This window comes from Stackebrandtia albiflava (assembly GCF_007994225.1).
GTDB classification, from domain to species: domain Bacteria; phylum Actinomycetota; class Actinomycetes; order Mycobacteriales; family Micromonosporaceae; genus Stackebrandtia; species Stackebrandtia albiflava.
The window spans coordinates 1,022,365-1,079,337 of the sequence record NZ_VLLL01000006.1; the positions used below are offsets into that span (position 1 = coordinate 1,022,365).

The 56,973-nt window shown below is 70.7% G+C and carries 54 protein-coding genes and 1 tRNA gene (1 of these 55 only partly in view); 41 read left to right on the forward strand and 14 right to left on the reverse strand.

The features are described from left to right. Together LX16_RS15595 and LX16_RS15600 are read right to left on the reverse strand one after the other, a co-directional pair. Positions 1–1,240 carry the 5' portion of a glycosyl hydrolase family 18 protein gene (locus LX16_RS15595; RefSeq protein WP_147139511.1) on the reverse strand. 389 nt of this gene lie to the left of the window's left edge, so the window shows 1,240 of its 1,629 coding nt (coding positions 1–1,240); its start codon is at positions 1,238–1,240; the stop codon falls past the left edge of the window. 126 nt (positions 1,241–1,366) lie between these two features. Next, a complete protein-coding gene (locus LX16_RS15600; RefSeq protein ID WP_147139513.1) occupies positions 1,367–2,272 on the reverse strand; it encodes a hypothetical protein in 906 nt (301 codons plus the stop codon). An 80-nt stretch (positions 2,273–2,352) separates the two neighbouring features. Here LX16_RS15600 and LX16_RS15605 point away from each other — a divergent pair, with 80 nt between their 5' ends. Beyond that, positions 2,353–2,952: a class I SAM-dependent methyltransferase gene (locus LX16_RS15605; RefSeq protein WP_147139515.1), complete on the forward strand. Its 600-nt coding sequence runs from the start codon at positions 2,353–2,355 to the stop codon at positions 2,950–2,952. 46 nt (positions 2,953–2,998) lie between these two features. On the opposite strand, the gene LX16_RS15610 is transcribed toward LX16_RS15605, so the two are convergent. The 3 genes from LX16_RS15610 to LX16_RS26650 form a co-directional block, all read right to left on the reverse strand. Further along, a complete protein-coding gene (locus LX16_RS15610; protein ID WP_147139517.1) occupies positions 2,999–3,871 on the reverse strand; it encodes an NAD(P)-dependent oxidoreductase in 873 nt (290 codons plus the stop codon). 245 nt (positions 3,872–4,116) lie between these two features. Further along, on the reverse strand, positions 4,117–4,809 hold the full coding sequence (locus LX16_RS15615) for a hypothetical protein (protein ID WP_147139519.1): 693 nt from the start codon (positions 4,807–4,809) through the stop codon (positions 4,117–4,119). After that, positions 4,806–4,967 (reverse strand): hypothetical protein, encoded by a 162-nt coding sequence (locus LX16_RS26650; RefSeq protein ID WP_158645619.1) that lies wholly within the window; start codon positions 4,965–4,967, stop codon positions 4,806–4,808. Before LX16_RS26650 ends, LX16_RS15615 begins: the two co-directional genes overlap by 4 nt. A 168-nt stretch (positions 4,968–5,135) precedes the next feature. Here LX16_RS26650 and LX16_RS27975 point away from each other — a divergent pair, with 168 nt between their 5' ends. Further along, the gene (locus tag LX16_RS27975) at positions 5,136–6,803 is read left to right on the forward strand and encodes an ATP-binding cassette domain-containing protein (RefSeq protein ID WP_147139521.1); all 1,668 of its coding nucleotides are present in this window, start codon (positions 5,136–5,138) and stop codon (positions 6,801–6,803) included. A gap of 53 nt (positions 6,804–6,856) precedes the next feature. Here the strand turns inward: LX16_RS27975 and LX16_RS15625 are convergent, their stop codons facing one another. Both LX16_RS15625 and LX16_RS15630 read right to left on the reverse strand, forming a co-directional pair. Next, positions 6,857–7,939 carry a serine hydrolase domain-containing protein gene (locus LX16_RS15625; protein WP_147139524.1) on the reverse strand — a complete coding sequence of 361 codons (1,083 nt, stop codon included), beginning with the start codon at positions 7,937–7,939 and terminating at the stop codon, positions 6,857–6,859. After that, on the reverse strand, positions 7,936–8,466 hold the full coding sequence (locus LX16_RS15630; RefSeq protein ID WP_147139526.1) for a PadR family transcriptional regulator: 531 nt from the start codon (positions 8,464–8,466) through the stop codon (positions 7,936–7,938). The genes LX16_RS15625 and LX16_RS15630 overlap by 4 nt, the downstream gene beginning before the upstream one ends. A 131-nt stretch (positions 8,467–8,597) precedes the next feature. Between LX16_RS15630 and LX16_RS15635 the strand changes: the two genes are divergently transcribed. The 3 genes from LX16_RS15635 to LX16_RS15645 all read left to right on the forward strand — a co-directional run bounded on the left by LX16_RS15635 (position 8,598) and on the right by LX16_RS15645 (position 11,948). Continuing rightward, positions 8,598–10,133 carry a tetratricopeptide repeat protein gene (locus tag LX16_RS15635; RefSeq protein WP_158645620.1) on the forward strand — a complete coding sequence of 512 codons (1,536 nt, stop codon included), beginning with the start codon at positions 8,598–8,600 and terminating at the stop codon, positions 10,131–10,133. A gap of 71 nt (positions 10,134–10,204) precedes the next feature. Then, a complete protein-coding gene (locus tag LX16_RS15640) occupies positions 10,205–11,263 on the forward strand; it encodes a glycerophosphodiester phosphodiesterase family protein (protein WP_147139530.1) in 1,059 nt (352 codons plus the stop codon). 103 nt (positions 11,264–11,366) lie between these two features. Continuing rightward, entirely contained in the window at positions 11,367–11,948 is a 582-nt protein-coding gene (locus tag LX16_RS15645; protein ID WP_147139532.1) for a hypothetical protein, read from the forward strand. A 30-nt stretch (positions 11,949–11,978) separates the two neighbouring features. Here LX16_RS15645 and wrbA read toward each other — a convergent pair whose 3' ends face one another. Next, complete coding sequence (wrbA, locus tag LX16_RS15650) at positions 11,979–12,608, reverse strand: NAD(P)H:quinone oxidoreductase (RefSeq protein WP_147139534.1); 630 nt, start codon at positions 12,606–12,608, stop codon at positions 11,979–11,981. Positions 12,609–12,977: 369 nt separating this feature from the next. Between wrbA and thiE the strand changes: the two genes are divergently transcribed. The 7 genes from thiE to LX16_RS15685 all read left to right on the forward strand — a co-directional run bounded on the left by thiE (position 12,978) and on the right by LX16_RS15685 (position 18,353). Next, positions 12,978–13,625, forward strand: coding sequence for a thiamine phosphate synthase (gene thiE / locus LX16_RS15655; protein WP_147139537.1), 648 nt, complete (start codon positions 12,978–12,980; stop codon positions 13,623–13,625). After that, entirely contained in the window at positions 13,612–14,658 is a 1,047-nt protein-coding gene (gene thiO / locus LX16_RS15660; protein ID WP_211354523.1) for a glycine oxidase ThiO, read from the forward strand. Before thiE ends, thiO begins: the two co-directional genes overlap by 14 nt. Positions 14,659–14,702: 44 nt before the next feature. Then, complete coding sequence (thiS, locus tag LX16_RS15665; protein ID WP_147139539.1) at positions 14,703–14,897, forward strand: sulfur carrier protein ThiS; 195 nt, start codon at positions 14,703–14,705, stop codon at positions 14,895–14,897. A 1-nt stretch (position 14,898) separates the two neighbouring features. Then, entirely contained in the window at positions 14,899–15,678 is a 780-nt protein-coding gene (locus tag LX16_RS15670) for a thiazole synthase (protein ID WP_147139541.1), read from the forward strand. A gap of 11 nt (positions 15,679–15,689) precedes the next feature. Then, positions 15,690–16,487 carry a bifunctional hydroxymethylpyrimidine kinase/phosphomethylpyrimidine kinase gene (gene thiD / locus LX16_RS15675; protein ID WP_147140808.1) on the forward strand — a complete coding sequence of 266 codons (798 nt, stop codon included), beginning with the start codon at positions 15,690–15,692 and terminating at the stop codon, positions 16,485–16,487. Continuing rightward, a complete protein-coding gene (gene thiC, locus LX16_RS15680; RefSeq protein WP_147139543.1) occupies positions 16,484–18,022 on the forward strand; it encodes a phosphomethylpyrimidine synthase ThiC in 1,539 nt (512 codons plus the stop codon). The genes thiD and thiC overlap by 4 nt, the downstream gene beginning before the upstream one ends. A 112-nt stretch (positions 18,023–18,134) precedes the next feature. Beyond that, positions 18,135–18,353, forward strand: coding sequence for a hypothetical protein (locus tag LX16_RS15685; protein WP_147139544.1), 219 nt, complete (start codon positions 18,135–18,137; stop codon positions 18,351–18,353). Positions 18,354–18,565: 212 nt separating this feature from the next. Here the strand turns inward: LX16_RS15685 and LX16_RS26655 are convergent, their stop codons facing one another. After that, positions 18,566–18,715: a hypothetical protein gene (locus LX16_RS26655; protein WP_158645621.1), complete on the reverse strand. Its 150-nt coding sequence runs from the start codon at positions 18,713–18,715 to the stop codon at positions 18,566–18,568. Positions 18,716–18,889: 174 nt separating this feature from the next. Here LX16_RS26655 and LX16_RS15690 point away from each other — a divergent pair, with 174 nt between their 5' ends. The 6 genes from LX16_RS15690 to LX16_RS15715 all read left to right on the forward strand — a co-directional run bounded on the left by LX16_RS15690 (position 18,890) and on the right by LX16_RS15715 (position 26,329). Then, complete coding sequence (locus LX16_RS15690) at positions 18,890–20,311, forward strand: 3' terminal RNA ribose 2'-O-methyltransferase Hen1 (RefSeq protein WP_147139546.1); 1,422 nt, start codon at positions 18,890–18,892, stop codon at positions 20,309–20,311. Continuing rightward, complete coding sequence (locus LX16_RS15695) at positions 20,304–22,853, forward strand: polynucleotide kinase-phosphatase (RefSeq protein WP_147139548.1); 2,550 nt, start codon at positions 20,304–20,306, stop codon at positions 22,851–22,853. The genes LX16_RS15690 and LX16_RS15695 overlap by 8 nt, the downstream gene beginning before the upstream one ends. Positions 22,854–23,371: 518 nt before the next feature. Next, entirely contained in the window at positions 23,372–23,815 is a 444-nt protein-coding gene (gene rplM / locus LX16_RS15700; protein WP_147139550.1) for a 50S ribosomal protein L13, read from the forward strand. A gap of 26 nt (positions 23,816–23,841) precedes the next feature. Next, a complete protein-coding gene (gene rpsI, locus LX16_RS15705; protein WP_147139553.1) occupies positions 23,842–24,306 on the forward strand; it encodes a 30S ribosomal protein S9 in 465 nt (154 codons plus the stop codon). 76 nt (positions 24,307–24,382) lie between these two features. Beyond that, positions 24,383–25,708 (forward strand): phosphoglucosamine mutase, encoded by a 1,326-nt coding sequence (glmM, locus tag LX16_RS15710; protein ID WP_147139555.1) that lies wholly within the window; start codon positions 24,383–24,385, stop codon positions 25,706–25,708. Between the two features lie 123 nt (positions 25,709–25,831). Then, positions 25,832–26,329: a DUF4383 domain-containing protein gene (locus LX16_RS15715; RefSeq protein WP_158645622.1), complete on the forward strand. Its 498-nt coding sequence runs from the start codon at positions 25,832–25,834 to the stop codon at positions 26,327–26,329. Positions 26,330–26,451: 122 nt separating this feature from the next. Here LX16_RS15715 and LX16_RS15720 read toward each other — a convergent pair whose 3' ends face one another. After that, positions 26,452–27,054: a TetR/AcrR family transcriptional regulator gene (locus tag LX16_RS15720; protein WP_147140810.1), complete on the reverse strand. Its 603-nt coding sequence runs from the start codon at positions 27,052–27,054 to the stop codon at positions 26,452–26,454. A gap of 32 nt (positions 27,055–27,086) precedes the next feature. Beyond that, positions 27,087–28,079, reverse strand: a complete 993-nt coding sequence (locus tag LX16_RS15725; RefSeq protein ID WP_147139558.1) for an acyl-CoA desaturase — start codon at positions 28,077–28,079, stop codon at positions 27,087–27,089. Between the two features lie 233 nt (positions 28,080–28,312). Between LX16_RS15725 and LX16_RS15730 the strand changes: the two genes are divergently transcribed. From LX16_RS15730 to pth, 5 genes are all read left to right on the forward strand, one after another. Beyond that, positions 28,313–28,386, forward strand: a tRNA-Gln gene (locus LX16_RS15730). Between the two features lie 203 nt (positions 28,387–28,589). Further along, positions 28,590–30,014 (forward strand): bifunctional UDP-N-acetylglucosamine diphosphorylase/glucosamine-1-phosphate N-acetyltransferase GlmU, encoded by a 1,425-nt coding sequence (glmU, locus tag LX16_RS15735; protein WP_211354524.1) that lies wholly within the window; start codon positions 28,590–28,592, stop codon positions 30,012–30,014. Positions 30,015–30,146: 132 nt separating this feature from the next. Then, entirely contained in the window at positions 30,147–31,127 is a 981-nt protein-coding gene (locus tag LX16_RS15740) for a ribose-phosphate diphosphokinase (protein ID WP_147139560.1), read from the forward strand. Between the two features lie 292 nt (positions 31,128–31,419). Continuing rightward, a complete protein-coding gene (locus LX16_RS15745; RefSeq protein WP_147139562.1) occupies positions 31,420–32,022 on the forward strand; it encodes a 50S ribosomal protein L25/general stress protein Ctc in 603 nt (200 codons plus the stop codon). Positions 32,023–32,030: 8 nt separating this feature from the next. Then, positions 32,031–32,636 (forward strand): aminoacyl-tRNA hydrolase, encoded by a 606-nt coding sequence (pth, locus tag LX16_RS15750; RefSeq protein ID WP_147139564.1) that lies wholly within the window; start codon positions 32,031–32,033, stop codon positions 32,634–32,636. A 40-nt stretch (positions 32,637–32,676) separates the two neighbouring features. On the opposite strand, the gene LX16_RS15755 is transcribed toward pth, so the two are convergent. Further along, positions 32,677–33,111: a hypothetical protein gene (locus tag LX16_RS15755; protein WP_147139566.1), complete on the reverse strand. Its 435-nt coding sequence runs from the start codon at positions 33,109–33,111 to the stop codon at positions 32,677–32,679. A 241-nt stretch (positions 33,112–33,352) separates the two neighbouring features. Between LX16_RS15755 and LX16_RS15760 the strand changes: the two genes are divergently transcribed. The 11 genes from LX16_RS15760 (at position 33,353) to rho (ending at position 46,707) form a co-directional block, all read left to right on the forward strand. Then, entirely contained in the window at positions 33,353–34,813 is a 1,461-nt protein-coding gene (locus LX16_RS15760; RefSeq protein WP_244615839.1) for a sugar transferase, read from the forward strand. Positions 34,814–34,832: 19 nt separating this feature from the next. Then, positions 34,833–35,603 (forward strand): 3'(2'),5'-bisphosphate nucleotidase CysQ, encoded by a 771-nt coding sequence (locus LX16_RS15765; RefSeq protein WP_147139567.1) that lies wholly within the window; start codon positions 34,833–34,835, stop codon positions 35,601–35,603. After that, positions 35,593–36,540, forward strand: a complete 948-nt coding sequence (cysD, locus tag LX16_RS15770) for a sulfate adenylyltransferase subunit CysD (protein ID WP_147139570.1) — start codon at positions 35,593–35,595, stop codon at positions 36,538–36,540. The genes LX16_RS15765 and cysD overlap by 11 nt, the downstream gene beginning before the upstream one ends. A gap of 55 nt (positions 36,541–36,595) precedes the next feature. After that, positions 36,596–37,861, forward strand: a complete 1,266-nt coding sequence (gene cysN / locus LX16_RS15775) for a sulfate adenylyltransferase subunit CysN (protein WP_147139572.1) — start codon at positions 36,596–36,598, stop codon at positions 37,859–37,861. Positions 37,862–38,243: 382 nt separating this feature from the next. Next, on the forward strand, positions 38,244–40,232 hold the full coding sequence (locus LX16_RS15780; protein WP_147139574.1) for a TPM domain-containing protein: 1,989 nt from the start codon (positions 38,244–38,246) through the stop codon (positions 40,230–40,232). 98 nt (positions 40,233–40,330) lie between these two features. Further along, entirely contained in the window at positions 40,331–41,044 is a 714-nt protein-coding gene (locus LX16_RS15785) for a PspA/IM30 family protein (protein WP_147139576.1), read from the forward strand. Positions 41,045–41,798: 754 nt separating this feature from the next. Next, positions 41,799–42,659 (forward strand): SPFH domain-containing protein, encoded by an 861-nt coding sequence (locus LX16_RS15790; RefSeq protein ID WP_147139579.1) that lies wholly within the window; start codon positions 41,799–41,801, stop codon positions 42,657–42,659. Continuing rightward, positions 42,659–42,850, forward strand: coding sequence for a type II toxin-antitoxin system antitoxin (locus LX16_RS15795; protein ID WP_147139581.1), 192 nt, complete (start codon positions 42,659–42,661; stop codon positions 42,848–42,850). The genes LX16_RS15790 and LX16_RS15795 overlap by 1 nt, the downstream gene beginning before the upstream one ends. Before the next feature lie 70 nt (positions 42,851–42,920). Continuing rightward, positions 42,921–43,553, forward strand: coding sequence for an HAAS signaling domain-containing protein (locus tag LX16_RS15800; RefSeq protein ID WP_147139583.1), 633 nt, complete (start codon positions 42,921–42,923; stop codon positions 43,551–43,553). A 54-nt stretch (positions 43,554–43,607) separates the two neighbouring features. Continuing rightward, positions 43,608–44,477 (forward strand): homoserine kinase, encoded by an 870-nt coding sequence (thrB, locus tag LX16_RS15805; RefSeq protein ID WP_147139585.1) that lies wholly within the window; start codon positions 43,608–43,610, stop codon positions 44,475–44,477. Positions 44,478–44,820: 343 nt separating this feature from the next. Beyond that, the gene (rho, locus tag LX16_RS15810; protein ID WP_244615841.1) at positions 44,821–46,707 is read left to right on the forward strand and encodes a transcription termination factor Rho; all 1,887 of its coding nucleotides are present in this window, start codon (positions 44,821–44,823) and stop codon (positions 46,705–46,707) included. Positions 46,708–46,848: 141 nt separating this feature from the next. On the opposite strand, the gene LX16_RS15815 is transcribed toward rho, so the two are convergent. Further along, on the reverse strand, positions 46,849–47,322 hold the full coding sequence (locus LX16_RS15815; RefSeq protein WP_147139586.1) for a VOC family protein: 474 nt from the start codon (positions 47,320–47,322) through the stop codon (positions 46,849–46,851). 235 nt (positions 47,323–47,557) lie between these two features. On the opposite strand from LX16_RS15815, the gene LX16_RS15820 reads away from it, so the two are divergent. The 3 genes from LX16_RS15820 (at position 47,558) to prfA (ending at position 52,488) form a co-directional block, all read left to right on the forward strand. Next, complete coding sequence (locus tag LX16_RS15820; protein ID WP_158645623.1) at positions 47,558–50,899, forward strand: phosphodiester glycosidase family protein; 3,342 nt, start codon at positions 47,558–47,560, stop codon at positions 50,897–50,899. 157 nt (positions 50,900–51,056) lie between these two features. Further along, on the forward strand, positions 51,057–51,281 hold the full coding sequence (rpmE, locus tag LX16_RS15825; RefSeq protein WP_147139590.1) for a 50S ribosomal protein L31: 225 nt from the start codon (positions 51,057–51,059) through the stop codon (positions 51,279–51,281). 106 nt (positions 51,282–51,387) lie between these two features. Next, a complete protein-coding gene (gene prfA / locus LX16_RS15830; RefSeq protein ID WP_147139593.1) occupies positions 51,388–52,488 on the forward strand; it encodes a peptide chain release factor 1 in 1,101 nt (366 codons plus the stop codon). 180 nt (positions 52,489–52,668) lie between these two features. On the opposite strand, the gene LX16_RS15835 is transcribed toward prfA, so the two are convergent. After that, the gene (locus LX16_RS15835) at positions 52,669–54,192 is read right to left on the reverse strand and encodes a GGDEF domain-containing protein (protein ID WP_147139595.1); all 1,524 of its coding nucleotides are present in this window, start codon (positions 54,190–54,192) and stop codon (positions 52,669–52,671) included. A 146-nt stretch (positions 54,193–54,338) separates the two neighbouring features. On the opposite strand from LX16_RS15835, the gene prmC reads away from it, so the two are divergent. From prmC to LX16_RS15855, 4 genes are all read left to right on the forward strand, one after another. Next, positions 54,339–55,214, forward strand: a complete 876-nt coding sequence (prmC, locus tag LX16_RS15840) for a peptide chain release factor N(5)-glutamine methyltransferase (RefSeq protein ID WP_147139597.1) — start codon at positions 54,339–54,341, stop codon at positions 55,212–55,214. 69 nt (positions 55,215–55,283) lie between these two features. Next, positions 55,284–55,937 (forward strand): L-threonylcarbamoyladenylate synthase, encoded by a 654-nt coding sequence (locus tag LX16_RS15845; RefSeq protein WP_147139599.1) that lies wholly within the window; start codon positions 55,284–55,286, stop codon positions 55,935–55,937. After that, the gene (locus LX16_RS15850; protein WP_147139601.1) at positions 55,937–56,521 is read left to right on the forward strand and encodes an arsenate reductase/protein-tyrosine-phosphatase family protein; all 585 of its coding nucleotides are present in this window, start codon (positions 55,937–55,939) and stop codon (positions 56,519–56,521) included. The genes LX16_RS15845 and LX16_RS15850 overlap by 1 nt, the downstream gene beginning before the upstream one ends. Positions 56,522–56,564: 43 nt before the next feature. After that, positions 56,565–56,969 carry a hypothetical protein gene (locus LX16_RS15855; protein ID WP_147139603.1) on the forward strand — a complete coding sequence of 135 codons (405 nt, stop codon included), beginning with the start codon at positions 56,565–56,567 and terminating at the stop codon, positions 56,967–56,969. Positions 56,970–56,973: the final 4 nt, after the last annotated feature.

Here is a 56,973-nt window from a genome sequence, read left to right on the forward strand (position 1 = left end):
CGATGTCCACACTGTAATCGTTGATGGCCGGGTTGCGCGACGGCGAGTACAACTGGCCCTGGTGGTTGGTGGGCACGTCGCCCCACGGGCCGTAGAGGTCGTACCCCTGCACCACGAAGAAGTCGAGCGCCGCCTTGGCGCGTGGCACGTCGAACGCCGCCTCGAACACCTCGGGGTCGGCGGCGGTGTAGGACGACATGGTGAACTCGCGGCCCAGTTCGATCTCCAGCGCGTCGAGTTGGCTGCGGAACTCGGTCATCATGAGTCCGTAGTTCTCCCGGTCCGCCGGGTCCCACGGTTGGCCGGGCTCCCCTCCGGGACCGGGCCACTCCCAGTCGAAGTCGAAGCCGTCGAACACGCCGTAGGCGGCGCCGGGCGGGGCGTCGGGCAGGTTTCCGCGGATGAAGGTGTCGATGCACGAGTCGACGAAGTCGGCCAGGTTCTCCGGTTTGACGGCCTCGGAGAAGTGGTCGGACGCGGTCCAGCCGCCCAGTGAGATCAGCACCTTCAGGTGCGGGTACTTCTGCTTGAGCTGGAGCAACTGGTTGAAGTTGCCGCCCAGGGGTTGTGTCCAGGTGTCGGCCTCTCCGCTGACGGTCTGGTCGGCGGGGAACCGGATCTGGTAGTCCGCCCACGGGTCCAGGGTGTGGCAGTCGCCGGACTCGTCGGCGCTGCCGAAGGCGTACTTGATGTGGGTGAGCTTGGCGGCCTGTCCGGTGGTGTCGACGTCCTTCAGCCGGTAGTCGCGGCCGTAGATGCTCCACGAGGTGTAGTAGCCGAGGCGGACGTGGCCGTCGTCGGGTTCGAGTTGGCCGCCGTCGCAGGTGAGCCCGTTGACGAGGCAGTTGACGATGCCCGCCGAGGATCCGGGCCGGGTGGCGGTGAATCCGATCCGGTGTGTCTTGCCGGGGGCCATCGGGCGCAGCCAGTCCGGCGGGGTCAGGGTGACCCGTTGACCCTCCACGGTGTACTCGGCGTTCCACAGTGTGGTGATGCGGTGTCCCGCCGGCAGGTCGAACCGGATGGTCCAGTCGGCGGAGTAGGTGGTTCCGGTGTTGTGCAACAGGATCGCGCCGACGTGGCCGGTGCGCCAGTCGCCGGTGGTGGTGTATTCGGCGGTGAGTCTGCCGCCGGCGGCCTGGGCCTGGGACGGCGCCAGGAAGGCGGTGATGAGTCCGGCCAGCACGGCCAGGGCGACCGCCGCCGACAGCGGGACGGCGCGGGCACGTCGGGACGACACGGGGGCTCCATTCGGGCGAGGTGGAAGTGCGCCGCCGTGGCCGCACGCTTCCAGTTAGGAAACTTTCACGTGATGCCCGACGCTAGACCGCCGAATGGAGATATGTCAATACCGCGTTCCGGTGTGTCAGGTCGCGCGGGACTCCAGCCGCGACACCAGATGCCCGTCCACCAGATCCGCGACCAGTGTTGCGACCCTCGGGTCCTCACGCGACGGCGGCTCGCCGTCGACCACACCGATGACGGCGTACACCAGGAAGTGGCCGTAGGTGTTGAATCCCAACACCGTCGGGCTCAGACCGAGTTCCGACGTGACACCGTCGCTGCGCAACGCGGTGAACGCGCCGCCGGCGCCCGACTCGATCTCGTCCCGCAGACCCGTCGCGGCCGCCGAGTCGGCCAGGTTCACCACGCCCACCGTGGCGGCGTACTCCTCGTCGGCGGTCAGCACGGTGGCCCGGACGATCTCCGCACAGTCGCCCGCCGCCAGCAGCGCGGCCATCTCCTCGCTCGCCGCGGCCTCACAGCCCGGCACGGACTCCACCGCGACCACCGGGTACCGGGCGTCCGACACCGTGATCACCTCGCCGGGGAACAGTTCCGCCTCCGTCAGCGGATCGGGATCGGCCTCCCGCGACACCGGTGGTCGTGGCGCCGGCGACTCCGTCGCCGAAGGCGTCGGATCCATCGGAACCGTCAGACCGTCGGCCACCTGGTCGTCGCTGAACATGAGCCAGCCGCCCAACCCGCACGCCGACATCGCGATCACCGCCATCACGACGGCCAGTGCCGCCAGCCAGCCCCGGCTCCGCCGCCGCGCCCGGTGAACGGCACGCCGCAACGGCAGGGAGTCCCGGTGTGGGGCCTGCCGGGGAAGCGGGGCGGTGGACGGCGGCGGCGGAGCGACGTCCGGCGGTGGTTCCGGTTCCGGACTCGGGCGGACACGCCGGCCACGCTGCACGGGTACGCCCTCCTGCGAGTCGCGCGGGGCCTCGGGAGGTGGGGTTCCAAAGGGAGATTGGCGGTAAGCCACCACAACACGTTAGCGGTCGAACGCGGCACGCGCGCGGACTTCGGTGAACCGGCCGCCATCGGGTGACCGACAATTGCCTGATGACCGACTCCGACCACTACTTCTCCACGACACCGCGCGCCGAGGCGACGCCCCGGCAGGTGTCGTTCCACGCCGCCGGGCGGGACATCACGTTGACCGCGGCGTCCGGGGTGTTCTCCGCGGGACGCCTCGACCCGGGAACCGCGGTCCTGCTGCGTAAGGCGCCGCTGCCGACGGAACCCGGTGACTACCTCGACCTCGGCTGCGGGTACGGCCCCGTCGCGGTGACGTTGGCGTTGGCCTCCGGTGGCGAGGTGACGGCGGTCGACGTGAACGCGCGCGCTCTCGAACTGGTGGCGGCCAACGCGAAACGGCTCGAGGTCTCCATCCGGGCGAGTACACCCGAACAGGTGCCGCCCGACGCCCGCTTCGACCAGATCTGGTCGAATCCGCCGATCCGGATCGGGAAGGCCGCGCTCCACGACCTGCTGCGGCTGTGGTTGCCCAGGCTCAAACCCGGTGGTGTCGCATGGCTCGTCGTTGCCCGGCACAAGGGCGGCGACTCGCTGGCCGACTGGCTCGGCGACCAGGGTTACCCCACCGTGAAACACGCCAGCCAGAAGGGTTACCGCATCCTGCGGGTCTCGGCACGGGAGTGACGGCGCGACCGAGACCGGGCGGTGCGCCCGGACCCGGCGGTGCGCGTCACGGACGCCTGATCGACTCGTAGATCCGGCTGAACGCCAGGGCGCCGTTCCCCGCCGCGACCTCACGGTCGACGAGCCGGCGGACCACCTCCACCACGGCGGTGTCGATGCCCGCGTCACGGCTCGCCCGGGTGATCGCGTCCACGGCGGCCTTGTTGAAGTCGAGGCTCTGCACCTCGGTCCGGTAGTGGCCCTCGGTCACCTGCCCGGCGTGGTACGGGACGCTGGACAACATCGCGCCGAGCCACTCCGTCACCCTGGGGACGAAGGCGTCCGGGGAGGCACCCGCCGTCGTGACCATCGCCATCCCGTGGAACACCGCCGCGAAGGTGCCGTACATGGCCGCGAGCAACGCGAAGTCCCACAGTGCGGCGAGTCCGGGGTCCTCACCCAGGTATTCGCTGGTGCCGAACCGTTCCAGCACCGGCCGGAACTCGTCGAAGGCCCCGGCGGCACCGCTGTACAGCAGCCGCGACTCCGGCCGCCCGATCATCTCGGGGGTCGCCATGATCCCCCCGTCGAGGAACACCACGTCGTGACGCTCCGCCCAGCGGGCGAGGTCCCGGGACTCCTCGGGGGTGGTGGAGGTCAGGTTGACCACGGTGCGGCCGCGCAGTGAGTCGGCGGCGGCGGTGAACGTGTCGGTCACCGAGGTGTGGTCGAGCAGGCAGGCGACGACCAGCGGTGACGCCGCGGCGGCGGAACCGGCGCCGGCGGCGGCGACCGCACCGACGGCCACGACCTCGGCATCCCTTCCGGGCGTGCGATTCCAGACGGTCACGGTGTGACCGGCGTCGAGCAGGGTGCCGGCCAGCGCCCGCCCCATCGCGCCGAGCCCGAGTACGGACACGTCGGTGGAGTGTGAAGACATGGTGATCTCCGATGTGAGGTGATGAGAGGACTGACCGGCCGGTCGTTGCCGCAACGGTTCCACCGTGCGGTGAGAACGACAAGTACCCACCATCTCGTGCGGTACGCACCTTCGGGTGAGCATCCTGTTCCGCGCGCCGCCGTCGAGGGCGATCGCGACACACCCCACACCCGGCCCGTTCACGGTCCGGCCGGGTTCACCCCTTCATCGCGCCCCTTCGGGCGGGACGACCGGCGCATCGCCGGCTACCGATTCGCCAGGAAGCCCTGAATCGCGACCATGATGTGGTCCAGTCCGGTCTCCGCACCCGCCACGAACAGCTCGGGTTCCTCCTCCAAGTCCCTTGCGATGTCTGCTTCGGTCGCCCCGGATGGCGCCGTAACGGTGACGGACACAGAAACCTTGGTCCGCCTGTGCACCAGCCAACCCTCGGCGAACCCTTCGGCTGCATCTTGGCGGCAGTAAGGAGTCGGCTTCCCGACCTCGGATTCGGATGCCGTGACCGCTGGTGCGCATGGACCGGTATGGCCCGAAGCCAGGGCTGTGGCCGCATCGTCGAGTTCGGAGTCGTCGAGAGGTTCGAGCCGCAATTCATAGGCCATTTGATAGCCCGGCTGACGCCAGATCAGACTCGACACTGAGCAACCGGAGTCCGCCTCCGTGCCCTGCGGGATGTAGATCTCGGTGGTGAATTCCGGAACCTCACCGGTGTCGTAGTGGTCGGCGAGGGCCGCGGCCACGGCGGCACATATCTCGTCGCGGTCTTCGGCGGTCAACGCCGGGGCGTCGAACCGTTCGTCCTGGGCGAGGATCTCCTCCACCGTGGGCTCGGCCGACTCCTCACCGTCCGGTGTATCGCCGGTGCAGGCCGCCAGACCCATCACGGCGGCCAGCAGTAGCAGGGCCGAGGCCCGGGGCCGCGGTTCGGTTCGTCTCATCGGGCCACCCATTCGTCGACCAGCGCGGTGTCGTCGCCGACTCCGGAGCCACTCGGGTTGTACTCGGTCTCACCGTAACCGCCGCTGCCCGGCGCATCACCGTCCGAGGAATAGTCGTCCCGGTCCATCACGTCCAACCCGGTCGCCGGCTCGTCCATGGACGGGTGGACTCGCCAGGGGTGGCGATGTCCTGCTTGGTGGGCATGAGGGGGTTCCCGTCGGTGAGGGGTCCGTGTGGAGGCGATGGTATCGAAGGGTGTCCAGGCCGTCACATCGCGAGGGAATGCGTTGGACGTGGCCGCACGTGACGGGCAGACTGCACAACCATGGGATATGTCGATGTGGCCGGGGTGTCGTACACGCTGCCCGACGGACGGGTGCTGTTCCACGACGTGTCGTTCCGGGTCGGCGACGGTGCCAAGGTGGCCTTGATCGGCGCGAACGGCACGGGCAAGACCACGTTGATGCGGATGGTCGCCGGTGACCTGAAACCGGACGAGGGCGCCGTCGCGCGCAGCGGTGGACTGGGGGTGATGCGGCAGCTGGTGGGTATGCGGGAGGCCGACCGGACGCTCGCCCAACTGGCGCTCGCCCTGGCGCCGCCGGAGATCCGGCGGCTCGGTGGCGTCCTCATCGCGGCCGAGGAGGCGGTGGATGCGGCCGAACGACGGGGCAAGTTCTCCAACGCGGCCCAGCAGGCGCAGTTGCGGTACGCCGACGCGCTCACCGCCTGGGGGGACGCGGGCGGTTACGAGTTCGAGGTCCTGTGCGACACGGTCTCGGTCCTGATCCTGGATTTGCCTTGGGACCGGACGCGGCACCGGCCGTTGGGCACGTTGTCAGGTGGTGAGCAGAAGCGGTTCGCCCTGGAACTGTTGTTGCGCGGCCCGGAGGAGGTGCTGCTGCTCGACGAGCCCGACAACTTCCTCGACGTGCCCGCCAAACGGGAACTCGAACGGCGCATCACCGAGTCGGACAAGAGCATCCTGTTCGTCTCGCACGACCGTGAGGTGTTGGCCAACACCGCCGACCGGATCGTGACCCTGGAGGCGGGTGACGTGTGGACCCACGGCGGCGGCTTCGCTACCTGGCACGAGGCCCGTAAGGCCCGGCACGAGCGCCTCGACGAGCTGCGCCGCCGCTGGGACGAGGAACACCAGAAGCTCAAGGAACTGGTGTCGATGTACCGGGCGAAGGCGGCGTACAACTCGGACATGGCGTCGCGGTTGCGGGCGGCCGAGACCCGGCTGGCGAAGTTCGAGGCCGCCGGGCCGCCTCCGTTGCCGCCGCGTGAGCAGAACATCAAGATGCGGTTGCGGGGCGGTCGCACCGGCAAGCGCGCGATCATGTGTGAGCAGTTGGAACTGGACGGCCTGACGTATCCGTTCGATCTGGAGGTCTGGTACGGCGACCGGGTCGCGGTGCTGGGCGCCAACGGCACGGGGAAGTCCCACTTCCTGCGGCTGCTGGCGCGTGGCGGTACCGAGGGCACCGGCCCGGTGGACGGTGTGGCGTTGCCTCCGGTGGCGCACGACGGGAGGGCGCGGTTGGGGGCGCGGGTGCGGCCCGGTCACTTCTCACAGACGCACGACCGTCCCGACCTGGTGGGGCGGACGTTGCGGCAGATCCTGTCGGAGGGCGACGACCACCGTGACGCCATGGAGCGGTCGGCGGCGATGAACGCGCTCAACCGGTACGAGCTGGCTTCGCAGTCGGAGCAGACCTTCGACACCCTGTCGGGTGGTCAGCAGGCCCGGTTCATGGTGCTGCTGCTGGAGCTGTCCGGCGCCACCTGCCTCTTGCTGGACGAGCCGACCGACAACCTCGACCTGGCCAGTGCCGAGGCGTTGGAACAGGGCCTGGCCGGTTTCGAGGGGACGGTGGTCGCGGTCACCCACGACCGGTGGTTCACCCGGGGTTTCGACCGGTTCGTGCTGTTCGGCGCGGACGGGGACGTCGCCGAGGTGCCCGAACCCGTCTGGGACGTCCGCTGAGCTGACGGTCGCCCCGCCTCGCGCAGGGGCGACCGTATGTCCGCTGTGGACGATCAGGTGTGTCCCCGTCCGCCGGCGTGACGGCCGAACCGGGCGACCAGGCGCGCGAGTACGACGTGCGGCAGGCTGCGGGGCCGCAACTGGTTGACGGTCCCGGACACGTACAGGTCGTACTCCGGAACGTGGTAGAGCACGTTGCCGAACGCACCGGAGTGGCCGATCATGGCGGGGATCGGCGAGAGCGGCGACTGCCAGCGGGGGAGTCGCAGTCGCATGACGCCGATCCCGTAGTCGATGGGCGTGAGGCGGGAGAACACCGGGTTCCAGTGCGCGGTCATCTCGGCCAGGTACTCCGCCGGGAACAGTCGTCCACCGATGAACGCCCGCAGGAACCGGAGTTGGTCGGCGGGGGTCGACACCACCGCGCCGTCCGGTGGGAACGACGCGATCGTCCTGGGTGTCCGTACCCGTTCGCGGCCGTTGAGGATCGGGGAGACCTCGTCGTAGCGGTCGAGGGTGTCGGGTGTGAACAGCCAGGTGTCGTGCAGGCCGAGGGGTGTGAGTACGTGTGCGTCGAGGGCGCGCGCGAAGGTGTCGCCGGTGACGACCTCGATGATTCGGCCGACGAGTTGGTAGTTGGTGTCGCAGTACTGTGCCCGGCCGGGTGCCGAGGGCGGGAAGCCGCTCGGCATGGCCCGTGCCATCCCGATGAGTTCCTCGAAGCTCCAGGCGGCGTCGGCGCGGAGCATGTCGTCGAGGAACGTGCCGCCGTCGGGGCGTCGTTGTTCGAAGTAGTCGGGGATGCCCGACGTCTGGGTGAGCAGTTCCCGGACGGTGATCACGGATCCGTGGTTCCGGCCGCCGTGGACGTTCAGGCCGCGCATGGTGTCGTGCCCCAGTATCGCGGCGGCGGGCGTGTCGAGGCTCAGCGCGCCCTGCCGGCGTAGCCGCATGACGATCGCGACGGTGTACAGCTTGGTGATGCTGGCGACGAAGAACGGCCGGTCGGGGTCGCCGTGGCTCCACTCGAATCCGGTGGAGGGTTGCGTGACGGCGAACCCGAACTCCGACACGTGGGGTTTCGCCGCGTAGCGGGCCGCGATCCGGTCGAGCCCGGCGGAGAGGGAACGGTTCACGGCGCCACCTCGTCGAGTCGTCGTCTCGTGGCGTCCAGCCAGGCGATCTCGGCTTCGGCCTGCGCGACGCCGAAGTCCAGTGTGGCCAGTCGGAGGGCCGGGCCGATGCCGGTGGTCTCCTCCGGGACGGTGACCGCCTTCAGGGTGGCCAGGTGTGCGCTCACCTCGCTTCTGCGGGTGTCGAGGAGTTCCCGGATCCGTTCGGGTGGCATCCGGTCGGCGAAGAACAGCCGGGCCAGGAAGGGTTCCCGTGCCGGTTGCGACGGCAACGGCGAGGTGAGCCAGCTGTCCAGTTCGGCCAGTCCGAGGTCGGTGGGGCTGTGCAGGTGCAGGTTGGGTCGTTCCTCCTGCACGACGGTGCGGCGGGTGGCGAGGCCGTCCTCCACCAGGGCGGCGAGCGTGCGGTAGATCTGCGACTGGTCGGCGCTCCAGAAGTGACCGACGCTCTCGTCGACGACCTTCTTCAGTTCGTAGCCGCTCATCGGCTGTATGGACAGGAGTCCGAGTATCGCGTGTCGTAGGGACATGCCATATATGCTAGCGCACATATGAGATAACGCCTGTATCGGCGCCTGCATCCATGCCGGTCCCCGTCCCGGACTTCCGGGGCCGCCGCACCCGACGGGTCGGAGGTGACGACGTGGGGCATCATTCCGGGATGGATTTCTCCGGTGCGACGTTCGCCGAACCGCCGATGGCCGTGGAGTTCGAAGCGGGATTGACCGCGTTGGGAGAGGGGGACCACCCCCGCGCGGCCACGTTGCTGAGGGCCGCCGCCGAAGCCGGGCATCCGGCGGCGGCGTTCCACTACGGTTCGCTGTGCCACGAGGCCGGCGAGACCGACGAGGGTGAGCAGTGGTGGCGGTTCGGTGCCGACCTGGGTGACCCCCAGGCGATGCACAACCTCGGGGTCGTCCACAGGCGACGCGGTGACGACGCCACCGCCGAGCAGTGGTTCCGGCGACTGGCCGACACCGGCGACACCACCGCGATGTGCCTGGTCGCCGAATGCCGCCTGGACGCCGGGGACCAGGCCGGCGCCGAGCACTGGTGGAGCCTGGCCGCCGAGGGCGGTGACGTCGACGCGGTGTTCAACCTCGGCGTCGGTCACCGGTCCCGTGGCGAGTCCGACACCGCCGAGCAGTGGTTCCGGGCCGCCGCCGAGGCCGGGCACTCCGGCGCCATGGAGAACATCGGCATGATCCACCACGACCGCGGTGAACGGGTCGCGGCGTCGCTGTGGTGGCGCCACGCCGCCGAGGCGGGCGGCCGGTCGGCGGCACGGCGGCTGGAGGAGCTGGAGGCCGAGCCGGTCGACTCCGACGGTCCCGGCCCGGTCGAATCCGGCGACGTGGCCAAGGCCGCCGGGCTGGAACGGGGGGCGCGCGCCGAGGAGCTGGGTGACCTCGCCGAGGCCGAGCGGGAGTACCGGTGGGTGGCCGACACGGGATACCCGCCCGGAATGCGGGCACTGGGCAACCTGCTGCGCGACCACGGCGACGAGACGGAGGCGCGGGAGTGGTTCCGGCTGGCGGCCGAGGCCGGTGACACCAAGGCGATGTTCAACCTCGGCGTGGCACTGCACGGCGACGGGGACACCGAGGCGGCGGAGGCGTGGTTCCGGCGGGCCGCCGAGGCCGGCGACACCGCCGCGATGTTCAACCTCGGGCACGTCCTGCTCAACGGCCACGACGACCGGCAGGCGGCGCTGGCGTGGTGGCGCAGAGCCGCGGAGGACCGTGATCCCCATGTACTGCACGGCATCGGGCTCCTCCTCCTGCACCAGGACCACATCACGGAGGCCGTGCTGTGGTTCCGGGAGGCGGCCTCACTCGGTTCGGCCGACTCGATGTACCACCTGGGGTTGCTGGCGACCGGCGACGACGATTCCGAGACCGCCGCGGCCTGGTACCTGCGGGCGTACGAGGCCGGACGGGGCGACGCGGCGAACAACCTGGCGGCCGTGCTGCACCGGGACGACGAGTTCGAGGCCGCCGAGGAGTGGTACGGCAAGGCGCTGGAACACGATCCGCACGACTCCCGTCCGATGCACAACCTCGGTGAGCTCTACCGTGGCCGGGGGCGGACGATCGAGGCGGCGATCTGGTGGCGGAAGGCCGCGGAACTGGGCAACACCGGTTCGGCGCGGGCGCTGGCCGCGTTGGAGAGGGACCGGGCAGCCGATTCCGGGTGACCGGAGTCACTGCGCGGCACGGGTTTCCGGAGCCCCGGCGATGACCGTACGCGCCATGGCAGGATGCGGCGATGACCGGAACCGGAAGTGAACCCGTCGCCGTGGCGGCGACCGAACCGCCCACCCCGGACGTCTCCACCGCGCCCGGCCGTCCGTGGTGGCGGCGCAAGAGGTACCGCTTCGGGATCGTTCTGGTGCTGGTGGCCGGGTACGTGTACGCGGTGAACTCCTCGTGGCTCGCCGGGGATCCGGGGGAGGGGCCGGGGGTGTTGGCCCACCGGGGCGTGGCGCAGACCTTCGACGTGGCCGGGGTCGGCGACGACACCTGTACGGCCGAGATCATCCACGAGCCCGCGCACGGGTACCTGGAGAACACCCTGCCGGGTATCCGCGCGGCCTTCGACGCCGGCGCCGAAGTCGTCGAGCTGGACGTCCACATCACCGCGGACGGTCAGTTCGCGGTGTTCCACGACTGGGAGGTCGACTGCCGCACCGAGGGCTCCGGCACCACGCGGGACTTCACCATGGCCGAGCTGAAGCGGCTCGACGTCGGACACGGGTACACGTTCGACGGAGGCGAGACCTTCCCGTTCCGGGGCAAGGGCGTCGGGATGATGCCGTCGCTGACCGAGGTGTTGGCGGAGTTCCCCGTCGAACGGCTGTTGATCCACGTCAAGAGCGACGATCCCGCCGAGGGGGAGGCGCTCGCCGAGTATCTGTCCACGGTGGATGAGAAGCGCGTGGAGAACCTCACCGTGTACGGCGGTGACCGGCCGATCGCGGCGCTGCGGGAACGGATGCCGGACCTGCGGGTGATGTCCAAGGAGATCATGACGGACTGCCTGCTGCGGTACGAGGTGATGGCGTGGACGGGGATGGTGCCGGATGCCTGTCACCACACGCAGTTGCACATCCCGGAGGGTTACGCGCCGTGGCTGTGGGGCTGGCCGGTGCGGTTCGCGGAGCGGATGGCGGAGGTGGACACCGTCGTGGTGCTGGTCGCGGGCGACGGTGGGTTCTCCGAGGGGTTCGACTCCGCCGACTCGCTCGACCGGATCCCCGACGGCTTCACCGGCCTGGTCTGGACCAACGACGTCACCGAGATCGCGCCCCTGCTGTCGGGGCGTTGACCACGCGGCGGTGGGGGCGATGTCGCCGGTTCCTGACGGTACGAGATCCGGCGAGGCGAACGGTCTTGTCGGATTTATCTGTATCGATCCGTAATGTAGGGGCATGTCGTTTCACTCCGCCTCACGTCCCCGCATGAGCCGGATCGAGACGGGGGTGTGGACGTGCCTCGTCGTCCTTGGCGCCGTCGGCGCGGTCGTCGGGCAGGACCTCCTGCGGACCGGCATGACCGCAGCCCTGTGCGACGCCGACGGCTGTGTCGCCCCCGCCGTGCAGGGGCTGTTCGGCTGGCTGTCGACCGGTGCCCCGATCGCGGTCTTCCTCACCGCCTACGTCCGGCTGGGCGCGCGTCCCTGGCTGATCCGGGCGATGATGGTCATGCTGCTGGTCATGGCGGTGTCACTCGCGGTCCCGTTGAGCGGCGACCCCGCCACCCGCGCCGAATCCGGTTTGCACGGCTTCGGGATCGGGGTGATGGTGTCGTTGGTGTTCCTGACGGTGGGCGGGTTCGCGGGCCGGGTCACCGCCGAGACGATGGCGCGGCGGGAGAAGCCACCCGAGACCGAGGTGCCCCGGGCCGACCGGGGTCGCCGGGGCAGGTTCAACGCCCCGCTGTACCACGTGATCGCCGCCGCGCAGGTGCCCGCCGGGTTGGTGGCCGTCGTGGCGGCGGCCACCTGGAGCTGAGACGGCCTCCGGGACCGGCGGGCGCCGGGATCAGCCCTGTTGCAGCCCGCCCCGTAGCAACGCCTGCGCCACGTTGACCGTCCGCCTGGCCTGGAAGCGCATCGACGCGAGCTGGTCGTCGCCCGGAAGCGGCTGGCCCGGCGTGCCCCCGACGTGGCTCGCGCCGTACGGGTTGCCGTGGGCGAACTGCACCTGGTCGGCGTAACCGGGTGGAACGATGATGCATCCCCAGTGGTAGAAGGTGTTGTTGATCGCCAGGATGGTCGACTCCTGGCCGCCGTGGCTGGTGGCGGAGGTGGTGAACGACGACGCCACCTTGTTGACGAGCTTGCCCGACTCCCACAACGGACCCGACTGGTCGATGAACTGCTTCAACTGCGAGGTCGGCAGGCCGTAGCGGGTGGGCGAGCCGAGTAGCAGGACGTCGGCCCACTCCAGGTCGTCCATCGACGCCTCGGGGACGTCCTGGGTCTCCGCGCGGTGCCGCTTCCAGTCCTCATTGGATTCGATGGCCGAATCCGGGGCCAGTTCCCGGACCTTCCTGAGCCGGACCTGCGCCCCGTCGATCCCGGATGCCTCGTCGGCCGCCGCCTGGGCCAACGCGTGCACCGTTCCGGTCGACGAGTAGTAGATGACCGCCACGTTCACCGGTGTGGGCATGCTCATACTCCTCAGTAGTCTCTCGTCGTATCCGCCCGCCCGGCGCGCGGACCCCGCCGGGCGGCGCCACCGGCGCGCGGCCCCGATTCCCCGGGCCGCCACCGATCCCGTCCCCACCGACGGCGCGCCGGAGCGGCGGACGGCTGGCTGCGATCCTACGCACTGTTACCCGGAATGATCGGTTTTCCACCGATCTGTGGAGCCTTGCCCAACGCCGCGCCGTCGCGTACGGTGGTCACCGAACCACCCACCCGCGGGAGTCCGGTGCACCGGGCTGAGAGGGGAGCTAGGTAGCTCCCGACCGTCGGAGTCCGCCACGGGCGGACTCCCCACCTGATCCGGATCATGCCGGCGCAGGGAGAAGGAGCCATGGTCACGATCCACCCGGATTCCGTCCGATGGGGACGGTTGCACGTAGTCACCGACTGCCGGCCCGGCCGGGACCCGATCCCGGTCGCCCACGCCGCGCTCGCCGCCGGAGCCCCGGTCGTCCAGTTGCGAGGCGGAGCGCACCACACCGACCGGGAACTGTTCGACCTCGCGATGAGACTCGTCGCGCTGTGCCGCGAGCACGCGGCGACCTGCCTGGTCAACGACCGGCTCGACATCGCCCTCGCCGCCGGCGCGCACGGCGGCCACCTCGGCGCCGACGACCTCCCGGTCTCCGCCGCGCGGCGACTCCTGCCACCCGGGGCGTTGCTCGGCGCCACCTGCCGTGACCCGCAGTCGGCCCGGGCGCAGCAGCGCGCCGGGGCGGCGTACCTCGGCGTCGGACCGGCTTACGGCACCACCACCAAGTCCGGCCTACCGGACCCGCTCGGCCCCGACGGGGTCGGGCGCGTGGCGGAGTCGGTCGGCATACCGGTGATCGCCATCGGAGGCGTCACCGCCGACACCGTCCCCGACCTCCTGGCCGCCGGCGCCTACGGCGTCGCGGTCGTCGGCGCGGTCTCCGGCGCCGCCGATCCGTTCGCCGCGACCCGCCGTCTCCTGGAGGTGCTGGATGCGCACTCCTGACGTGGCCGTCGTCGGGGGCGGGATCATCGGGTCCTCCATCGCGTGGCGACTCGCCCAGGGCGGCGCCGCCGTGACCGTCTACGACGTCCCCGCCCCCGGCCGGCCCTCCACGGTGGCCGCCGGCCTGCTCGCACCCGCGACCGAGGCCGAGTACGGCGCGACCGCGCTGTCACGCCTGTCCCACGACTCGGCCGCCCTCTGGCCCGGGTTCGCCGACGAGCTGGGCGGCGACGTCGGATACCGACGCTGCGGCACGCTGACGGTCGGTGTGGACGCTGCGGACGTCGCCGAACTCGACCGCGCCCACGCCTACCGGCGGCAGTGCGGTTGGCCCGGTACCCGGCTCGACACGCGGGGATGCCTGGCGCTGGAACCCGCGCTCAGCCACCGGGTCCAGGGCGGGGTGTTCGCACCCGACGACCACCAGGTCGACCCGCGGCGGGTGATGGCGGCACTCGGTGAGGCGACCGCCGCGGCGGGCGTCGTCCGCCGGGAGGAACGGGTCACCGACCCGGCGGGGCTGCCCGCCGGGCGCGTGGTCGTCGCCGCCGGCACCTGGTCGGGGCGCCTGACCGGTCTTCCGGTCCGGCCGATCCAGGGCCAGGTCATCCGACTGCGCGGCACCGGGAATCCGCCGGTGGCGATCCGCGCGCTCAACCGCGGCAGGGCCGTGTACGTGGTGTCCCGGGCCGACGGCGAGGTGGTCGTCGGAGCCTCCAGCCGGGAGACCGGTTTCACGCCGGTCGCGGCCGCCGCCGACACCGCGACGCTGCTGCGCGACGCCGTCGAGGTGCTGCCCGAACTCGGGGAGTACCACGTCGCGGAGGTGAACGTGGGACTGCGTCCGGGCACGCCCGACAACGCCCCGTTGTTGGGCGCTCTCGACGACCGCCTGGTCGCCGCCACCGGCCACTACCGCAACGGCGTCCTGTTGGCGCCCGTCACCGCCGCGCTCATCAGCCGGCTCATCCTCACCGGACGGACCCCCGAAGACGTGGCGCCGTTCGACCCCGCGCGGTTCGGCGCGCGCTGAACCGCGCCCGCTCCCCCAATCCACACAGGATGGAAGTAGTCACCATGCGCGTAGAACTCAACGGCGTGCCCACCGACGTGGACACCGAGACCGTCGCCGGCCTGGTGGGCGGCCTGACGTCGGCGGAACGCGGCGTCGCGGTCGCCGTCAACGGCGAGGTCGTGCCCCGATCGCAGTGGCACCGTGCACTGTGCACCGGCGACCGGGTCGAGGTGCTGACCGCGAGCCAGGGAGGCTGACGTGACCGACCCGACCGACACACTCGTCATCGCGGGCCGGGAACTCGGCTCACGTCTCATCCTCGGAACCGGCGGCGCCACCGGCCATACGGTGCTGCGAGACGCCGTCACCGCCTCCGGCACCGACCTCGTCACCGTCGCCATGCGGCGACTCGACCCCGAGACACCCGGTTCCATCCTGGACGTCCTCGCCGACTGCGGTGTCTCGGTGCTGCCGAACACCGCCGGCTGTTTCACCGCCCGGCAGGCCGTCCGGACCGCGCACCTGGCCGCCGAGGCGTGCGACACCCGGTGGATCAAGCTGGAGGTCGTCGGAGACGAGGACACCCTGCTGCCCGACGCGGTGGAACTCCTCGCCGCCACCACCGACCTCGTCCGCGACGGCTTCGTCGTCCTGGCATACACGAGCGACGATCCGGTACTGGCGATGCGGCTCGCCGACGCCGGGGCCGCCGCCGTCATGCCGCTCGCCGCGCCGATCGGTTCGGGACTGGGAATCCGCAACCCGCACAACCTCGCGCTGATCCGCGAGAAGGTGTCCGTTCCGGTGATCTGCGACGCCGGGATCGGCACCGCCTCCGACGCGGCGGTCGCCATGGAACTGGGCCTGGACGCGGTACTGCTGGCCACGGCCGTCACTCGGGCCGCCGACCCGCCGCTGATGGCGGCGGCCATGCGGGACGCCGTCCGGGCCGGGCGGGCGGCGTACCGCGCGGGCAGGATCCCCCGGCGCCGTTACGCGGAGGCGTCCACGCCGTTCACCGGGCTGGCGGCGCTGTGACCACGACCCACATGCCGGTCGCGCTCACCATCGCGGGCTCCGACTCCGGCGGCGGTGCCGGCATCCAGGCCGACCTGCTGACCTTCGCCGCCCACCGGGTGCACGGGACCACGGTCGTGACCGCGTTGACCGCCCAGAACACCGTGGGTGTCAGCGCGTCCCTGACGGTCCCGCCCGACTTCATCACTGCGCAGCTCGACGCCGTCACCGCGGACTTCCCCGTCGCCGCCGCCAAGACCGGCATGCTGGGCGGCCCGGAGCAGTTGGCGGCGGTCGCCGCCGGCGCACCGGCGAACCTGGTGGTGGACCCGGTGCTGGTCGCCACCTCGGGGGCGCGCCTCTACACCGGCGACCCACGCGACTACCTGCGGCTCCTCGGGCCGGTCACCACGGTGTTCACCCCCAACCTCCCCGAGGCCGAACTGCTGCTGGGCAGACCGCTGTCGACCCGGGCCGACCGCGAGGAGGCGGTGCGGGAACTCGCCCGCCACGGGCCGCGCGTCGTGGTCCTCAAGGGCGGCCACGACTCCGGCGACGAGGCCGTGGACGTCTGCTGGCTCGAGGGCCGGGTCACCGACCTGCGGGCGCGGCGGATCACCACCGGGAACACGCACGGGACCGGCTGCACCTTCTCGGCGGCCGTGACCGCCCGGCTCGCCCACGGTGACCACGTCGGCGCCGCCCTGGCCGCCGCCAAGCGGTACGTGACGGCGGGCCTGCGCGCGGCGGCGACACGCCGACTGGGCGCCGGAGCCGGGCCACTCGACCACGTCGGCGCAATCCACGATCCTGAAAGGACAGTGCAATGAGGCGGAAAGTGTACGTGACGGGCTCGCGGCCGGACATCCGGGTGCCGTTCCAGGAGGTCGGACTCGGCGGCGGCGAACCGCCGGTCCGGCTGTACGACACCTCCGGCCCCGAGGGGGACGACCCACCGCCCCGGATACGGGCCGGATGGATCGCGGAACGGGGTCCCGGTGACCGGGTGAGCCAGCTCCACCACGCCCGGCGCGGCGTGGTCACCCCCGAAATGGAGTTCGCCGCGATCCGCGAGGGGACGGACCCGGAACTGGTGCGCGCCGAGATCGCCGCCGGCCGCGCCATCCTGCCCGCCAACGTCAACCACCCCGAGAGCGAACCAATGGTCATCGGGAACCGCTTCCTCGTCAAGATCAACGCCAACATCGGTACCAGCGCCGTCAGCGACTCCACCGCCGCCGAGGTCGAGAAGCTGCGCTGGGCCACCCGATGGGGAGCCGACACCGTCATGGACCTCTCCACGGGCCGCAACATCCACGAGACCCGCGAACACGTCATCCGCAACTCGGCGGTGCCGATCGGCACCGTCCCGCTGTACCAGGCACTGGAGGAGGTCGGCGGCGAACCCGCCCGGCTCGACTGGGAGGTGTACCGCGACACCGTGATCGCGCAGGCCGAACAGGGCGTCGACTACATGACGGTGCACGCCGGCGTCCGCCTGGCGCACGTGCCGCTGGCCGCCGAACGGGTCACCGGCATCGTGTCGCGCGGCGGCTCCATCATGGCCGCCTGGTGCCTTGCCCACCACGAGGAGAACTTCCTCCACACCCACTTCCGCGAGCTGTGCGAGATCTTCGCCCGCTACGACGTCGCTTTCTCCCTCGGCGACGGGCTGCGGCCGGGCAGCATCGCCGACGCCAACGACGCCGCCCAGTTCGCCGAACTAGACACCCTGGGGGAGTTGACCCGCATCGCGTGGGAGTACGACGTCCAGGTCATGGTGGAGGGACCGGGACACGTGCCCATGCACAAGATCAAGGAGAACGTCGACCGGCAGCAGGAGGTCTGCGGGCAGGCGCCGTTCTACACCCTGGGACCCTTGACCACCGACGTGGCACCCGCGTACGACCACATCACCTCCGCCATCGGCGCGGCCGTGATCGGTGCGTTCGGTACCGCGATGCTCTGCTACGTGACGCCGAAGGAACACCTCGGACTACCCGACCGAGACGACGTCAAGGAGGGCGTCATCGCGTACAAGATCGCCGCGCACGCCGCCGACCTCGCCAAGGGCCACCCCGGCGCGCAGGCCCGCGACGACGCGCTGTCGAAGGCACGCTTCGAGTTCCGCTGGGAGGACCAGTTCGCGCTCTCGCTGGATCCGGACCGGGCACGGTCCTACCACGACGCGACCCTGCCCGCCGCACCCGCCAAGACCGCGCACTTCTGTTCCATGTGCGGGCCGAAGTTCTGCTCCATGCGGATCTCCCACGACCTGAAGGGCTACGCCGAACAGGGGATGCGCCGGAAGTCCCGCGAGTTCACCGAGGGCGGCGGCCGGGTGTACCTGCCCGTCGTGGAGTGACGGCACCGTTCATGGACGGTTCATGGACCCGTTGTGTGTCCGTTGTGGATGCATCCGTTATATCCGTATCGCCGCCGACACGCGGCCGCCACCACCTACCGAGGAGTGCCCGATGAAACGAGTCAACCGGATCGCCGACGCGGTGCTGAGCCGACTGGTCCGAGGCGCGGACGCCACCGCCGCCTGCTACGAACAGACCCGCGAGTGCTACAACCAGCCGTGTGGCAGCGGCGGACTGCGCCGGTGCTGCCGCACCTGCACCTACACCGGTCCCCGCTGCGAGTACAAGAGCTGCGGCGCCTACAGCTGCGGCCTCTGCGCACTGCCGTAGCGGTACCGCACGGGTCGCGTCCGCCGTTATCCACAGGAGACACGGCCGGCCCGGTGCGGCCCGTGACGGTCGCCAGGTGACAGGACGCCCGGTGAACCGCCGGGCGTCCGTCGGGTCCGGTCGTCAGGCCGGCCCCGAGAGACGGGCACGCCGCCCGGAACGGACCGCGGTCACGGCGAGACCCGACGGGGTGGAACGGTGCGACGGCCGGGTCAGCGCCACACCAGCGTCAACGCGAACACGGCGAGACCGGCGATCGCGACCTGCCGCGCGACCAGCAGCGACAACACGGCCCACCGGTCCGCGCCGTGCCGGGCACGTCTCGCGGCGTCGCCGGCCTCCCGGCGGTAATCAGGTGTCACGGTCTCAGTGTGCGCCCGCCCCGGTGCGGCGGCCAGCGTCGTGACGCATTCTTGACACCCTTCGCCCCGAATCGTCACCCCCACCAACCCTCGAAACGCCGACATCCCCGGAGTGGGAACGCCGCTCGCGGAAAGCCGCTGGACTCGGTTGCGGCACACCCCCACAATCGAGCGGTGCTGTTGACCATCACGACCACCGCCTCACCGGCCACGGACCTGGGCTACCTGCTGTACAAACACCCCGACCGGGTCGCGAACTTCTCGCAGTCGTTCGGCACCGCCACCGTCTTCTACCCACGCGCCGACGCCGAGACCTGCACCGCCGCCCTGCTGCTGGAGGTCGACCCGATCCGGCTGGTGAAGTCGCGCGGCAGGCAGTCTCCGGACTTCTCGCTCGGGCAGTACGTGAACGACCGTCCCTACGCGGCGTCGTCGTTGTTCGCGGTCGCCCTCGGGAAGGTCTTCGCGACCGCGCGCAGCGGCCGCTGCGACACCCGGCCCGAGTTGGCGAAGACCGCCATCCCCCTGGAACTGTTCCTTCCCGCCGTGCCGTGCCGAGGCGGTGTGGAGGTCGCCCACCGGCTGTTCGCGCCACTCGGTTGGGAGGTCGACGCGCGACCCGTGCCACTGCACGACTCGTTCCCCGAATGGGGTGACTCGCGGTACGTCTCGTTGCGGCTCACCGGCACCGTCCGGCTCGCCGACGCCCTCAACCACCTGTACGTGCTGCTTCCGGTGCTGGACGACGCCAAGCACTACTGGATCGACATCGGTGAGGTGGACAAGCTGGTGCGCAGCGGCGGCGGATGGCTCGCGGCGCACCCCGCCCGCAACCTCATCACCCGCCGCTACCTCGGCAACCGGCGCGGCCTGCACCGCGTCGCGCACGCCCGGCTCGCCGAACTGGACGAGTCGGGTACCGAACTGGATCCGCCGGTGGAGGAGGAGTCCGCGCCCGAACCGTCCGACGACACGCCCGACGCACCGGCGCCGACGGTGCCGTTGGCGACCCGCCGCCACGAGGCGGTCCTGGCGGCGCTGCGGGACAGCGGCGCGGCCAGGGTCATCGACCTCGGTTGCGGATCCGGGAAACTGCTCGAACTGCTCGCCGCCGACCCCCGGTTCACCACGATCGCCGGTACCGACGCCTCTACGCACGCCCTGCGGCTCGCCGAGCGGCGCCTGCGGCTCGACCGGGCGGGCGACCGCATGGCGGCCCGTATCAACCTGTTCCAGGGCGCGCTCACGTACCACGACGACCGGTTCTCCGGCTACGACGCGGCCGTCCTGATGGAGGTGATCGAGCACGTGGACCCGCCCAGGCTGGCCGCGTTGACCTCCGTCGTGTTCGGTTCCGCGTCACCCGCGACCGTCGTGGTGACGACCCCCAACGTCGAGTACAACCGGGTGTACGAGATGCCCGACGGCGCGTTGCGCCACCCCGACCACCGGTTCGAGTGGGACCGCGCGCAGTTCGCACACTGGGCGGAGGAGACCGCCGCCCGCTACGGCTACCGGGTGGACGTGTCCGGTGTGGGAGAAGAGGACGCGGTGGCCGGCCACCCGACCCAGATGGGAGTGTTCCGCCGTGGTTGAGATCCGCGTACCCGCGATGTCCCTGTTGGTGCTGGTCGGAGTCTCCGGCTCCGGGAAGTCGAGCTTCGCCGCCCGGCACTTCCGTCCGACGCAGGTGATATCCAGCGACTTCTGCCGAGGACTCGTCTCCGACGACGAGAACGACCAGACCTCCACACCCGACGCCTTCGACGTCCTGCACTACATCGTCGGCACCCGGCTGCGCCGCGGGCTGTTCACCGTCGTCGACGCGACCAACGTCCAGCCCGAGGCGCGACGCGAGCTGATCGCGCTCGCGCGCCGGCACCACGTCCTCGCCGACGCCGTCGTCCTGGAGGTCGATCCGGCGGAGGCGCAGCGGCGCAACGACTCCCGCGCCGACCGTGACTTCGGCACACACGTCATCCCCAGGCAGCACCGCGAACTGCGGCGATCGATGCGCGGCATCCGCCGCGAGGGGTTCCGCCGGGTGCACGTCCTCGCCGCCGACCAGATCGATTCGGCCCGGTTCGAGTACGAACCCGCCTGGTCGGACCGGACCGCGCTGACCGGGCCGTTCGACATCGTCGGCGACGTCCACGGCTGCCGCGCGGAACTGGAGACGCTGCTGACCCGGCTCGGCTACGAGTTCACCCGCGACGCCGAGGGACGCGCGGTCGGAGCCGAACACCCCGAGGGACGCACGGCGGTGTTCGTCGGCGACCTGGTCGACCGGGGACCCGACTCGCCCGGCGTCGTCCGGCTCGTCATGGGCATGGTCGCCGCCGGCACCGCCCTGTGCGTCGCCGGAAACCACGAGGTGAAACTCGTCAAGGCACTGGCCGGCCGCAAGGTCAAGATCGCGCACGGGCTCGCCGAGTCACTGGAGCAGTTCGACGCCGAGCCCGAGGAGTTCCGCAAGGAGGCCGCGGCCTTCATGGAGGGACTGATCAGCCACTACCGGCTCGACGGTGGCCGGCTCGTCGTCGCCCACGCCGGGTTGAAGGAGGAGTACCACGGGCGCGCCTCCGGCCGGGTGCGGTCGTTCGCGCTGTACGGCGACACCACCGGCGAGACCGACGAGTACGGCCTGCCGGTGCGTTACCCCTGGGCCGAGGAATACCGGGGCAAGGCCGTCGTCGCGTACGGGCACACCACCGTGCCGGACGCGGAATGGGTCAACGACACCATCTGCCTGGACACCGGCTGCGTGTTCGGCGGCAGGCTCACCGCGCTGCGTTACCCGGAACGGGAACTGGTGGCGGTTCCCGCCGAGGCCGTCTGGTACGAACCGGTCCGGCCGCTGGCGCCGCCCACCCCGGTGCGCGAACCCGACGCCCTGCACTACCGCGACGTCGGCGGCACCCGGGTCGTGGAGACGGGACTACTCGGCCGCGTGAAGGTCCGGGAGGAGAACGCCGCCGCCGCGCTGGAGATCGCGAGCCGGTTCACCATCGACCCGCGTCTGCTGGTGTACCTGCCGCCGACGATGTCACCGGCCGACACGCCGTCCGAGGGAGACCTCATCGAGCACCCCGAACCGGCGTTCGACCACTACCGGTCCAACGGGATCACCCGGGTCACCTGCCAGGAGAAGCACATGGGTTCCCGGGCGGTCGTCGTGGTCACCAGGGACGACGAGGCCGCCGTGCACCGGTTCGGCGTCGCCGGTCCCGGTGCCGTGTACACCCGCACCGGCCGGTCCTTCTTCTCCGACCCCGCGCTCACGGCGGGCCTGCTGGAGCGGATCCGGTCGGCGGTGACGGCGGCCGGACTGTGGGACCGGTGGCAGACCGGCTGGCTCGTACTCGACGCCGAACTGCTGCCGTGGTCGGTCAAGGCGGGACGGCTCATCCGTGACCAGTACGCGTCGGTGTCGGCGGCGGCCGGGGCGGCGTTGCCTGAGGCCGTCGCGGTGCTCGCCGCGGCCGCCGACCGTGGTCTCGACGTGGCCCCGCTGCTGGCCCGGGAGACCCGGCGACTCGACAACGCGGCCCGGTTCCGAGACGCGTTCGCCGCGTACTGCCGTCCGGTGGACGGGCTGAACGGCGTCGAACTGGCACCGTTCCAGTTCCTCGCCGCCGAAGGGCAGAACCTGGCGCGCCGCCCGCACACCTGGCACCAGGAGGAGTCGACCAGGCTCGCCGGGCACGACACCACGGGCACCATCCGGGCGACCCGGACGCGCGCGGTGGACCTGACCGACCCCGCCGACCGTGCCGCCGCCGTCGCCTGGTGGACCACGCTCACCGACGCCGGTGGTGAGGGCATGGTGGTGAAACCGGTCACGGCCGACACCGCCGTCGTAATGTCGGACGCGGGCAGGCCGGTGCAACCGGCGCTGAAGGTGCGCGGTCCCGGTTACCTGCGGATCGTCTACGGCCCCGACTACACGGAACCGGAGAACACCGCGCGGCTGCGGCAGCGCTTCCTGGGTAGGAAGCGGTCCCTGGCGTTGCGGGAGTACGCGCTGGGCCTCGAGGCACTGGACCGGCTGGCCGGGGGCGCCCCGATGTGGCGGGTCCACGAACCGGTGTTCGCGGTACTGGCGCTGGAGTCGGAACCGGTGGACCCCCGTCTGTGAGACGGCCGGATCACCGGAGCGGCCGGCTCGGAACGGTCAGACGGCGACCGGCCGCGTCGTCGGACTCGCCGCGTACCGTGTGGTACGCGGCGAGTCCTCCGCCTCGCCGTGCATCCCGGACGCCGACGATCCAGGAGCTCCAGCCGTCGGCGTCGCGCCCGGGCGGCGGGCCGCCAGGACGCGGCGATGGGCGGCGACCGGGCCGCCGGGACGCGGCGGCTCACCGTCGAAGGGATCGACGACGATCGCTACCGTGAGACGGCCGGCACACTCGCCGCCATGTGCGGGAACCCCACGCACCGACCAGGCCACCCGGGTTGGTGAGCCGCCGTGGGCACGGTAAACTCAACGGCTGTTGTGCGAGCATGATTTCGGAATCGCGACGGGGCGCACGCCCATCGGACGCGGAAGCCGTCACATCATCGCTGACCATCGAATGACACGTCGTCGCGACGCGGCATTCAGGCGGCGCCCGGTCCGGGCGTTCGTTTCCAGACCGACAACGACAAGGAACACCTGTGGGTACGTTCAGCCCCAAACCGGGCGACATCACCCGGCAGTGGCACGTCATCGACGCCACTGACGTGGTGCTCGGCCGGTTGGCCAGCCAGACCGCGCAGTTGCTGCGTGGCAAGCACAAGCCGATCTTCGCCCCGCACGTCGACACCGGCGACTTCGTCATCGTCATCAACGCCGGCAAGGTCGCCCTGACCGGCAACAAGCGTGAGAACAAGATGGCCTACCGGCACTCCGGATACCCGGGCGGCCTGAAGAAGATCTCCTACGCGCAGCTCCTCGACACCAAGCCGGAGCGGGCCATCCAGCTCGCCGTCAAGGGCATGCTGCCCCACAACAAGCTCGGTCGCAAGATGCTGACCAAGCTCAAGGTGTACGCGGGTGCCGAGCACCCACACGCCGCCCAGCAGCCACAGCCATTCGAGATCACCCAGATTGCGCAGTAGGCGCGGGCGGAAGGAATCGAAACCACATGAGTGAATTCAACACAGAGGCCGCGACCCCCGTCGCCGCTCCCGTCGCGCCCCCGGTCGCGCCGGTGATCCCGGCCGACCGCCCGGTGCAGACCGTCGGCCGCCGCAAGCAGGCCGTCGTCCGCGCCCGCCTGGTGCCCGGCTCCGGCAAGTTCCTGCTGAACGGCCGCAGTCTGGAGGTCTACTTCCCCAGCAAGGTGCACCAGCAGATCGTCGCGGAACCGCTCGTCACCACCGAGCGCACCGAGACCTACGACGTGTTCGCCAACCTCACCGGCGGCGGCGTCACCGGACAGGCCGGCGCCCTGCGCCTGGCGATCGCCCGCGCGCTCATCGAGATCGAGCCCGAGCAGCGTCCGGCGCTCAAGCGCGCCGGCTTCCTGACCCGCGACCCGCGTGAGAAGGAGAGCAAGAAGTACGGCCTCAAGAAGGCCCGCAAGGCACCTCAGTACTCGAAGCGCTAGTCAGACCCGACAGGGCCAGGGGATAGTCATACCCCTGGCCCTGTTTTTCGTATCCTCATCCCAGAAGGAGACCATCGTGGGACGACTCTTCGGTACCGATGGAGTACGCGGGCTGGCCAACGCCGATCTCACCCCCCACCTGGCGATGCGCATCGCCCAGGCCGCCGTCGCGGTCCTGGCGGGCGACTCCGCCTCCCGCCCCCAGGTCGTGGTCGGACGCGACCCGAGGGCGTCGGGCGAGATGCTCGAAGCCGCCGTGGCCGCGGGGCTCGCCGGCGCCGGGGCGGACGTCAGACTCGCCGGGATACTGCCCACCCCGGCCGTGGCCCACCTGATCGCCGACACCGGCGCGGACTTCGGTGTCATGTTGTCGGCCAGCCACAACCCCATGCCCGACAACGGCGTCAAACTCTTCGCGCGAGGCGGGGAGAAGCTGTCCGACGAGGTCGAGGACCGGATCGAGGCGGCACTCGACGCCGAACCGCTCCATCCCACCGGGGCCGACATCGGACGGATCACCGAACTCACCGGCGGCGGCAAGCGCTACCGGGAACACCTGCTGTCGGCACTGCCCCACCGGCTCGACGGGCTCCGCGTGGTCGTCGACTGCGCCAACGGCGCCGCCGCCACCGTGGCACCCGACGTCTACCGCGAGGCCGGCGCCGACGTGATCGCCGTGTGCGCCGACCCGGACGGACTCAACATCAACCGCGACTGCGGCTCCACCCACCTGGACGTCGTCCGCCGGGCGGTCCTCGACCACGGAGCTGACCTCGGCATCGCCCACGACGGCGACGCCGACCGGTGCCTGGCCGTCGCCGCGGACGGAGGCACCGTCGACGGCGACCAGATCATGGCGATCCTCGCGATCGCGATGAAGGAGGCCGGGTTGCTCCACGCCGACACCCTCGTCGCCACCGTCATGAGCAACCTCGGACTGCACCAGGCGATGCGGTCGCACGGCATCACCCTCGCGACCACCGGGGTCGGTGACCGGTACGTCCTCAAGGAGCTCACCGACGGCGGCTTCTCACTGGGCGGCGAGCAGAGCGGCCACATCGTGCTGCCCGCGTACGCCACCACCGGCGACGGCCTGCTGACCGCGCTGCTGCTGATGGCCCGGGTCGTCGAGACCGGCGTCCCGCTGGCCGAACTCGCGGCGGTCATGCGGCACGCGCCCCAGGTGCTCTTGAACGTCCCCGTCAAGGACAAGGCCGTGGTCGACAGCACCCCGGTCAGGGAACTCGTCGCCCTGCACACCGCCGAACTCGGGGACACCGGGCGGGTGCTGCTGCGCCCCTCCGGCACCGAACCGCTCGTGCGGGTCATGGTGGAGGCCTCCGACGGCGACCGGGCCAAGGCGGTCGCCGACGCCCTCGCCGAGGCGGTCCGGGCGGGCTGACCGCCGCGCGTCCCCCGGCGCCCGTGGGCGTCACCGTGGAATGCCGGTGACGCCCACGGGCGCCGGTCACCAAGATCGACGTCCGCTGCGCGCCGGAAACGGCCATCGGCGACAATCGAGGGCGTGGATCATCTACCAATCAACCACCCGCTCCGCCCGCTGTGGCGCATCCTCGCGTTCCTCGCGGGTGCCTACATCCTGGTGTTCGGGATCATCGGCTTCATCCAGGCGCGCGCCGAGGGCATCGGCTGGTTCGCGCAGGAAAACCAACCGACCGTGCTGTGGCTGAAGGCGAACCCGGCCTTCGCGCTGATGTCGATCATCGTCGGTGGCGTCGTGGTCCTGGGCGCGCTGATCGGCCGCAACATCGACCGCTGGATCAACCTGCTGGCCGGCGGCGTGTTCATCCTGGCCGGGATGGCGATGATGGCCGTCCTGCGCACCGACGTGAACTTCCTCGGCTTCACGATGTCGGCCTGCATCACCTCGTTCATCCTGGGGCTGGTCATGCTGGCGGCCGGGCTGTACGGCCGGGTCGGCAGCGCGGCGGAACGCCGGGTCGAGGAGGAACGCCGCCACCGCAGCGTCGGCGACAACACCGGCGTGGTGGGCGACGCCTGACCGGCCGTGGAGTGCCGCACCGATCACACCGCTCACAGGCGGTGATACGACACCGGACACCAGAGCAGACGCCGAGGGCTCCCGGATCACCGGAACACGGTGAGCGGGAGCCCTCGGATCGTTCAGCTCGGATGTGACGGCAGGTGCGGGGGCGTGGTGTCGAGGTGGGACAGGCCGTTCCAGGCCAGGTTCACCAGGTGCGACGCCACCACCTCCTTCTTCGGCTTCCGCGCGTCCAGCCACCAGCGACCGGTCAGCGCCACCATGCCCACCAGGGCCTGCGAGTAGAGCTCGGCCAGCTTGGGATCGAACCCGCGTAGCTTGAACTCCTTGCCCAGGATGCCCTCAGCCTGGTGGGCGACGTCGTTGAGCACGCTGGAGAAGTTGCCGGTGTCGGACATGACCGGGGAGTCGCGTACCAGTACCCGGAAACCGTCGGGGTCTCCCTCGATGTAGTCCAGCAGCGCCAACGCCGCCTGCTCCACCAGGACCCGGGGGTGACCGCCGGTCAGGGCGTGGGTGATTCGGTCGAGAAGTGACCTGACCTCCCGGTCGACGACGACCGCGTACAGGCCCTCCTTACCGCCGAAGTGCTCGTACACGACCGGTTTCGAGACCTTCGCCCGAGCGGCGATGTCCTCCACGCTCGTCGCGTCGTACCCCCGTTCGGCGAAGGCGCGCCTCGCCACGGAGATCAGCTGTTCACGTCGTTGGGCGGAAGACATGCGGACCCGGCGCGGCGTCGGTTGGTTCGAACTCACCCACGTAGTCTGTCCTGTCCACCCGACATCTTCTTACTCAGCCTCTCCCGGTTGGGCCAACGCACGTCGTACACCCAGCCGAACCGCTCGAAGATCCAGATGAGGCGGGCGGAGGTGTCGATCTGTCCGCGCATCACACCGTGCCGGGCGCTGGTCGGGTCGCTGTGGTGCAGGTTGTGCCAGGACTCGCCCATCGACAGCAGCGCCAGCGGCCAGAAGTTCGCGGCCTTGTCGCCGTCGCGGGTGGCGAAGGGACGTTCCCCGTACACGTGGCAGATCGAGTTGATCGACCAGGTGACGTGGTGCAGCAGGCCGATGCGGATCAGGCTGCCCCAGATGAACGCGGTGAGGGCGCCCTGCCAGGACCAGGTGATCAATCCGCCGGCCAGCGCCGGCGCGAACAGCGTCACCAGGAACAACTTGCCGAACATGTCGTCGACCCGGCGGATGTCCTTGTCGGCGACCAGGTCCGGGGCGAAGCGGTCGCGGTTCGACAGGTCGCGGTCGAACATCCAGCCCACGTGCGCGTGGAACAGGCCCTTGGTGAGCGCCTTGAAACCGGTGCCGTAACGCCACGGGGAATGCGGGTCGCCCTCCCGGTCGGAGTAGGCGTGGTGGCGACGGTGGTCGGCGACCCACTGGATCACCGAGCCCTCGACCGCGAGCGAACCCGCCACCGCCAGCGTCACGCGCATCCACCGCTTCGCCTTGAAACCACCGTGCGTGAAGTACCGGTGGAAACCGACGGTGACGCCGAAACCGCTGATGTTGTACATGACGGCCATGATCGCCACGTCGACCCAGGACAGACCCCAACCCCAGGTCAGCGGGACCGCGGCGATCAACGCCAGGAACGGGGCGACGACGACGAACCACAGCCCGAAGAGGACCTTGCGGCTCTGCTTCCCCACGGTGAGCGGCTTGGGATCGCGTGCGGCGCCCGGTGACGGGCTGGTGACCGCCCGGTCCGCCGACGTGTATGAGGTCATAGCGTGTCCTTGCGGTAGAAGGTGCGCGAACGGAGCGCGATGAGCCCTCTCACCTGCGCCTACGTCACCGTAACCTACGTGACCGTAGCCGGTCGGTAGGGGAAACTCCCCTCTTTGCGCCCGAACGCCGCACTCCCACCGGCGGCCGCGGCGGGTATGTCGGATGCACGGCCACGGCGGCGGCAGGTAGCCTAGGACGGCGTTGTGCGATCGCACAAGGATTCGCGCGGCGATCCCGGGTCGTCTAAGGGCAGGACTCTTGGTTTTGGTCCAAGCTATGGGGGTTCGAATCCTCCCCCGGGAGCCATCATGCGGAGGCGCCCGTCCCGTCACGACGTCGGGCGACCGGAGCCGGCCGGGGCACGGGCCGGTCTCGCGCGGCTCCGTCGGGGAGGCCGGCCTGCCGCGCGTACCCGGTGAAGGCGCCTCCGGAGTCGCGACGATCCCGCCGAGGCGGGTCGCGCGCCCGCCACGAGTTGACACGACCGTCCTAGACGAAGGAGCTCGCAGGTGAACCCGAATCGGTCGATCGTGGTGCTCGCCGCGGGGATGGGCACCAGGATGAAGTCCTCACTGCCCAAGATGCTGCACCCGATGCTGGGCCGGACCCTCCTCGGTCACGTGCTACACGCGGCGGAGGCCGTAGAGGCGGCGGAGACCCTGGTGGTCGTGGGATCCGGCGCCGACCAGGTGACCGCGCACGTGTCCGGGATCGCGCCGGGCGCCCGCACCGTCATGCAACACGAGCAGCGCGGCACCGGGCACGCGGTCCGGGTCGCCCTGGAGGCGGCGCCCGAACTGACCGGTTCGGTCGTCGTGCTCTACGGCGACACCCCGCTGCTGCGCGGCGAGACCCTCACGGGCCTGCTCGACGCGCACGACGCCGCCGGGGCCGCCGCCACCGTGCTGACCGCCGAGGTCCCCGACCCGACCGGTCTGGGCCGGATCGTCCGCGACGCCGCCGGGCGGTTGACCGGCATCGTCGAGCAGCGCGACGCCGACGCCGCGCAGCTCGCCGTCCGCGAGATCAACAGCGGGATGTACGTGTTCGACGCCGCGTTGCTGCGGGAGATGCTGGCGAAGGTCTCCACCGACAACGACCAGGGCGAGGAGTACCTGACCGACGTCATCGGGCTGCTGGTCGCCGCCGGGCACCCGGTCGGCACCCACACCGCCCCCGACGTCCAGGACACGCTCGGGTGCAACGACCGGGCGCAGTTGGCGGAGCTGCGGCGGCTGATGCAGCGCCGCATCAACACCGCGCTGATGGTCTCCGGCGTCACGATGGACGACCCGGACACCACCTGGATCGACGCCACCGCCTCGGTCGCGCCGGACGTGACGCTGCGCCCGAACGTGCAGTTGTGCGGTGCCACCCGGATCGGCGCCGGCGCGGAGATCGGGCCGGACTCCACGCTGCGCGACACCACGGTCGGGGAACGCGCCGTGGTGGTGCGCGCCCACACCGACCGGGCCGTCGTCGGCGACGACTGCACCGTCGGCCCCTTCGCCTACCTGCGGCCCGACGCGGTCATGGAGACCGGCGCGAAGGTCGGCACGTACGTGGAGGTGAAGAAGTCCACGGTGCGTGAGGGCGCCAAGGTGCCGCACCTGTCTTACGTGGGCGACGCCACGGTGGGCCGACGGGCGAACGTCGGCGCCGGCACCATCATCGCCAACTACGACGGCGTCTCCAAGCACCACACCGACATCGGTGAGGCGGTCTTCGTCGGGTCGAACTCCGTCCTGATAGCGCCGGTCACCGTCCGGGACGGCTCCTACGTCGCAGCCGGCAGCGCCATCGACCAGGACGTGGCGTCCGGCGCGATCGGTGTCGCGCGCGGCAGGCAGCGCAACGTCGACGGCTGGGTGGCCCGCAAACGCGCCGGAACCAGGACCGACGAGGCGGCGCGGCGTGCCGCCGAGCAGGGGTGACCGTCCCCTCACGTGGGCGGAAACACCGAGATGAATTCCACAATCACCGGCCCGACACGCGTCACCGGCGGGGGCCGGGAGTGAGACTAGGCAGGTTGACTTTCGGTGCGCGAAGCAAAGGGTGACCCTGCGATGGCCAGCATCTCCGCTGACAATCCCAAGAGTTTGATGCTGTTCTCCGGACGTGCCTATCCGGAGCTGGCCCACGAGATCGGAGAGCACCTGGGGGTCGCGCCGACCCCGACGGACGCCTACGCGTTCGCCAACGGCGAGCTGTTCGTGCGGTACCGGGAGTCGGTCCGCGGCTGTGACGCGTTCGTGGTCCAGTCGATGACGGCGCCCATCAACCGCTGGATGATGGAGGCGCTCATCATGGTCGACGCCCTGAAACGGGGCTCGGCCAAACGCATCACGGTGGTGCTGCCGTTCTACCCGTACGCGCGGCAGGACAAGAAGCACCGTGGGCGGGAACCCATCTCGGCGCGCCTGATGGCGGACCTGCTGAAGACCGCCGGTGCCGACCGCATCCTCACCGTCGACCTGCACACCGCGCAGATCCAGGGCTTCTTCGACGGCCCCGTGGACCACCTGTTCGCGATGGAGACGCTCGCCTCCTACATGCAGGACAAGTACGGCGACCGCCCGCTGGCGGTCGTGGCCCCGGACTCCGGCCGGGTGCGGGTGGCGGAACGCTGGACCGACCGGATGGGCGGTTGCCCGCTCGCGTTCATCCACAAGACCCGTGACCCGCTCAGGCCCAACGAGGTCGTCGCCAACACGGTCGTGGGCGACGTCGCCGGGCGGGTCTGCCTGCTCGTCGACGACATGATCGACACCGGCGGCACCATCTGCCGCGCCGCCGAGATGCTGGACGCGGCCGGTGCGGCCGACGTGGTGATCGCGGCCACCCACCCGATCTTCTCCGAACCGGCGGTGCGGCGGTTGGCGGAGGCCCCGGCGAGCGAGGTCGTGGTCACCAACACGCTGCCGTTGCCGCCGGACACGAACCTCGACAAGCTGACCGTGCTGTCGATCGCGCCGTTGATCGCCAAGGCCATCAGCGAGGTGTTCAAGGACGGCTCGGTGACGACGCTGTTCGGGGGGTTGTCTTAGCGGCCGTCTTCGCCCCAGGCAGCGGGCGACCGTAGACGACGGAGGGCACCACGAGCGGTCACCTCGCGCGTGCGGGACGGTGATCTCGCCCGCCCTACCCGGGGCAGCGAGGATCGTCAGGTCGCAGCGGTGTACTCTATTTCGGTTGCCACGGCGAGGGCGCGCGACGGGTGGAAGTCAGCTCGATCGGCGCCGTGATCGACGCGGGTCTCGAGGTAGTCGGCCTTCCGGCGCCCCGCGCACGCGCCGAGCGCCTTACATCCTTTTCTCACGAAAGTAATGGAGCGTTTCCGTGTCCGAGGTCCGTATCAGCGCCGAGCCCCGTACTGAGTTCGGCAAGGGTGGCGCGCGCCGTACGCGCCGGGCAGGGAAGATCCCCGCCGTGTTGTACGGTCACGGCGAGAAGCCGAAGCACGTCGCACTGCCCTCGCTGGAGTTCACCAACCTCATCCGCCGAGGCGGCATGAACCAACTCATGACCGTCGAGATCAGCGACGGAACCCGTGAGCTCGCCCTGCCCAAGGCGTTGCAGCGGGACCCGATCAAGGACACCATCGACCACGTCGACCTGCTGCTGGTGCGTCGCGGCGAGACGGTGACCGTCGAGGTGAAGGTCACCCACACCGGTGAGCACGAGAAGGGTGGCCTGCTGGTCACCGAGAACGACTCGATCACCGTCGAGGCCGACGCCACCGCCATCCCCGAAGAGGTCGAGCTGTCGATCGAGGGCCTGGCCGTCGGCGAGAACAAGACCGTCGCCGACCTGCGGCTGCCCAGCGGTGTCAAGCTGGTCACCGACCCCGAGACCGTCCTGGTCACCCTGACCGTTCCGCGTGCCGAGGCCGCCGCGGACGCCGGTGAGGAGACCGAGGACGCCGCGGAAGCCGGCGAGTAGCCGATCCCATGGCCGAGGCTGCTTTCCTGGTGGTCGGCCTGGGCAATCCCGGTCCCAAGTACGCGGGCAACCGCCACAACGTGGGTTTCATGGTCGTCGATCTGCTTGCGAGGCGGATCGGCGACCTCGCCGGTTCCGGGGCGGTCAAGTGGAGTCGGCACTCCAAGGCCCGCGCCGAGGTGTACGAGGGCAGGGTCGCCCCGGGTGGCCCGCGGTTGATCCTCGTGAAGCCGCTGACGTACATGAACCTCGCCGGGCAGGCGGTGGGGCCGCTCGCGGTGTTCTACAAGATCCCCAACGCGCAGGTGATCGCGGTCCACGACGAGTTGGACCTGCCGTACGGGGTGCTCAGGCTCAAGTCCGGCGGCGGCGAAGGCGGCCACAATGGACTCAAGTCGATGACCCAGGCGCTCGGCGGCCGTGACTACCTGCGGGTGCGATTCGGCATCGGCAGGCCCCCCGGACGTATGGACCCGGCGGCGTTCGTGCTGAGGGACTTCGACACCCCGGAACGCGCCGAGCTGCCGCTGTTCACCGAACTCGCCGCCGACGCGGTCGAGGAAGTCGTCACGACCGGGCTCACCCCCGCCCAGAACCGCTTCCACGCGCGCTGACCCGACGGCGCCCGCCCGTCCGCCGGGCGCGGTCGTGCGGTCAGGCCGGTCCCGTGATGGTGCCGGTGTCGCGGTGGTACCGGTAGATCTCGATCCCGTGTTCCCACTCGGGGGTCATCACGACGTCGCGGGCGAGCACGTCGCCCAGTTCCCGCATGAACCCGAGGACCCCCGAGACCCCGGCCGCGTCGGTCACCGCCGGGCTCGACGAGACGATCAGCTCGTCCTCGAAGTACCAGACGGTGAGCCCGCCGTGGGCGTCGCTCTCGGCGACGGCGTGATCCTCGCGGACGTCGACCTCGGAGTGGGTGGCGGGGACGACCCGCCGGCCGTGGGGCGGACGCCAGGCGGTGGGCCGTTCACGGAGGTGTGAGAGCAGGGCGTCCCAGTCGCCGGCCGCCATGTCCCCGACGACCATGTGAAGCGGCGTGTCGTCCTGAGCGAGCCAGGGATGCGCGTCGATGTCGTCCGGCATGTCGCCATCCTGCCGTGGCCGGCCCCGACCGCGACGTGCGGTCTCGCACCGTTCGCGATGGACGGTCCCGGCCGGCTGCCTCCGTCACGGTCCGGCATCGCCGGATTTCGGTTACCATCCCGTTACACATGTCGTCCGTGTGCCGTTATATCGGTGGCGGCTCAATGCATCCGGTGACTGGGACGGTGCGGGTGGGGCCGCATCGGGGTGTGAGTGGACGGCGTCGTCGGGAGGGATTCTTGTGGAGGCAACACGGCTGCGTGGTGGGGTGGAGCCGGGACTCGCCAGGCACCGCGGTGGTCCGCCCGAATGGCAGTCCCGTTACGTCGCCGGCCTGGTGGTCGCGGACGTCCTGGCCGCCGTGTTGGGGGCCGCGGCCGGTTTCCTCGCCCGGTTCGGCGAGGTCTCCGTCCACAATCAGGTCTACGTGTACACGCTCGCGCTGCTTCCCGCGTGCTGGCTGCTCACCCTCGCGCTCAACGGCGGATACGAACCCAGGCACCTGTTCGTCGGCACCGCCGAGTACCAGCGGGTCGTGCGGGCCGGCATCGCCGTGACCGCGACGGTCGCGTTGATCTCCTACGCCCTGCTGTTGCCGACCTCGCGCATCTACGTGCTGATCGCCCTGCCGGTCACCGTCGCCGCGACCGTGCTGCTGCGGTTCGGTCGCCGGCGGTGGCTCCACACCGTACGGGCGCGGGGCCGCTGCGTCCGGCGGGTCGTCCTGGTAGGACACGAGGGGCCGGTCGCGGCGCTGACCCATCAGTTGCGCAGGGAGCACTTCCACGGTCTCCACGTGGTGGGGGCGTGCCTGCCCGGTGGCCGCGCGACCGGGCCGTTGCTGGACTACCACGCCGACGTGTACGGCGACCTGGACTCGGTGGGGCACGCGGTGCGGGTCGCCCGGGCCGACACCGTCATCGTCCTGTCCTGCCCGGAGCTGGACGGCGCCGCGCTGCGCCGCATGGCCTGGCAGCTCGAACGCGGCGACATCGACCTCATCCTGGCCAGCGCGTTGGTGGACATCGCCGGCGCCCGCACCTCGATCCGGCCCGTCGACGGCCTGCCCATGCTCCACCTCGAACACGCCCGGCTCTCCGGCACCCGCCGGCTCGTGAAGGAGGGCTTCGACAGGGCGGGAGCGGCGTTGCTGCTGACGGCGTTGGCGCCGGTGATGCTGGCGATCGGTTGGCTGGTGCGGCGGTCGTCGCCGGGGGGCGCACTGTTCTCGCAGGTACGGATCGGACGGGACGGACGGCCGTTCACGATCTGGAAGTTCCGCACGATGTACATCGATGCCGAGGCCAGGCGCGTCGAGTTGTCCCACCTGAACGAGTCCGACTCGGTGTTGTTCAAGATCCGGGACGATCCGCGGGTGACGCCGATCGGTCGCCGGCTGAGGCGGCTCTCGCTCGACGAGCTCCCGCAACTGTGGAACGTGTTGCGGGGTGACATGTCCCTGGTGGGGCCGCGTCCGCCGTTGCCGTCGGAGGTCGCCGCGTACCCCGACGACGTGCGGCGACGGCTGGCGGTGAAGCCCGGCCTGACCGGCCTGTGGCAGATATCCGGCCGTTCCGACCTGCCGTGGGAGGAGGCGGTGCGCCTCGACCTGCGATACGTCGAGCACTGGTCGCTCTCACTGGACCTGGTCATCCTCGCCCGCACCCTCACCGCCGTGTTGCGATCCTCTGGGGCGTACTGATTCGGCTAGGTTGACGTCCATGTGGAATCACACCGTCGCGGACGACGCCGGACTCGCCCGGCACCTGGCCGGGGAGACCGGGCGGGAACTGTTGGCACTGCGCGAGAAGCTGGGCTTCGGCGACTCGGCGCAGCTGCGCCGCGAGGGGGACCTGCGCGGCAACGAGATCATCCTGGCGGCCCTCGCCGAGGCCCGGCCCGGCGACGCCGTCCTGTCCGAGGAGGGCGAGGGCGAGAACGGCCGCAGCGGTACGGCCCGGCTGGACGCCGCCCGGGTGTGGATCGTCGATCCGCTCGACGGCACCAGGGAATTCGGTGAATCGGGCCGTACCGACTGGGCGGTGCACGTGGCGTTGTGGGCCGACGGTGACCTCGCCGTGGGAGCCGTGGCGCTTCCCGCCCAGTCGGCCGTGCTGGTCAGCGACCGGCCACCGGTACCGGCGCCGCGTTCCGGCCCGATCCGCATCGCGGTGAGCCGCAGCCGCCCGCCCGCGTTCCTCGACGCCCTCGCCGTGGAACTGGACGCCGAACTGGTCCCGATCGGCTCCGCCGGAGCCAAGGTCTCGGCCGTGGTCTTGGGTAAGGTGGACGCTTACGTGCACGCCGGAGGCCAGTACGAATGGGATTCGGCGGCGCCGGTGGCCGTCGCCCGGGCGAGCGGCCTGTTCACCTCGCGGATCAACGGCGATCCGCTCACCTACAACAACCCCGATCCCCGGCTGGACGACCTGCTCGTGTGCCGAAGCGAACTGGCGCAGCCGATACTGGCCGCGATAGCCGATGCCCGGTGAGGATGTACGGCGACCGAAAGGAGTGACAGTGACTTCCCCTGACTATCGAGTCAGCCATCTGGACGCGTTGGAATCCGAGAGCGTGTTCATTTTCCGCGAGGTGGTCGCCACCTGTGCGCGTCCGGTACTGCTGTTCTCCGGCGGTAAGGACTCCATCGTCATGCTTCACCTGGCGGCCAAGGCATTCGCGCCCGCGCCCATCCCGTTCCCGGTGCTGCACGTCGACACCGGACACAACTTCCCCGAGGTGCTGGACTTCCGGGACGCGTACGTCTCCCGGCTCGGGGTCGAACTGCTCGTCGCGTCGGTGGAGGAGGGCATCAACTCGGGCCTGGTCACCGAACCGCCGGACGGCGTCCGCAACCGGATCCAGACGCCGGTGCTGCTCGACGCCGTGGAGAAGTACCGGTTCGACGCGCTGTTCGGCGGCGCCCGCCGCGACGAGGAGAAGGCCCGCGCCAAGGAACGGGTGTTCTCGTTCCGCGACGAGTTCGGGCAGTGGGACCCGAAGAACCAGCGCCCCGAGCTGTGGTCGCTGTACAACGGGCGCACCCACCCGGGCGAGTCGATCCGGGTGTTCCCGCTGTCGAACTGGACCGAACTCGACATCTGGAACTACATCGCCGCGCAACGCGTCGAGCTGCCGTCGATCTACTTCGCGCATTCGCGGGAGGTCGTGGAGCGGGACGGGATGCTCTACGGCGTCAACGAGTTCATCCGGTTGCGCGACGACGAGACCTCCGAGACCCGCACCGTGCGGTACCGCACCGTGGGCGACGCGTCCTGCACCGCGGCCGTCCCCTCGGAGGCCGCGACGATCGCGGAGGTGATCGCCGAGGTCGCCGCCACCCGCGTCACCGAGCGCGGCGCGACCCGTGGCGACGACCGGGTCAGCGAGGCCGCCATGGAGGACCGCAAGCGGGAGGGCTACTTCTGATGTGCCGCGCGAGAACCCGCCACCACACCGTTCCGGCGACCCCTGAGAGGCATCGATGAGCGACACCACCGAGCTGCTGCGGTTCGCGACCGCCGGAAGCGTCGACGACGGGAAGTCCACTCTGATCGGACGGCTCCTGTACGACACCAAGAGCCTGTTCGACGACCAGTGGGACGCGGTGGAGACCGTCAGCCGGGCACGCGGCGACGAGTACACCGACCTGGCGTTGCTGACCGACGGGCTGCGCGCCGAACGGGAACAGGGCATCACGATCGACGTGGCGTACCGCTACTTCGCGACGCCGCGCCGCAAGTTCATCATCGCCGACACGCCCGGCCACATCCAGTACACGCGGAACATGGTGACCGGCGCGTCGACCGCCGACCTGGCGCTGATCCTGGTGGACGCCCGCAAGGGACTGGTCGAGCAGTCGCGGCGGCACGCCTTCCTGTGCTCGCTGCTGCGGGTGCCGCACCTGGTGCTGTGCGTCAACAAGATGGACCTGGTGGACTACTCGCAGGAGGTGTTCGACCGGATCGCCGCCGAGTTCACCGCCTTCGCGACGAAGCTCGACATCCCGGACCTGACGATCATCCCGATCTCGGCGCTGGAGGGCGACAACGTCGTGTCCCGGTCACCGCGCATGGCCTGGTACGAGGGGACGTCACTGCTGCACCACCTGGAGAACGTCCACATCGCGTCCGACCGGAACCTGGTCGACGTGCGTTTCCCGGTGCAGTACGTGATCCGGCCGCACTCCAACTCCAACCACGACTACCGGGGATACGCCGGGCAGGTCGCCTCGGGCGTCATGAAACCCGGCGACGAGGTGATGGTGCTGCCCAGCGGCTTCACCACCACGATCGCCTCCATCGAGACTGCGGACGGTCCGGTGGCCGAGGCGTTCCCGCCGATGTCGGTGACGGTGCGGCTCACCGACGAGCTCGACGTGTCCCGGGGTGACCTGATCTGCCGTCCCAACAACCGGCCGGAGGTCGCGCAGGACGTCGAGGCGATGATCTGCTGGATGGACGAGAAGCAGCCGTTGCAGCGCGGCCGCAAGTACGCCATCGCGCACACCACCAGGTCGGCGCGGACCATGGTCAAGGAGTTGCACTACCGGCTCGACGTCAACACGCTCCACCGCGACGAGGGCGCCGACTCGCTCACACTCAACGAGATCGGGCGGGTCCGGTTGCGGACCACGCTGCCGTTGCTGTGCGACGAGTACCGCCGCAACCGCGCCACCGGCGGGTTCATCATCATCGACGAGGCCACCAACCGGACGGTCGGTGCGGGGATAGTCGTCGAGGCGGCGTGACACCGGCCCCGCCTCGCGTGGCGCGCGGGCGGGGCCGGTGAATCCGTACCGGGCACGGTCCTCGGTGTCGGGTCGCGCGTCTCGGGGGGGCGGGCGCCCGGCCGGCGGGAGGTCCGGCCGGGCGCCCGCGGGTGCGTCCGGCGGCGCGGCTCCGAGAGTCCGCGCCGACCGGTCAACAGGAGAAGCGGAAAGCCGGTCCTCTAAGTGATACGGCAGACCGGGCCGGTCGGTGTCGCACCGGCTGTCCGTTTCGGGGTGTTCTGTCGCTGACCCGACAGTCCGGGTGGTGATGGGGTTACCCGCCGAAACACCGGTGGCGCCGGTCGGGCGTTGTTACCGTCATCCCTGCGGGAGTGTGTCCGCAGTGGGGGGAGGGGTGGCGATGTCACGGTTCGCCGCGGCGGTCGCCGCGACGGCGGCGGCAGGGGTGTTGTTGACACCGGTGTCCGCCGTCGCCGACGACCCGGTACGCCTCTCGCCCGGACAGGTCACCGACCGGGCCGGTGTTTTGGGGGAGCGGGAATCCGAGGTGGTCACCGCGCTCGACGACCTGAGCTCCGACCAGGGCGTGCAGTTGTTCGTCGTGTACGTGTCCGGGTTCTCCGGAACCCCGCCGCAGGAGTGGGCCGACCGGACCGCGATCGACAACGGACTCGGCCGCAGCGACGCGCTGCTGGCCGTCGCGGTCGCCGACCGGCAGTACGCGGTCTCCGTCGACGAGGGATTCCCGTTGTCGGACGCCGAACTCGACGAGGTGGCGCAGGTCGCGATCGAGCCGGCACTACGGGAGAACGACTGGGCGGGCGCGGCCGTGGGGGCCGCGCGGGGATACGACGCCGCGCTCTCGGGTGAACCGATCCCGGCGGTGTCGGTGCGTCCGGGCGAACCCGTGAGCGACTCCGGAGGCACCGCCGCCTGGTGGCTGCTCGGCGCGCTGCTCGTGGTCGCGGCCCTGCTGGCGTTGTGGTGGTGGCGCCGTCGCGGCCGCGCCCGCCGCGAGGCCCCGGCCGAACGGCCCGCGTTGGCACTCCCCGACCTCGACAAGGCCGCGAGCCGGATGCTGCTGGAGACCGACGACGCGGTACGCACCAGCGAACAGGAACTCGGATTCGCCGTCGCCGAGTTCGGTGAGGAGTCCGCCGCGCGGTTCTCCGAGACCCTCACCGTCGCCAAACGGGAACTCCACGACGCCTTCCTCATCCGGCAGCGGCTCGACGACTCCGAACCGGAGGACGAGCCGACGCGCCGCCGGATGCTGGACGAGATCATCGAACGCTGCAAGCGGGCGAACGCGCGCCTGGACGCCGTCGCCGCCGACTTCGACCGGCTGCGGGACGTGGTGGCCAGGGCACCGGAGGCGGTGGAGGCGTTGGACGGCAACGTCACCCGGGTCGGGGAACGGCTGACGACCGCCCGCGCCACCGCCGAGCGGCTCGCCTCGGAGTACCCGGCCTCGGCGACCCAGGGCGTCGACGGCAACGTCGGTGCGGCGGCCGACCGGCTCGACTTCGCCGGGAAGCAGGCCACCGCCGCGCGCGCCTCCATCACCGAGGACGCGACGGGCCGCGCGGCGGTGCTGATCCGGGCGGGGGAGGAGGCGGTCGCCCAGGCGGAGCAGTTGCTCACCGCGATCGAACGACGCGACGGCGAACTCCGGCAGGCCGCCGCCGGACTGCCCGGCCTGCTCGCGGAGGTCGACAAGGACGTCGCGGAGGCCGAGGCCGCCGGGGAGTCCGCGAACCGGGAGGGCCTGGCACAGGCGGCGGCCGCCGCGCGCAGCACCGCCGAGTCGGTGCGGATGGAGCAGTCGAGCGGTCGCCTCGACCCGCTCGCGGCGACACGTCGCCTGGAGGAGGCCGACGAGGCGTTGGACACGGCTCTGGCCGACCTGCGTGACGCCCGTGCCCGTCGTCGTCGCGCGGCGGCGCAACTGGACCAGGTGTCGTTGAGCGCGGCCAGCGCGGTCGAGGCCGCCGAGGACTTCGTCAACACCAACCGGGGAGGCGTCGCGACGGCCGCGCGCACCCGGCTCGCCGAGGCCAGGAACCTGCTGGACCGGTCCCGTGCCACCGCCGAGACGGACCCGGTGTCGGCGCTGGCGGACGCGCAGCGCGCCGCGCGACTCGCCGACGAGGCGGCCAGGTTGGCGCAACGCGACGTCGAGGGCTTCTACCGGACGACGCCGGGCGGTTTCACCGGGGGCGGTTTCGGGGGAGGCGGTGGTTCGGCGGGTGCGGTGCTGGGCGGGATCCTGATCGGCGGACTGCTGGGTGGCGGTCGTGGCGGCCGGATGGGCGGCGGGCCGATGGTGCCGGGCAGTTTCGGTGGTGGTGGCACCCGTGGCAGGCGCGGGGCGGGCGGCCGGTTCTGAACCCGGCGGACCCGCGATCGCCTACCGTGATTGTGCGCCGGTGGACGGCGGAACGGGACGACTCGGCGGGCGGCCGAGCTGACGGGGGAGGCAGTCGGATGACCAAGCAATCGATCTTCGGCAGGGTGGCGCAGTTGGCGAGGGCCAACATCAACGCGATGCTGGACTCCGCCGAGGACCCCGGCAAGATGATCGACCAGCTCATCCGCGACTACCGCGACAACATCGCCGAGGCGGAGCAGTCGATCGCGCAGACCATCGGCAACCTGCGGTTGATGGAGGACGACCACCGCGAGGACGTCGAGGCGGCGGGGGAGTGGGGGAACAAGGCCGCCGCCGCCAGCGACAAGGCGGAGGAGTTCAAGCGGGACGGCCGCACGGCCGACGCGGAGAAGTTCGACCGGCTGGCGCGGGTGGCGTTGGGCAAGCAGATCGACGCGGAGCAGCGCGCCGCGCAGACGGAGCCGGCGATCCGGTCGCAGCAGGAGATCGTGGACAGGCTGAAGGACGGTCTGGCCAAGATGAAGGACAAGCTCGGCGAGCTGCAGTCCAAACGCGACAGTCTGGTGGCGCGTCAGAAGACGGCGCAGGCGCAGACGCAGGTGCAGGAGGCGATGAAGAGCGTCAGCATCCTCGACCCGACGAGCGAGATCGGCCGGTTCGAGGAGAAGGTGCGACGCCAGGAGGCGCAGGTCCGCGGTGCGCAGGAGTTGGCGGACTCGTCGCTGGACGCCCAGTTCGAACAACTGGACGACATGTCCCAGGAGGCCGATGTGGAGGCCAGGCTCGCGGCCCTGAAGTCGGGCGGCTGACCGACCGCGCACGATCGGCCCGTAGGAGGGCGAGTGCCGGGGCGGCGCGGTTCGGGGCCGTGGGCCGGGATCGGGTGCGACGGAGCGATTAACGGTGTTTCGGTTTCGGTTTCGGCGTGGCCCGGTGCCCGGTTTCCGCCCTCTGTCGGCGCGTTGACGTGGGCGCCGGTGCCGATGCGGACGGCACCGCCCGGTTCGCCCGGCACCGCCCCGCGCCCCTGGTTCCGCCCCGTCGCCCGTCGTGTCTCGCCGCGACCTGAAGGCCCGCTGAATAACCACTTGACCACACCCGGTGACGCCGACATGCTTGACCTGCGTCAAGGGTGGCTTGTCCCCCGGTTCGGGGTGGGGTGGGTCCGGGGATCGTTTCCGGACGGGGCTTCCGGCGCTGGTGTGGTGACGCCGGTGCGGGTCCGAGACGTCTTCGGGGCGCGGTGGTGGTGACGCCGAGGTCGGGGAGCGGGTCCGGTGTTGTGGAGCCGTTCCGGGCGGTCTGCGGTGATCGGCGCGCCGGCCGGTTCGTCCGCCCGACGTTCCGGGGCCGGTGTGGTCGCGTCGCGTGGAGCCGGTGCCGACCGATCCACCGTGTGCCCGTCGCGCCGCCGCGAACGCGGCGTCGTTCACCCGTCGGCGAGCGCGGTGACTCGTGTCGGCGTTCGCCGCACGGTCGTCCGGCAGGACGTCCGCTCGGGCTGTTTGCCGCCGCCGTATATCTTGGTGATATCACTTCAATATCCCCTCGAAAGGCGCTCCCATGAACCGCCGAGCCCCCCGGATCTCCGGATTCGTCGTTCTGCTCGTCCTGGTCGTATGGCTGGTCGCGGCGTTCCTGCTCTTCATCAACCTCGACGGGACGGCCCGCAACATCGTGCTCGCCTCCGGTGTGGCCGGCGGCGTGCTGCTCATCCTGCCGTTCACCGGCATGATGGTCATCAACCCCAACGAGGCCAAGGTCGTCCAGTTCTTCGGCCGCTACGTCGGAACCGTGGACAGCCCCGGGTTCTGGTGCACGTGGCCCCTCACCGCCAGCCAGACCGTCAGCCTGCGCGTCCGCAACTTCGAGACCGCCGAGGCCAAGGTCAACGACGCCGACGGCAATCCGGTCGAGATCGCCGCGGTGATCGTGTGGCGCGTCGTCGACTCGGCCCAGGCGGTGTTCTCGGTGGACAGTTACCAGTCCTACGTGGCGATCCAGTCGGAGTCGGCGCTGCGGCACATGGCCACCTGCTACCCCTACGACTCCCACGACACCGACCGGATGAGCCTCCGCGACGGCGCGCAGGTGGCCGAGGAACTGACCCAGGAACTGCGGGAACGGGTCAACACCGCCGGTATCGAGATCGTCGAGACCCGGATCACCCACCTCGCCTACGCCCCCGAGATCGCCCAGGCGATGCTGCGCCGCCAGCAGGCCAACGCGGTGGTCGCGGCGCGCCTGAAGATCGTCGAGGGCGCGGTCGGCATGGTGCAGCTCGCCCTGGACCAGCTCGCCGCCGCCGACGTCGTCCACCTCGACGAGGAACGGAAGGCGGCGATGGTCTCCAACCTGCTCGTGGTCCTGTGCTCCGACCAGTCGACGCAGCCGGTCGTCAACACCGGTTCGCTCTACAACTGATGCCCGACCGTAAACACGTCCTGCTCCGGCTCGATCCGGCGGTCCACGAGGCACTCGCCAAGTGGGCCGCCGACGACCTGCGGTCCGTCAACGCGCAGATCGAATACGCGTTGCGGCTCGCGCTGAAACAGGCCGGACGTGACCCCAGGCGCCGGGATTCGGACGGCGCCGCCCCGCCCGGCGACGGATAGGATCGGAAGCCATGGATCCATTCGCCCGCCGCGACTCCCGCGCCGGGTGACGGGAACGAGGGACGGCGACGTGACCCACCCGATCGACGACTACCTGGCCGGTGTCGAACGCCGGCTCCCCGGCAGCCGCCGGATGCGCGCGGAGGTCGTCGCCGAGCTGCGGGACGGGCTGCTCACCGCCGTCGAGGAACGCGGCGAGGACGAGCTGCCCCGCATCCTCGACGAGTTCGGCAGTCCCGCCCGGGTCGCGGCGGGCTTCGGTCCCGAGCTGCGGCTCGGCCTGGTCCGGCGCGGCGCGGCGCAGATCCTCGCCGTGCTGTTCGCCACCGGCGTCGCCTGGCGGTGTTTCGAGACGGTGTGGGGCACTCCGGACAGTACGATCCCCACCGGCTGGACCCGGCCGGTGTTCCTGGCCGCGACCGGCGTGATCGAGATCGCACCAGTGGTGGCGCAACTCGCCGCACTGGCGTGCCTGGGCGTCGTCCTGATCGCCGGGCCGGGCCGGTTGCTGCACGCCGCGGCGGTGGTCACATCGGTCGGCGTCGTGGGTTTCGGACTGGGCGCCCTGGCCATCTGCGTCACCGTGGCCGCACCGCACCGGCTGGAGACGATCGGCCTGGGGATCCCGTTGGCGCTGCTCACGGTCGGGTTGGCGCGCCGTGCCCATCGCCTCGCCGCCGACGCCCGTGCGGCACGTGGATGACGCGGTGCCGCGAGCGGTGTCCGGTCCGGGGCCGACGGGGGTAAGGTGACGCGCGTGACTCGCTTCGCGACCGAGCCGGTGACCGTCCGGGTGCCCGCCACGTCGGCCAATCTCGGTGCCGGTTTCGACTGCCTGGGTCTCGCCCTGTCGATGTACGACGAGGTCACCGCCGAGGTCACCACGGGTGAGACCGTGGTGACTGTGGAGGGTGAGGGTTCGGGCCGTCTCGCGGTCGACGAGTCCCATCTCGTGGTGGCGAGTCTGCGCGCCGCGTGTGACGCCTTCGGTGTCGCCGCACCGAATGTCAGGCTTCGGTGTCGCAACGCGATCCCGCAGGCGCGGGGCCTCGGCTCCTCGTCGGCGGCCATAGTGGCGGGTGTGTCACTCGCGGCGGAACTGCTCGCCGACGTCACTGTGGACCCGCGGGTGCTGCTGCGGGTCGCCGCGGAGTTGGAGGGCCACCCCGACAACGTGGCGCCGTGCCTGCTGGGCGGCTTCACCGTCGCCTGGACCGGAGACGACGGCGCCCACGCGGTACGGATGGACCCGGCCGCCGGGATCGCTCCGGTCGTGTACCTGCCCGCCGGGCAGGGCTTCACGTCCCAGGCGCGCGCCGCGCTGCCGGGCAGGGTGCCGCACACCGACGCGGTGTTCAACCTGTCCCGTGCCGCGCTGGCGGTACACGCGTTCACGACCGACCCGTCGCTGTTGTTGGCCGCGACGGACGACCGGCTCCACCAGCGCTACCGCGGCGAGGTGATGCCGCGCACTCTGGAGCTCGTCGAACACCTGCGCGAAGCGGGGATCCCGGCGGCCGTCTCCGGCGCCGGCCCCAGTGTCCTGGCGTTCGGGCAGCTCACAGCCCCGCCGGACGGTTTCACCGTCGTCGAACTGGGTGTTTCGGAGGGGGTGACCCGGCTATGACACGCCACCCCAGGTGTTGCCGTCGTGGCGATCATTGATTATGCTGTGTAGCAATACAGCCGCGACGCAACCAGCGCGCGCCTGATCTCTTCCGGGGTTGACAGCTCCGATCCCTGTATTCACGCCAAGACTGTGGGAATGCACTTCAGGACCTCTTCTGGCGGGTTCGCCCGAGAATTTCCGGTCGAACGTCCGATCATGACACCGAGTACAGGGACACTGTCCTTCTTCAGTGATCACGTGTGCCGCACGCAGCTACGAGACTCCAGCGATCTGCCGCCGGGGCCTCCAAAACCCGAAGCCGTGCCACGGAAAAGCACGGCAGGTCGAGGGAAGGAAACCATTGAGCGAGACCACCGACATCGCGTCGGAGACCACCGGCATTCGGCGGCGGCGAAGCGGCAGCGGTCTGGCATCCATGCTGATGCCCGAATTGCAACAACTGGCCAATTCACTGGGAATCACCAGCATCGGCCGGATGCGCAAGAGTGAACTGATCACCGCCATTCAGGCACGCCAGGCCAGTGGCGCCTCTCAGTCGGCCGAGGCCGGCAAGAGCCAGGAGCCGGCCGCCCGGGACGAAAAACCCGCCACCCCCGTAGCGGAGCCCGAGGCCGAGACCACGAAGACCCGCCGGGCCACCCGCCCGGCCGGACCGCCGCAACCGCGTCGTTCCACGGTCGTCGCCGCCGAGTCCGACACCGGTGCCACCGCCACGGCGACCGTCGCCGTGGAGGACAGGGATTCCGGTGAGGCCACGGCGGAGCGGACGGAACGCCGTCGCGAACGCACCCGCCGCACGGCCGACGCCGACACCGGCAAGGCCGAGCGCGGCGAACAGCAGCGCGACCGCCAGGCCGGCGACTCCCGCGACCGCCAGGCCGGCGATTCGCGTGACCGCCAGTCCGGTGGCCGTGAGCGGCGCGACAGCCGCAACGACAACCAGACCGACGAGGACGGTCGGCGTCGGAACCGCCGTCACCGCGACCGGGACCGCCGCGGCGGGAACCGCAGTGGCAGTGGCAGCGGCGGCGGAGGCGGCCGTGAGCGCAGCGAACCGCAGGTCGGCGACGACGACGTCCTGGTGCCCGTCGCCGGGATCGTCGACATCCTCGACAACTACGCGTTCCTGCGCACCACCGGCTACCTCGCCGGCCCGACCGACGTGTACGTGTCGATGTCGCAGGTCCGCAAGTACGGCCTGCGCCGGGGCGACGCCGTCACCGGAATGGTGAAGGCGCCCAAGGACAACGAGGACGGCGGCGGAAGCGGTAAGCGGCGCGAGAAGTACAACCCGCTGATCCAGCTCGACACCGTCAACGGCACCGAGCCGGACCAGGCCCGCAAGCGCCCGGACTTCTACAAGCTGACCCCGCTGTACCCACAGCAGAGGCTCCGCCTGGAGACCGAGTCGCACCTGCTGACCACCCGGGTCATCGACCTGGTGGCGCCGATCGGCAAGGGGCAGCGCGCGTTGATCGTGTCGCCGCCCAAGGCCGGTAAGACGATGGTCATGCAGGCGATCGCCAACGCGATCACGACGAACAACCCCGAGTGCCACCTGATGGTCGTGCTGGTGGACGAACGGCCCGAAGAGGTCACCGACATGCAGCGGTCGGTCAAGGGCGAGGTCATCTCCTCCACCTTCGACCGTCACCCGTCGGACCACACCACCGTCGCGGAACTCTCCATCGAGCGCGCCAAGCGCCTGGTGGAGCTGGGACACGACGTGGTGGTGCTGCTGGACGGCATCACCCGCCTGGGTCGGGCGTACAACAACGCCACGCCCGCCAGCGGACGCATCATGTCCGGTGGTATCGACGCGACGGCGCTCTACCCGCCCAAGCGTTTCCTGGGTGCCGCCCGCAACATCGAGAACGGCGGCTCGCTGACCATCATCGCCACGGCGCTGGTGGAGACCGGGTCGATGGGTGACACGGTCATCTTCGAGGAGTTCAAGGGCACCGGTAACTCGGAGCTCAAGCTGGACCGCAAGCTCGCGGACAAGCGGACGTACCCGGCGGTCGACGTGCACCAGTCGTCGACACGTCGTGACGACCTCATGATGGGCGCCGACGAGGCCGCCATCATGTTGAAGCTGCGCCGCGTGCTGGGGTCGCTGGATCCGCAGCAGGCCATCGAGTTGCTGCTCGACCAGTTGAAGAAGAACAAGACCAACGCGGAGTTCCTGTTGCAGATCGCCAAGACCACCCCCGGTGGCAACGACTGACGACACCGCGACACGTCGACGCGAAACGGGCGGCCCCCACCAGGGCCGCCCGTTTCACGTCCGGGTCGGACAGCGGGTCAGTGTGCGCGAACACGTAGCGTGGCGGTGATTTCGCCCGGCCGACCGTGTCGGTCGCCACCGTCAGCCCGCCGGCGATCCTGCGGTGGCCGGTGGGACGGTGTCGGTGAGCATGTCCAGGTAGTGCCGGTTGTACATGACGCCCAGGACGTTGCCGAACGGGTCGATCACGGAGGCGGTCACGAATCCCTCGCCGTGTTCGGTGATCGGTCGGTGCGCGGTGGCGCCGTGCGCGAGCAGCCGGTCCAGGCTGCCGGGCAGGTCGTCCACGTGCCAGTGCATGACCGCGCCGCCGGGCTCCCGGCTCTCCCAGGGCGGGGCGTAGCGGCGGTCGATGACGCCCAGTTCGGCCTGGCGGTCGCCGATGCGGAACTCGGCGTAGACGAGCCGGTCGTCGGGGGCGCGGCGGGTGAAGTAGGCGGGGAATCCGAGCACCCGGGCGTACCAGCCGGCCGCCTCGGCGACGTCGTCGGCCCAGATGTTGAGTGTGGCGAAGCCGCGCAGTCGTACCGGCGCGGGCGTGGTCGGTTCGGTCATGTCCGTGACGTTAGCGGTCATCGAGGACGATTACGGTCCTCGATCGCGACGGTCGCGGGGCCGATCCGGAACGCCGGTGACAGCGGCGCCGGCGCGTCCGTGGAGGTGGCCGGGTGGGGCTCGTGGCAACCGTTTTCGCGGAGTTCGCCTTCAGTACTCCGCGAGCCCTTGTAGAAAACCTTTAGGTGCGGTTGAATACGGGCACTCCTGCCCACGACTGCCCCAGGGAGCTCAGGTGTCACAACCCCGCCGCCCGTACGGCCGCGCCGGAGCCACCGTGCTCGCGGTGATCGCGCCCGTCCTACTGTGGCCGCCCGGCGCAGCCGCCGACAGCCAGGTCACCGAGGCCGTGGAGACCGACCGGACCACCACCCCGATCGCCACCGGCGTCACCCTCGACTCCTTCGACCGCTGGAGCGCCGACGGATGGCTGCGCGCCGACGCGCTCACCGTCGACCTGTCCACCGGCGCCACCGTCGACTACCTGTCACCCGGCACGGTCAGCGACACCGCACCGATCTCCGAACAGGTCCAGGCGCGTCCCGAGGCCGTCGCCGCCGTCAACGGCGACTTCTTCGACATCAACGACACCGGAGCACCCAACGGCGTCGCCGTCTCCGACGGGGAACTGGTCAAGTCCGGCAACTCCGGACGCGGCAACGCCGTCGCCATCGACCCCGCCGGTTTCGGCGCGATCCTGCAGGTCGACTTCGAGGGCACCGTCACCCTCCCCGGCGGCGAACACGACCTCGCGGCCCTCAACACCAACACGCTCCCGAACGGCGCCATCGGTGAGTACACCTCGCTGTGGGGATCGGCCGACCGGTCGCGAGTCGTGGACGGCGCCGCCGAGACCTTCGAGGTGACCGTCACCGACGGCGTGGTCACCGCCGTCTCCGAGACCCCGGGCAAGGGACCCATCGACGCCGACTCCTTCGTCCTCATAGGACGCGAGGCCGGCGCCGACACGCTGAGCACACTCCGGGTCGGCGACCCCGTGACCGCCGAGTACTCGCCCCGCACCTCGGACGACTCCGCACTGCGCACCGCCGTGGGGGGCAACCAACTTCTCGTCGTGGACGGCGAGATCCAGTCCCACCCCGACGACGGCCAGGCGGCCCGCGCGGCCGTCGGCTTCTCCGCCGACGGCACCGTCATGTACCTGATGACCGTGGACGGCAAGCAGGCGAACTCGGCGGGGATCACGGTGCCGCAGATGGCCGAACTGATGGCCGAACTGGGTGCCCACAACGCCCTGAACATCGACGGTGGTGGATCCGCCACCATGCTGGCCCGTAAACCGGGCGACTCGGAGCCGACCATTGTGAACAGCCCGTCCGACGGGAGCGAACGACCCGTCGCCAACGGCCTGGCCGTCAGTGTCCCTGCCGGCTCGGGAACCCCGACCGGGTACCGGGTGGAACCGGCCATGCCCACCCCCGACGCCCCCACCGATGCGCCCCTCGCCGACGGCCGCACCGACCGGGTCTTCCCCGGCCTCACCCGGCAACTCACCGCCACCGGATACGACGAGACCTACGCACCCGCCGACGGCGACCCGCGCTGGTCGACCACTCACCGCAAGACCGGCCGCGTCGACCACGACGGCACCTTCACCGGCGTCAGACCCGGCGTCACCACGGTGAAGGCGACCTCCGGCGACGCCCACGGCGACATCGACATGACCGTGCTCGGTGAACTGTGCCGCATCGACTCCGCGACCGACCGGGTCGGACTTCCCGACGCCGGCGCGACCGGGCGGTTCGGGCTGGTCGGATACGACGCCGCCGGATACACCGCGCCCATCGACCCGGCGGACGTGACACTCGAATACGACACCGCGCTGCTCGACATCACCACGGGCCCCGCCGGATTCACGGTCACCGCCACCACCGACTCCGTCGCGACACTCGTGACCGCCAGGGCCGGCGGACAGGAGACCGTCATCCCCGTCACCGTCGGACTCGAACAACGCACCGTCGCCGAGTTCGAGGACGCCGCCGACTGGACCTTCTCGGCGGCCCGCGCCACCGGATCGCTCCAACCCGTGCCCGGCCGCACCGGCGACGCCCTCGGCATGAGCTACGACTTCACGCAGTCCACCGCGACCCGCGCCGCCTACGCCGCGCCCCCGCAGCTCGTCCCGGTCCCCGGCCAGCCCCAGTCGTTCAGCGTGTGGATCGAGGGCAGCGCCAACGGCGAATGGCCCACCCTGCACTTCATCGACGGAAACGGCGCGACACTGCTGCTGCGCAGCGACTACGTCACCTGGGAGGGCTGGCGGCAGGTCACCTTCACGGTGCCCTCCGGCACGGTGTTCCCCCTGTCGCTGCGGCGCATCTACTTCGCCGAGGTCGACCCGACCGCCTCCTACCACGGGCGGATCGCCTTCGACGACCTCGTCGCCAACGTCCCGCCGGACGTCGACGTACCCGCCGAACCCACCCCGACCGACTCGATCTACACCTCCTCGGTCGCCGGAAGCGACTGGCGGTTCGCCGTCATGTCCGACGCCCAGTTCGTCGCCGCCGACCCCGACAGCGACATCGTCGCCTCCGCCCGCCGCACCCTCGCCGAGATCAAGGCCGCCGAACCCGACTTCCTCATCGTCAACGGCGACCTCGTCGACGAGGGCAGCCCCGCCGACCTCGCCTTCGCCCGGCAGCTCCTCACCGAGGAACTGGGCGACGACCTGCCCTGGTACTACGTGCCGGGCAACCACGAGGTGATGGGCGGGAAGATCGACAACTTCGTCGACGAGTTCGGGCCCGCCTACGCCACCTTCGACCACGAGGGCACCAGGTTCATCACCCTCGACACCAGCTCACTGAACCTGCGCGGCGGCGGCTACCCGCAGCTCGCCATGTTCCGCGAGCAGTTGGACGCCGCGGCCGCCGACGACGCCGTGGACTCGGTGGTCGTGGTGGCGCACGTCCCGCCGCGCGACCCGCTGCCGCAGGCCGGCAGCCAACTCGGTGACCGCAAGGACGCCCAGGTCGTGGAGGACTGGCTCGGCGAGTTCACCGCCACCACCGGGAAGGGCGCCGGCTTCGTCGGCAGCCACGTCGGGGTGTTCCACGCCTCCACCGTCGACGGCGTCCCGTACGTCATCAACGGCAACTCGGGCAAGGGACCGGCGGCGGGACCCGAACTCGGCGGTTTCATCGGCTGGAGCGAGTTCGGCGTCGACCGGATCGGCGACCGCGAACAACGGCAGCGGCGGGACAACCCCTACGCCGCCGGGCCGCAGGACTGGCTGTCCGTCGCCACCCACGTGCAACTGGACTCGCTCGCGCTCGCCGCGCCGGAGACCGTCGCGGTCGGCGACACCGTCGCCGTCACACCGACACTCGTGCAGCAGGGCGAGACCATGCCGGTCGGGTACCCGATGAGCGCCGACTGGTCCGCCTCCGAGGGCGTCCACGTCGGCACCGACGCGCCACAGGGCAGGAGGTACCGTGCCTGGTTCAACCCGGACACGGGTGAGCTCACCGGCCTGCGCCACGGCGAGATCGTCCTCACCGTCACCGTGAACGGGGTCACCGAGACCGTGACCGTGGAGGTGACCCGGCGCTGATCGCCTCACCACCGGTGGCGGTGCTCACCACGCCTGACGGCGGGGGGAATACCGCCACCGGTTAGGATGTTTCGTTGGCCGACCGGCCCACCTGCGACAACCGGTACCGGTTCACGCCCTGTGGGGGGCGACCCGGCGACCGAGAAACGAGGAGATCATGAAAGCCGACATCCACCCGACCTACGTGCCCACCGAAGTGACCTGCTCGTGCGGCAACAGCTTCACGACCCGCAGCACCGTCGAGAGCGGACGTATCCACGTGGAGACCTGCAACGTCTGCCACCCGTTCTACACGGGCAAGCAGCGCATCCTCGACACCGGTGGCCGCGTGGCGCGCTTCCAGAAGAAGTACGCCAAGGTGCAGGCCGACAAGGGCAAGTAGCTCGCGTGGACGGCACCCGGCCCCGTACGGACACCGTGCGGGCCGGGTGCCGTCTTTCATTGTCCGAGTCCGTCCCGTGCCCGTCGTACCCGAAAGAAGCCCCACCATGAGCAAAGCCACCGACTCGCACCGCCTGGTGGTTCTGTTGGCGGAACACTCCGAACTGGAGAAGCAACTCGCCGACCCGTCCATCCACGCCGACGCCGGGCTCGCCAAACGGGTGGGACGCCGGTACGCGGAACTGTCCCCGATCGCGGCCACCAACGCCGAACTCGCCCAGGTCCGGGAGGACCTGGACGCGGCGGCCGAACTCGCCGCCGACGACCCCGACTTCGCCGCCGAGGCCGAAGCTCTCCGTGCCCGCATCCCCGAACTGGAGGAGAAGCTCGCCGAACTGCTCCTGCCGCGCGACCCCGACGACTCCCGTGACGTGATCGTCGAGATCAAGGCCGGGGAGGGCGGCGAGGAGTCCGCGCTGTTCGCGGGCGACCTGCTGCGCATGTACCTGCGGTACGCCGAGAAGCACGGCTGGAACGCCGAGGTCATCGACTCCCAGGAGTCCGACATGGGCGGCGTCAAGGACGTGTCGTTGGCCGTCAAGACCAAGGGCGCGCCCGAGGGCGGGCACGGCGTGTGGTCCCGCATGAAGTTCGAGGGCGGCGTCCACCGCGTGCAGCGGGTACCGGCGACCGAGTCACAGGGACGGATCCACACCTCCGCGGCGGGCGTGCTGGTACTGCCCGAGGCCGAGGAGGTCGACGTCGAGATCAACACGAACGACCTGCGCATCGACGTGTACCGCTCGTCGGGGCCCGGCGGCCAGTCCGTCAACACGACCGACTCGGCGGTCCGGATCACCCACATCCCCACCGGGATCGTGGCCTCCTGCCAGAACGAGAAGTCCCAGTTGCAGAACAAGGAGCAGGCGCTGCGGATCCTGCGCGCCCGGCTGCTCGCCGTCAAACAGGAGGAGGCGGACGCCGCCGCCGGTGCCGCCCGCAAGTCACAGGTCAGGACGGTCGACAGGTCGGAGCGGGTACGCACGTACAACTACCCGCAGAACCGGGTCACCGATCACCGCATCGGCTACACCGCGCACAACCTCGACCAGGTGATGCAGGGCGACATGGACGGTGTGCTCGACGCGCTGGCGGCCGCCGAACGGCAGGCCCGACTGGAGGGCAACACCGAGGGCCTGTCCCGCTGACGTCCCACTCCTCCTCTTCTCCGCTTGGTCCCCGCCGGGTGGCGCTTGGTCCCGGCCGGGTGGCCGCAATGTGCCCGTTTCGTGCTCACCTGAGGTGAATGTCCGGATCTGGCCGGGACCAGGCGCGCAACCGCGGGGACCAAGCGGAATCAGTGAGTCGGTGAGGGGAGCGGCGTCGGGTCAGGTGGTGGCGCGGCGGGCCTGTTTGGCCTTGCGCATCGCCTCGTCGGCGATGCTGAACGCGCCCGTCACGCCCTGCGGTCCCGAACCGGCGGCGACCTCCGCCCAACCGATAGACGCCGTCAGGTCCGTGCCCGGCACCAGTGAATCCCAGTCCTCGTTGTGCAGTGCCTCGGTGATGCGCCGTCCGATCTCGGGTGTGTCGGCCAACGGCGTCCCCTGCAACACCAGGACGAACTCGTCACCGCCGTAACGGGCGACGAAGTCACCCCGGCGCATCACCCGCATCAACGCGCCCGCCGTCCGCTGCAACACGGTGTCGCCCGACAGGTGCCCGTGCATCGTGTTGATCCGCGTGAACCCGTCCAGGCCGAGCACCGCCAGCACCGCCGGTTCGCCCCGCGCCGCGAGGTCGTCGACGTAATCCTGGAGATGCCTGCGGTTGGGCAGCCCGGTCAACGGGTCGGTGAGCGAGTGGTCGGCGTAGGTCGCGACCCGCCGCCGCAGGTCCTCGTGGTCCAACCGGGTCGCGACACCGTCCACGAACAGCCGCCTGACCTGGTCGTTCACCCTGCCGTGAATCGCGAACGCCTCCCGGTCGGCCTGATACGCCGCCGTGAAGTCGCCCTCGGCGACGTGGCTCAACGCCCGCAACCGGGGGGCCTCCGCCGCGCCCAGTACCGCCGCCGTGGACGTCGCCTGGCCGAGCCGACGACGCGCCTGTTCCGCGTCCCCGGCGGCGATGGCCTGGCAGATCCGGCCGAAATGCCGCAGGTCCGCCGACCACGCGTCGTTGCTGCCCGCCGCCAGGCACCGTCGTGTGTGGACCGGAGCGGTCTGCCCCAGCAGTTCCAGCCGGGCGGCCGCGTAACCGATCCACGGAAGATCCATCCGTGCCACACCCGGCAGCCCGTCCTCGTGCGGCGCGAGCCGGTTCGCGTTCGACAACAACGCGCGAAGCACCCGGACGCACCCGTCGGTGTCGCCCCGATGGTCGAGGGACAGGCCGTGCCGCACCTGCACCTCCGGCGCCGACATCTGCCAGCCCAGTCCGGCCGCATTGGCGACCTCCCTGGTCTGGGCGGCGGCGTGCGCGGCGTGGTCGTGGAAACCGATGTAGGAGAACACCACGGCGAGGTTGTGCCAGGCGATCGCGGCCTGCATGTCCGGCCGCTCCACCTTCGCCAACGCGCGGGTGCTCCGCACCAGGTGCGTCACGCAGCGGTCGAGTGACCCGTCGGCGTGCGCCGTGAACGCCGCGAGGGCGTGGAAGCCACCCAGCGCCGTCGGGTCGCCGAACGCCCGAACCGCGGCGAACGCCTGGTCGACGGTCGCGGCGTACTCGGTGGAACGTTCGAGGTTGATGACGGCCGCCAACCGCAGCAGCAGCGCCCACGCCCGCTCGCCCGAGCTCACCGAGTCGGCGGCTATCGCGTCGGCGGCGACGATGGCGGCACGGGGATTCCCCGAGGAGAGCAGCAGCCGCGCGTCGGTGAGCCGGTCGGTCACTGTGTTGGTGGACACGCCTCACCTCGCTGGTTCTGTTGTCGCCGCTCGTGACAGGGTGGCATGCCGACGCCAGTCGGCGTACCTGACGTCGCAAGATAAAGCATGCCTTATCGGATGCCGATCCGGCCATGTGGGACGAGGCGTCGTACGGGGAGGAAGTGATGCGGGTGGACGAGAAGGACTGGCGGGAACTGGTGCGTGAGGCCGCCGACCGGCTCACCGCGGCCGGGGTCGACTCCGCCCGGGTCGACGCCGAATGGCTGGCCTGCGAGGTCGCCGGGGTCGACCGCGCCCGGTTGGCGTTCGCGCCGCCGCCCGGCCCCGACGCGGTCCGGCGGTTCCGCGACATGGTGGCCGCGCGCGCCGCCCGCCGGCCGCTGCAACACGTCATCGGCACCGCGCCGTTCTGGCGCCGGGACCTGGCGGTCGGGCAGGGCGTGTTCATTCCCCGTCCCGAGACCGAACTCCTCGTCGAATGGGCACTGCCCCGGCTCGCGGGCACGAGACGACCCGTCGTGGTGGACCTGTGCGCCGGGTCGGGGGCGTTGGCGTCGGCGGTCATGACGGAACGGTCCGACGCACGGGTGTTCGCCGTCGAGGCCGAACCCGCCGCGCTCCACTGGCTGCGCCGCAACCTGGCCGTCGGCGCCGAGGTGGTCGAGGGCGACGCGACCTCCCCGGAGACGCTGCGGGAACTCGACGGGCGCGTCGACCTGGTACTGACGAACCCGCCCTACGTCCCCGAGGGGACGCCGGTGTCACCGGAGGTCGCCGCCGACCCGGCCACGGCGGTCTTCGGCGGTCCCGACGGACTCGACGTCATCCGGCCGCTGGTGCACCGCGTGGCCGCACTGCTGCGCCCCGGCGGGAACGTCGCGATCGAACACGACGACACCCACGGCGAGGCGGTGCCCGCACTGCTGGTCGCGGCGGGCCTCGACGACGTGGTCGCGCACCGCGACCTGTCCGGCCGCCCCCGGTTCGCCACCGCCCGCCGCGCAGGGGACCCCGGCGGACCGGCCGGTCCCACCGCGTGATCCCGCCGCCGACGGCACCGGCCACGCCGGGGACGTGGGCCGTCGCGGCGGGGGATAGCCTTGTGTGCCGTGAGGCTCTATGACTGCCGTAAGACCAGCGAACGCGACACCGGCCTGAAGGCCGCCGTGTCGGCGGTGCGGGCCGGCGACCTCGTGGTTCTCCCCACCGACACGGTGTACGGCCTGGGCGCCGACGCCTTCAAGTCCTGGTCGGTGGAGGCGCTGCTGCGGACGAAGAACCGAGGCCGGGACATGGCGCCGCCGGTGCTGGTGGGTTCCCGCAAGATGCTCGACGGCCTGACCATCTCGGTGCCCGACATGGTCCAGGACCTGGTGGCCGCGTTCTGGCCGGGACCGCTTACCGTGGTGATGGACTACTCGCCGACCCTCCAGTGGGACCTCGGCGACACCGACGGGACCGTGGCGGTCAGGATGCCGCTGCACCCGGTCGCGATCGAGCTGTTGAACGAGACCGGTCCCATGGCGGTGTCCTCCGCGAACAAGACCGGCCGCCCCCCGGCCGCCACCGCCGCCGACGCCAAGGAGCAACTCGGCTACGCCGTCAGCGTCTACCTGGAGGCCGGGCCGTCCCCCGACACCGCCCCCAGCACGATCGTCGACTGCACCGGGGACGTTCCGGTGGTGCTGCGCGAGGGCGCGCTGTCACTGGAGCGGCTCCGGCACGTCATCCCCGCGACCGTCGGCGCCCGGGACGAGGTGTGATGCCGCCGTTCTCGGTCCTGCACGTGTGCCTGGGCAACATCTGCCGTTCTCCGATGGCGGAGCGGTTGCTGGCGTTGCGGGTCTCCGAACGCGCCGGTGAGGACGCCGCCGACCTGATCCTCAGCCAGTCGTGCGGCATCGGGACGTGGCACACCGGGCAGCGGATGAACGGTCCCGCCGCACGGGAGTTGCGCGGCCGGGGCGGCTCGGACTCCGGGTTCCGCGCGCGTCACATGTCACGCGAGCACGTCGAGACCGCCGACGTCATCCTCACCGCGACCGGCGAACAGGTCGAGTACGTCGCCGCCGAGTTCCCCGACGCGCTGGCGCGCACCTTCCTGGTCCGCCACTTCGGACGGTTGGCCGAGGCGATGACCGACGACGAACTGCCCGACAGCGACGGCTCCCCGGAGGCCGTGTACGCCCGGGGCCTCGCGATGGTCGCGTTGGCCGACGCCCGCCGCGACACCGTGGAGGCCCTGGAACTGGACGACCCGTGGGGAGAGTCACCCGAGGTGTTCCGCCGGATCGGCGACGAGATCGACGAGGCACTGCGGCCGTTCGTCGTGCGGTTGCTGTCGTGACGGCACCCTCCCGCACACGGCGTGGTGTGTCACGATGGTCGGCGTGAAGACGTCCAAGCTGACCCTCATCCGGCCCGCGTTGCTGGCATGCGCGGCGGCCGTGGTGCCGGTCGGGATCGCCGGAGCCGTCTGGCAGGGGGTCGCGGGCGCGCTCGGTGCCGTCGCCGGTGTGGCCCTGGTCGCCGTCGGATTCGTCGGTTCCTGGATGTTCACCGCCTGGGCCGAACAACTGGGGTTGCGCCTGGTGTTCGCGGCCGGAGTCATGGGATACATCGGGAAGATCGGTCTCGTGGCGGCGGCGTTCCTGGTGGCGTCGCGCACCGGTTGGAGCGGCATGATGCCTATGGCGATGGCCACGATCGTCGGCATTGTGGCGGTGCTTACGGTATTGATGATCTGGGCCGCGCGGATGCGACTTCCCCTACTGCGACCGGAAGATAGCCTATAGTCAC

Bases quoted from the DNA above. Each gene is read 5' to 3' on its own strand.
- LX16_RS15765 (WP_147139567.1), top strand. From the start codon at position 34,833: ATGTGGAATCACACCGTCGCGGACGACGCCGGACTCGCCCGGCACCTG.
- LX16_RS15645 (WP_147139532.1), top strand. From the start codon at position 11,367: ATGTCGTTTCACTCCGCCTCACGTCCCCGCATGAGCCGGATCGAGACG.
- LX16_RS15740 (WP_147139560.1), top strand. From the start codon at position 30,147: ATGGCCAGCATCTCCGCTGACAATCCCAAGAGTTTGATGCTGTTCTCC.
- LX16_RS27975 (WP_147139521.1), top strand. From the start codon at position 5,136: ATGGGATATGTCGATGTGGCCGGGGTGTCGTACACGCTGCCCGACGGA.
- prfA (WP_147139593.1), top strand. From the start codon at position 51,388: ATGAGCAAAGCCACCGACTCGCACCGCCTGGTGGTTCTGTTGGCGGAA.
- LX16_RS15815 (WP_147139586.1), bottom strand. From the start codon at position 47,322: ATGACCGAACCGACCACGCCCGCGCCGGTACGACTGCGCGGCTTCGCC.
- LX16_RS15630 (WP_147139526.1), bottom strand. From the start codon at position 8,466: ATGTCCCTACGACACGCGATACTCGGACTCCTGTCCATACAGCCGATG.
- LX16_RS15605 (WP_147139515.1), top strand. From the start codon at position 2,353: ATGACCGACTCCGACCACTACTTCTCCACGACACCGCGCGCCGAGGCG.
- LX16_RS15615 (WP_147139519.1), bottom strand. From the start codon at position 4,809: ATGAGACGAACCGAACCGCGGCCCCGGGCCTCGGCCCTGCTACTGCTG.
- thiE (WP_147139537.1), top strand. From the start codon at position 12,978: ATGGTCACGATCCACCCGGATTCCGTCCGATGGGGACGGTTGCACGTA.
- LX16_RS15610 (WP_147139517.1), bottom strand. From the start codon at position 3,871: ATGTCTTCACACTCCACCGACGTGTCCGTACTCGGGCTCGGCGCGATG.
- cysN (WP_147139572.1), top strand. From the start codon at position 36,596: ATGAGCGACACCACCGAGCTGCTGCGGTTCGCGACCGCCGGAAGCGTC.
- wrbA (WP_147139534.1), bottom strand. From the start codon at position 12,608: ATGCCCACACCGGTGAACGTGGCGGTCATCTACTACTCGTCGACCGGA.
- rpmE (WP_147139590.1), top strand. From the start codon at position 51,057: ATGAAAGCCGACATCCACCCGACCTACGTGCCCACCGAAGTGACCTGC.
- pth (WP_147139564.1), top strand. From the start codon at position 32,031: ATGGCCGAGGCTGCTTTCCTGGTGGTCGGCCTGGGCAATCCCGGTCCC.
- cysD (WP_147139570.1), top strand. From the start codon at position 35,593: ATGCCCGGTGAGGATGTACGGCGACCGAAAGGAGTGACAGTGACTTCC.
- LX16_RS15685 (WP_147139544.1), top strand. From the start codon at position 18,135: ATGAAACGAGTCAACCGGATCGCCGACGCGGTGCTGAGCCGACTGGTC.
- LX16_RS15785 (WP_147139576.1), top strand. From the start codon at position 40,331: ATGACCAAGCAATCGATCTTCGGCAGGGTGGCGCAGTTGGCGAGGGCC.
- thiS (WP_147139539.1), top strand. From the start codon at position 14,703: ATGCGCGTAGAACTCAACGGCGTGCCCACCGACGTGGACACCGAGACC.
- prmC (WP_147139597.1), top strand. From the start codon at position 54,339: ATGCGGGTGGACGAGAAGGACTGGCGGGAACTGGTGCGTGAGGCCGCC.
- rpsI (WP_147139553.1), top strand. From the start codon at position 23,842: ATGAGTGAATTCAACACAGAGGCCGCGACCCCCGTCGCCGCTCCCGTC.
- LX16_RS26650 (WP_158645619.1), bottom strand. From the start codon at position 4,967: ATGGACGAGCCGGCGACCGGGTTGGACGTGATGGACCGGGACGACTAT.
- LX16_RS15780 (WP_147139574.1), top strand. From the start codon at position 38,244: ATGTCACGGTTCGCCGCGGCGGTCGCCGCGACGGCGGCGGCAGGGGTG.
- LX16_RS15725 (WP_147139558.1), bottom strand. From the start codon at position 28,079: ATGACCTCATACACGTCGGCGGACCGGGCGGTCACCAGCCCGTCACCG.
- thiC (WP_147139543.1), top strand. From the start codon at position 16,484: ATGAGGCGGAAAGTGTACGTGACGGGCTCGCGGCCGGACATCCGGGTG.
- LX16_RS15790 (WP_147139579.1), top strand. From the start codon at position 41,799: ATGAACCGCCGAGCCCCCCGGATCTCCGGATTCGTCGTTCTGCTCGTC.
- LX16_RS15635 (WP_158645620.1), top strand. From the start codon at position 8,598: ATGGATTTCTCCGGTGCGACGTTCGCCGAACCGCCGATGGCCGTGGAG.
- LX16_RS15640 (WP_147139530.1), top strand. From the start codon at position 10,205: ATGACCGGAACCGGAAGTGAACCCGTCGCCGTGGCGGCGACCGAACCG.
- LX16_RS15795 (WP_147139581.1), top strand. From the start codon at position 42,659: ATGCCCGACCGTAAACACGTCCTGCTCCGGCTCGATCCGGCGGTCCAC.
- LX16_RS15755 (WP_147139566.1), bottom strand. From the start codon at position 33,111: ATGCCGGACGACATCGACGCGCATCCCTGGCTCGCTCAGGACGACACG.
- thiD (WP_147140808.1), top strand. From the start codon at position 15,690: ATGCCGGTCGCGCTCACCATCGCGGGCTCCGACTCCGGCGGCGGTGCC.
- LX16_RS15850 (WP_147139601.1), top strand. From the start codon at position 55,937: ATGCCGCCGTTCTCGGTCCTGCACGTGTGCCTGGGCAACATCTGCCGT.
- thiO (WP_211354523.1), top strand. From the start codon at position 13,612: ATGCGCACTCCTGACGTGGCCGTCGTCGGGGGCGGGATCATCGGGTCC.
- LX16_RS15720 (WP_147140810.1), bottom strand. From the start codon at position 27,054: ATGTCTTCCGCCCAACGACGTGAACAGCTGATCTCCGTGGCGAGGCGC.